Raw genomic sequence first — 57,671 nt, 5'->3', positions numbered from 1 at the left:
CGATGAACGCGCCGTCCTCCACGATGACGGGGCGCGCGCCGGGGGGCTCGAGCACGCCGCCGATGCCGACGCCGCCCGAGAGGTGCACGCCCGCGCCGATCTGCGCGCACGAGCCGACGGTGGCCCAGGTGTCGACCATCGTGCCGGCGCCGACGCGCGCGCCGATGTTCACGTAGCCCGGCATCACGATCACGCCCGGCTCGCAGAACGCGCCGTAGCGGATGACGCCCGGCGGGACGACGCGGACGTTCTGGCTCGCGAGGTCCTTCTTCAGCGGGATCTTGTCGTGGAACTCGAAGGGTCCCACGCTCATCGTCTCCATGCCGCGGACGCCGAAGTAGAGCAGGATGGCCTGCTTCACCCACGCGTGCGTCGTCCACTCGCCCCCCTCTTCGGCCGGCGGCGACGCGACGCGGAGCTCACCGCGATCGAGCAGCGCGATGACGCGCTCCACCGCGGCGGCATGGGCCGGATCCTTCAGCTTGGAACGATCGGCGAATGCCGCCTCGACGAGAGCGCGCTCTTCCATGAGGATGCCTCAGCCGGCCTTGGGGGAGACTTCGGACGCGGGGAAGAAGTAGGCGATCTCGATCTGCGCGTTCTCGAGCGAGTCGGAGCCGTGGCACGCGTTCTCGCCGACGTTCGCGCCGTAGAGCTTGCGGATCGTGCCCGCGTCGGCCTTCGCCGGATCGGTGGCGCCCATGACCTTGCGGTACTGTAGGACGGCGTCCTCACGCTCGAGCACGGCGACGAACACCGGCGAGCGGGTCATGAACTGCACGAGCTCGCCGAAGAAGGGGCGCGCCTTGTGGACGGCGTAGAAGCCCTCCGCGACCTCCTTCGAGAGGTGCACGCGCTTGCACGCGAGGATGTTGAACCCCGACTCCTCGAGGAGTGCGAGGATCGCGCCGGCCTTCTTCTTCTCGACGGCGTCCGGCTTGATGATCGACAGCGTGCGTTCGACGGCCATAGGGGGCTCCTGAGTCTGAGTAAGAGTCGCGGGCAACCCTTTAGGATCGGCCGCGAAAAACTGCAAGACGTGATACTCCGTGAGGGATGCAGCAGCCGGACGTGCTCATCGTCGGCGGAGGCTTGAACGGCCTGGCTTGCGCGCTCTTCCTCTGCCGCTCGGGCCTCACGGTCCAGGTCCTCGACGACAAGCAGATCGTCGGCGGCATCCATCGCACCGAGTTCCCGTTCGCGAAGGCGCCGCGCCTCCCCACCTTCACCGGCGCGCACCGCGTGGGCTTCGTCCCGGGCGCGCTCGCGGCGCAGCTCGGCGTCACGCTCCCGCTCGCGCCGCGCGATCCCGCGCTCTTCGTGCCGACGACGACGCCGGGACGTTACCTCCTCGCCGGCCCCGGCGCGGCGGGCCTCCGCGCCGCCGACCCGAGCGACGCGGACGCGCTCGACGCGATGCACGCCGAGCTCGACGCGCTCGTCTCCGACCTCGCGACGGCGTGGATCGCGGCGCCGGTGTCGATCGAGGAGATCCGCGAGCGCTGGATCCGGCCGGAGCTCCGCGACGCGTTCACCGGCCTCGTCCGCGGCACGTTCGCGGAGTACGTCGCGCGCTTCAACGTGCAGAGCGGCCTCGTGAAGGCGGCGCTCGCGGCGGACTCGCTCGGCGGCTCGTTCGCGTCGTGGGACACGCCGGGCAGCGGCGCGTCCTTGCTCGTGCGCCACGCGGCGGCGTCGCCCGCGGGCGGCGGCGACGCGATCCCGCTCGGCGGCATGGCCGCGGTCGCGCGCGCGCTCGGCGACGCGGGCAAGGCGGCGGGCGTCCGCTTCGCGACCGGCACCGCCGTGACGCAGATCCTCGTCGAGGGCAACGCCGCGACCGGCGTCGTGCTCGAGGACGGCCGCATCCTCCGCGCGAACGCGGTCGTCACGAGCGCCGACCCGTGGCGCCTCCGCGCGCTCGTCGGCCCGTCCCATTTGTCTGCAGAATACACGCGTCGCATCGACGCCTGGGTGCGCCCGGGCGGGATCGCGAAGCTCCTCGTCGCGTTCGCGGAGCTCCCGCGCTTCGCGTGCCTGCCCGAGGAGAACGGCCAGCACCGCGCGACGACGCTCCTCCTCCCCGGCGGCGAGGACGACGCGGTGCGCGCGCTCGGCCGCGCCTTCGCCGACGCGAACGCGGGGCGGATCCCGATCGAGACGCCGATCGAGCTCGTGTTCCCGAACGCGGCGGACCCGAGCATCCGCGATCCCGACGGTCGCGAGAGCGCGTCGCTCCTCGTGCCGTGGGTGCCGTACGACGTCGCGGGCAGCACGTGGACGAGCGAGGAGGAGCGCTTCACGAGCGCGCTCCTCGACACGCTCGAGTCGTTCGCGCCCGGCGCGCGCGCGTCGGTCGTCGACACGGTGCTCCTCCATCCGAAGAAGCTCGAGACGCATTTCGGCGTGACGCGGGGGCATCTCCATCACGTCGACGACACGGCGCTCTTCGGCGATCGGCTCCCGCCGACCACGCCGCTGAGCGGCCTCTACACGTGCGGGCGCGGCTGCGGGCCCGCCGCGGGCGTGGTCGGCGTGGCGGGGTTGAACGCGGCGCGCCGAGTGATCGCCGATCTCGAGCTCGCGCTGGAGCGCACCGAAGTCGGGATCCACGAATGAGCGACGCGTTCCGCTCCGAGCTCCAGGCGGCGCAGGAGAGGGTCCGCCGCGCGGAGGAGGAGGTCGCGGAGCTGCGCGCGGAGAACGCCAAGCTCGCGGAGCGCCTCTCGCCGTCGCAGCGTCCGCTCTTCCTCGCCGTCGGGGGCTCGCTCCTCGTCGCGATCACGGCCGCGGTCACGACGTTGAGCGCGGCGCGGGGGCGGGACCGGTTCGAGGAGGAGCTTCGCGCGCAGCGAGAGGTCGCGGCCGCTCTGTCGGCGCAGACGAGCGCGCTCCAAGCCGCGGCCGACGCCAACGCCGCGAAGTGCACGGCCGAGCTGCTGGAGTGCCGCCGCCAGCTCCCCGCGGCGCAACGCCGAGAGGAGCCGTGCCGGTGTCCCCCCGGCGACCCGCTCTGTTCTTGCGCGCAGGGGCCCGACCCGCACTGGCGCGGCCTCGAGGCCGCCGCCGTCGAGCGCGTCGTCGCGGCCCACCGCGCCGGCGTGAAGCGGGCGTGCTGGGAGCGCGGCGCGAGCGAGAGGTCGAGCGCCAGCGTGACCGTCACCGCGAACCTCGCGCCGAACGGCCAGGTGTCGAGCGTCTCGTCCTCGGGCGACGACCCCGCGCTGGGCAAGTGCATCGAGAGCCAGGTGAAGAGCTGGACCTTCCCCGCCCCGGGCTCCCCGACGACGATCAACATCCCTTTCAAGTTCGTCCGCCAGTAGCGCTCGCCTCACGCCGCGCTCGAGGCTCGGCCGCCCGCGGCCGTTCGAGGCGTCCACAGCGACGAACGGCTCCGACACGACGCCGGTGTCCACGACGTCGCGACGGGTCCGACGCCACGGGCAGCTCCCGCACGCGGCGAGCGTCCGCGGCGGTCCGGCGCGGCGTCGGCGTCCGCGGCGGCGTGGCGAGCGTGAGTCAGCCGTCGTTCGAAGCGTCCGCGGCGATGGGCGGGGACGGTGCGGCGTCGGCGTCCGAGGCGTCCGAGGCGGCGGCCTCCGCTGGGGTGTCGGCGTCTGGGGTGGGCTCCGGTGTGGCGTCGGCGGGGCTGGCAGCGTCGGGGCTAGTCTCGATGAGCGGTTCGAGGCCGAGCACGTCGGCGCACGCGGCGGCGGGTAGGACGAGCGCGAGGGCGGGCGCGAGGACGCGGAGCGCCTTCGGCATCTTCGTCATTTTCGTCATTCAGAACGTTCCCGCCGCGGCGAGGCCGCCGAGCGTGGGGGCGACGCCGATGCGCGTGCCCTTCGGCGTCGCGGTGAAATAGAGCGCGGCGCCGCCGACGATGAGCGCGAGACCGCCGAGCATCACCCAGCCGCCGGCGTTGGCGCGGTCGCGCGCGAGATGGCCGTCGTTCACGTCGGCGCGCGTGCAGACTCCCCCTCTACAGCGGGCGTCCGCCTCGTCGTAGAGGGTCATCGCTGAAATCGTGAAAAATGAGCCTATCGCGAACGTGAGGAAACCCGCGCCGCCGGCGACCGCCCCGAGGAGGCGCTGGTTGCCGCCTGGCTCCGACGACCCGATGATGAGGTCGCCAGCCTTCGGCGCCCCCTCCTCCACCGTCACCACATCTCCAGTCGACAGCGCCGCATCACCCGACGACGGCACCGCATTCGACGGCGGCACCGCATTCGATGGCGGCACCGCATTCGACGGCGGCACCGCGTTCGGCGGCACCGCGCTCGGCGGCGGCACCGCGTTCGACGGCGGCGCGCTCGGCGGCGACGCAGTGTTCGATGGCGGCGCCGCGCTCGGTGGCTCCTGCGGGGTGGCTGGTGGCGGGGTGCCTGGCTCGTCGTCAGCGGCCGCAACGCTCGTGGTGGCGAGCGTCGCGACGAAGGCGGCGGCGGCGAGGCGCGCGCGTGACATCAGGTCATCATCGACTTGAGCGTGCTCGCCATGTCGCTCGGGGTCGGGGCGACCTTCGCGCCGGCGGCGGTGAGCGCCTCGATCTTCGCGGCGGCGGTGCCCTTGCCGCCGGAGATGATCGCGCCGGCGTGGCCCATGCGCTTGCCCGGCGGAGCCGTCGTGCCGGCGATGAACGCCGCGACAGGCTTCGTCATCTTGTTCTTGATGAACTCGGCGCCGCGCTCCTCCGCGCCGCCGCCGATCTCGCCGATCATGATGACGCCGTGCGTGTCGGGGTCGGCCTGGAAGAGCTCCAGCACGTCGACGAAGTCCATGCCGTTGACCGGATCGCCGCCGATGCCGACGCACGTCGACTGCCCGATGCCGAGCGCGGTCAGCTGGCCGACCGCCTCGTACGTGAGCGTGCCCGAGCGCGAGACGACGCCGATGTTGCCGACCTTGTGGATGTGGCCCGGCATGATCCCGATCTTGCACGCGCCCGGCGTGATGACGCCGGGGCAGTTCGGGCCGACGAGGTACGGCACCTTCTTGCCGGCGAGGCGCGCCGCGTTCTGCTTCGCCTCGAGGACGCGCCGCACGCCGAGCATGTCGACGACGGGGATGCCCTCGGTGATGCAGATGACGAGATCGAGGTCCGCGTCGAAGGCCTCCAGGATCGCGTCGGCCGCGCCCGGCGGCGGGACGAAGATCACGGTCGCGTTCGCGCCGGTCGACTTCACCGCCTCCTTCACCGTGTTGAACACGGGGACCGCCTTGTCTTGTCCCCCCGAAGACGCGGGGCCCCTAGCCTCGAACTTCTCGCCGCCGCGCGTCGGCGTGACGCCGCCGACGACCTGCGTGCCGTACTCGATCATCTGCTTCGCGTGGAACGAGCCCGCGCCGCCGGTGATGCCCTGGACGATCAGCTTCGTGTCTTTACCGACGAGGATGCTCACTTGCTCGCTCCCTTGGAAACAGCGTCGACGATCTTCTGCGCGCCGTCGGCCATGTTGGTCGCGGCCTGGATCGCGAGGCCGCTCTCGTTCAGGATCTTGCGACCGAGGTCGACGTTCGTGCCCTCGAGCCGGACGACGAGCGGCACCTTGAGGCCGAGCTCCTTCGCCGCCGCGACGACGCCGCTCGCGATCACGTCGCACTTCATGATGCCGCCGAAGATGTTGACGAAGATCGCCTTCACCTTGTCGCTCTTCAGGATCATGCTGAAGGCCTGCGTCACCTGCTCCTGCGTCGCGCCGCCGCCGACGTCGAGGAAGTTCGCCGGCGCGACGCCGTGCTTTTCGCCCGCGTGCTTGATGATGTCCATCGTCGCCATCGCGAGGCCGGCGCCGTTGACGAGACAGCCGACGTTACCGTCGAGCGACACGTAGTTGAGGCCCGCCTCCTTCGCCTCGAGCTCGACCGGGTCCTCCTCGTCCTTGTCGCGGAGCTCGGTCCACGACTTGTGACGGAACTCCGCGTTGTCGTCGAAGTTGATCTTCGAGTCGAGGGCGATGACGTCGCCGTTCTTCATGATCGCGAGCGGGTTGACCTCGATGAGCGAGCAGTCCTCCTCGATCACGCAGCGGTAGAGCGCGCTGATGAGGCGGACGAACTTCGCGACCGTCTCCTTGCCGTGCTGCATCAGCTCGAGGCCGAACGCGAGCTCGCGCGCCTGGTAGGGCATGAGGCCGACGACGGGGTCGACGTACACGGTCAGGATCTTCTCCGGCGTGTCGTGCGCGACCTTCTCGATGTCCATGCCGCCTTCGGTCGACGCCATGAACGCGATGCGCCGCGTGTCGCGATCGACGAGCGCGCCGAGGTACAGCTCGCGGAGGATGTCGGCGCCCTCCTCGATGTAGAGGCGGCGGACCTTCTGGCCCTCCGGCCCGGTCTGCGGCGTGATGAGCTGCATGCCGAGGATCTTCTCGGCGTGCTGGCGCGCCTCGGCGGCGCCGCTCTTCGCGACCTTCACGCCGCCGCCCTTGCCGCGACCACCGGCGTGGATCTGCGACTTGACGACGACGATGTCCTTGCCGGTCTCGGCCTTGAGCTTCTTCGCTGCCGCCTCCGCTTCGTCGACGGTGAAGGCCGGATACCCCTTCGGGACCGGAACGCCGTACTTCGCGAAGACCTGCTTGCCCTGGTACTCGTGAATCTTCACGCGGGCGAAGCTAACACGCGGGTTCTTCGAAGCGCTACCCAGGAGGCGCGCGGAAGATCACTGCACTTTGAGCGCGGCGGAGCCCTTGATCCCGCTCGCGCCGTCGGCGGCGGTGACGGTGACGTCGCCGATCGCGACACCCACCGCGACGCCGTTTCCGTCGATCGTCGCCTTCGTCGCGTCGGAGGTCGACCACGCCGCCGAGCGCGTGACGTCGACGGTGTTGCCGTTCGCGTAGACGCCGGTCGCGACGAACGGGAACGGCGCGCCCACCGCGACGGTGGCCGGGTTCGGCGTGACGTTGATCGCGACGAGCGAGGGCGCCGCGCCGCGCACGACGACGACGGTGCGCGCCTCGACGTTGCTCGCGACGTCGAGCGCCGTGATCGTCGTCTCCCCCTCCGCGATCGCGGTCACGACGCCGAACGAGCCCTGCGTGCGACCGACCGTGGCCGCGGCCTCGTTCGACGACGACCACTGCACGCGCGCCGTCGCGTCGTCGATCGCGCCGCCTTCGAAGGTGGTGACGGCGGTGAAGATGCGGATCTGTCCCGGCGCGAGCGCGGCGGTCGGCGTCGGATCGATCCGCAGCGACGCGACCTTCGAGCCGAGGACGACGAAAGAGAGCGACGTCGACGCTTCGCTGTCGGGATCGTCGATCCGCAGCGTGGCGTTGCCGCTCTGGGAGCCGGGCGAGACGACGCCGTCCGGCTCCACGTCGAGCACGTCGCGCGGCGTGACCGTGAACGCCACGCGATCGGTCACGTTCTCGATCGGACCGCCGCCGGGGAAGCGGCGCGTCACGATGACGTTCGCGCTCTGGCCCGGCGCGAGCGTCGTCGTGGTCGCGGTCGCCTCGAGCGTCGGCTGCCGCGTCTCGGCGCACGCGATCACCGCGACGAGGACACAGAAGAGGAGAGCGAGCCGGCGCACCATCGCCCCGACCCTAACACGGCGAAACAACCGATCATGGTGTCGCGACGTTGCGACGCCGAAAGACCGCGGGAGGTATGAGGTCGCGCCCAACCCCATGGAATCACACGATACTTACACTGGCACCCCGTGTGCACCTTTGCGCGACATCATGAAGGCTCCCCTCCGCGTCCTCGGCTTCCTTCCCGTCCTCGCCGCCCTCGCCGCCGGCTGCGCCGACGATCCCGCCTCCGACCCGAAGAGCGCGTCGTCGGAGGCGACGGGGGAGATCGTGCTGAGCGCGAAGGCCGAGCCGCTGTCGTCGTTCTCGTTCGACACCGGTCTCGTCCCGTCGGGCTCGCCAGCGCAGGTGCAGCTGAAGCTCGCGGCGGGCGGCGGCGTCTCGGTCATCGCGATCGGAACGCCGAGCGCGAACGGGCTCGACGGCAAGAAGGGCTCCGGCAAGCTCGCGGTGAACGTGCACGTGAAGCTCGACGGCAAGCTCAAGGTCGAGTCGCCGCTCAAGACGATCGACGAGGACCTGCCCGGGCTCGAGGACATCGACATCGCGATCAAGGGCGAGGCGGCGTTCGATCCGTTCCTCGTCGGCGAGAACGAGAGCGCGCGGGTCGAGGCGAGGATCCCCGCCGCCGATCTCCCCGAGATCCCGCTCGGCGCGACGCCGGGCAAGCTTCGCCTCTCCGTCGTGGAGGGCAGCGTCCTCCGCTCCACCTTCAAGGGCTCCTGCATCGGCGTCGCGAGCGAGATGGCGAGCTACCGCGGCGAGCTCGCGACGTCGGGCAACTTGATCCTCAAGGGCACGCTCGTCGTCGAGCTCGGCGGGATGTTCGACAAGGAGGTCGAGCTCGGCGAGATCGCGGTGCCGATCCCCGCCGCGACGACGCCCCTCGCGTTCGGCGAGAAGCCGGCCGCGGGCGCGGCGGACGACCAGAGCGGCGCGAAGTGCGGCGCGCCGAAGACGGGCGCGCCGAGGACCGACGGCAAGGCGACCACCGACACGAGCGGCAAGGCCTGCCTCGGGATCACGTGCGAGGACGTCGGCGGCGCGTGCGGCGACCACGACGACGGCTGCGGGAACAAGTTCAACTGCGGCGCGTGCGAGGAGCCCGGCTCGATCTGCACGCCGACGACGTGCGAGCGGCTCGGCAAGACGTGCGGCGTCCACGCGAACGGCTGCGGCGGCACCGTGAGCTGCGGCACGTGCCCGACGACGTGCGCGACCGACGAGCGCGAGCCGAACAACAGCTACCGCGACGCGACGAGCCTCGGCGCCGGCAACGACTGGGACGGCTACGACCGCACGATCGCGAAGCTCGAGGCCTCCGACGGCGACGAGGATTGGTTCTCTCTCTACGTCGCGGACCGCGGCCTCAACGGCAACCCGACGATCACGGCGACGTCCACCGATCGCAAGCTCGAGGTCGCGATCTTCCACGTCTGCGACTCGCTCCCGAACTACTCGTACTGCAACGGAAGCGGCACGGTCGAGAGCAGCCCTGGCAGGGGCTGCATCTCGACCGGCACGGTCTCGCTGAACACCGACTGCAGCGGCACGGACGAGAGCGGCACCACCTACGTCCGCGTCCGCAAGAGCGCGTCCGACGGCACGTGCCACTCGTACGACCTCACCGTCTCGGTGAAGTGAAGCTCAGGGCGTCTTCTGAGCGACCTTCGCGAGCTCGTGCCCAGTGATATCCATCACTGGGCCTTGACGACGTCGATGACGGCCTGGACCGACTGCGCGCTCTTGGCGAGCATGCCCTTCTCTTCCTCGGAGAGGTTGATGTCGACGATCTTCTCGACGCCCTTGCCGCCGACGACGACCGGGACGCCCATGAAGGTGTCCTTGTAGCCGTACTCGCCGTCGAGGTACGCCGCGCACGCGAGGACGCGCTTCTGATCGAGGAGGTACGCCTCCGCCATCGCGACCGCGGCCGACGCCGGCGCGTAGTAGGCGCTCGTGCCCATGAGGTTGACGATCTCGCCGCCGCCCTTGCGCGTGCGCTCGATGATCGATTGGAGCTTGTCCTTCGCGATGAAGGTCGACGCGGGGATGCCGTTGATCGTCGTCATCGAGAGCACCGGCACCATGTCGTCGCCGTGGCCGCCGAGCACCATCGCGCGCACGTCCTTCACGCTGCAGCCCGCCTCGCGCGCGAGGAAGAGCTGGAAGCGCGCGGAGTCGAGGACGCCGGCCATGCCCGCGATCTTCGAGCGGTCGCAGCCGGTGACGCGCTTGTACTCGTAGACCATCGCGTCGAGCGGGTTCGACACGACGATGACGAACGCATCGGGGCAGTGCTTCTTCGCGTTGTTCGCGACGTCGCGGATGATCGGGAGGTTGACCGCGACGAGGTCGTCGCGCGACTGCCCCGGCTTGCGCGGGATGCCGGCGGTGACGATGAGGACGTCCGCGCCCGCGAGGTCTTCCCACTTCGAGCTGCCGGTCAGCTTCGAGTCGTAGCCGAGGATCGAGCTGTTCTGCTCGAGGTCGAGCGCCTTGCCCTTCGCGAAGCTCTCCTTCGCAGGGATGTCGAAGAGCACGACGTCGCCGAGCTCCTTGTTCGCGCAGAGCCGCGCGAGCTCGCCGCCGATGTTGCCTGCGCCAATGAGACCGATCTTCTTGCGGGTGGGCATGGGCGCCGTTCTAGGGCTCCCTCGCCGGCCGGTCAACGTGCGAGCTTGACCGTGGCCCAGTCTGCGGCGTCGGAGTCCATGTCCGAGAGGAACTTCGCGAGCGAAACGCCGCCGGACTCGACCGTGAAGGCGTCGCCGTCCTTCCTGAACACGCGGCGAAGGAAGGTGTGCGCGGTGCCGTCGTCGATGAAGTAGCGGCCGTTCGTCGACGTGTCGAAGGTCGCCGCCATCGTCGCCTCGAGCGTCGTCTTGAAGTCGGTCGCGCTCATCGGCAAGGGCAACGTGAAGAACATCCGAATGGTCTGATCGTGCTCGGTGGAGAGGACCGCGAAGCGCGCCTTCGGGTACTGCTTCATGTAGTAGGGCAAGATCTTCGTCACGTCCGTCGCGCAACCTTCGCACGCCGCGCTGAAGCCGCCCGGGAGGTCCCACATCTCCGACCACGTCGCGTAGTGCGGCAGCTTCTCCGGCGGGAACGGCGGCCCGGAGTCGTCGATGAGGTCGACGCGGGTCGGCGCGAAGGCGACCGCGAAGCGCTCGTAGTTCATCGCCGAGCCGAAGCCGCCCGCGCTCGAGCCGGTCAGCGTGACGCGCTCCACGTCCTTGAAGGTCGGCACGAGACGCTTCAGGAACGCCACGATGTTGCGACGCCCGAAGTGCTTGATCTTCATCCCCTCGTAGTCCTGCTCCTTGTCGCCGGAGTGGACGTCGCCGGTGCAGTACGGGACGTAGACGAAGCTCGCGTCCTTGTACGGGCTCTCCACCACGGTGCGGTCGAAGATGCTGGTGGGGAACGCCTCGACCTGCGCCTCGAACTTGTCCTCGCCGAAGCCGCCCGGGATGTTCGCGACGATCTGCGAGTTGCCGCAGGTCGTCTTGTTCCAGCACGCACCGCCACCCTCGAGGTAGACGACGAGCTTCTTCGCCGTGCCCATGTTCACGCCGATGCCGGTGGTGCTGCCGTTCGCGCAGGTCGAGTCGGCGAACGGCACCCACGTCCACTCGTTCACCTTCGCCTCGATCGGCTTCGGCCCCTCCTCGCCTGCGTCCGGATCCGCGCCGCTGCTGCCGCTCGAGCTGGTCGACGAAGAGGTCGATGACGACGTCGACGATGAGGACGAGCTCGAGCTGCTCGTCGACGCGGGGTCGTCCGAGCAGGCAACGAGCGACGCGACGGCGATGAATAGAACGGCGAGGGGGCGCTTCATGGGCGCCCCCTATAGCTCAGGGCTTCACGCCGTTCCAGGTCGCGTCGGTGTCCATCGCGGTCAAGAACTGCGCGAGCGTGACGCCGCCTTCTCCCGTCACCGGCGGCAGCGGCGTTCCGGTCTCGTTGTTTCCGGGCGGGTCCATCTTGAAGAGCATCGTGTGGCCGGTGCCCGCGAGCACGAAGTAGCGACCGTTCGTCGAGCCGTCGAACGTGTCGCTCGTGACGGTTCCGAGCGTCGACTTGAACTCGGTGCCCGGCATCGTGTCGGGGAACTTGAAGAAGTTCCGGATCGTCTGGTCCTCGTCGTAGGAGAGGAGCGCGAAGCGGCTGCTCGGGTACTTCGTGAAGTAGTACGGGAGGAGCTTCACCGGATCCGCCGCGCAGCCCTCGCAGTCGGCGGGGAACGCGCCTTCGAGGTCCCACGCCGGCGACCAGGCCGCGTTGTAGTGGACCATCTTGTCGGCCGGGAACGGCGGGCCCGAGTCGTCGACGAGGTCGACGCGCTTGCCGCTGAACGCCTCCGCGACGCGACCGTAGCTGATCGCGGCGCCGAAGCCACCCGCGCTCGAGCCCGTCAGCGTGATGCGCTCGGCGTCCTTGAAGGTGGGGACGAGGCGCTTCAGGAACGCGGCGATGTTGCGCCGCCCGAAGTGCTTGAGCGCCGGCGTGCCGTAGTCGGCCTCCTTGTCGCCCGAGTGGACGTCGCCCGTGCAATACGGGATGTAGACGAGGCTCGCGTCCTTGTACGGGTTGCCCTCCGTCGCGCGATCGAGGTGCGAGCCCGGCATCTGCGCCACGCGCCCGTTGAACTTCGTCTCGTCGAAGCCGTCGATGTTCGACGCGAGCTGCCCGATCTTGCACGTCGCGTCGTTCCAGCACGCGCCGCCGCCTTCCAGGTAGATGACGACGCGGTTCGACGTGCCCTTGTTGATGCCGAGGCCGGTCGGCGAGCCGTTCGCGCAGGTCGAGTCCGCGAACGGGACCCACGTCCACTTGTTCGCCTCCGCCTCGATCGGCTCCGGCTCGTCGCTCGCGTCCGGACCGCCGCTGCTCGAAGAGCTCGTGCTGCTCGAGGAGCTCGTGGAGCTCGTGGAGCTGTTCGGCTGCGGATCGTCGTCCGAGCACGCGGCGAGCGACGCGAAGGCAGCAAGACTCATGACACCGAAGGACCCAAGGACGGAACGAAGCACCATCCGGACACGCTAGCGCAGCGCCGTTCGCTTCGCGAGCACGCGCGCGACGACGCGGACCTCGCGCGGTGCGCCCTCCTTCCAGGCGTAGAGCTGGGCTTCGTGCCGGTCGTCGTGCTCGTGGATGACGAGGTGCGTGCGCGCGGCGCGGTATGGGTTCGTCTCGTCCTGTTCGGGCTCGCCCTCGGCCCAGGAGCCTAGGTTCACGTAGGTCGCGGCGCCGAGGTCGCGTGTGTCGGGGACGTGGGTGTGGCCCATCACGACGAACGACGCCGGGAAGAGACGAACGAGCTCGGCGGCGCGCTCGGCCATCAGCTTCGCGGGGTCGACGCTCGGGCGGCCCGCCGACAGCTCGGCGTGGAGGAGGAGCCACACCACCGCCACGATCGCGGCGGGGAACCACTGACCGAGGACGAGCAGCGTCACGAGGAGCGGCAGCGCGAGCGCGAAGACGCCGAGGCGATCGAGCATGACGCTCGCGAGGACCAGGCGCGGCGTCCGCACCATCGAGGGCACGTGCAGGGCGAGCGCCTCCTCGAGCTTCGCGCGCGGCACGCCGGTCCGCGCGGCGCGCTCCTCGAGCCTCACCTCGTGCTCCCGCTTCACGACGAGCCCCGCCGGCGTGTCGTACGCGGCGGCCACGTCCTGCAGCATGCGCACGCACTCCCAGAAGCGGCGGTGGAGATCGGCCGCCCCGCGCAGACCGAGCATCAGGCCCCACGAGATGTAGCTCGCGAGCCCGCGGTCCTCGTGGCCGTACTCCTTCATCCCCGGCGTGCGGCGGACGATGTAACGGAGGAGCGCGTCCGAGAGCGACGGGAACACGCGCGCCGGCTCGAGCGGCGACACCGGCGCGAGCACGTAAGGCACCGCGCAGAACGGATCGTACTGATGCCCGTGCTCGACGTAGACGAGGCCTTCGCGGTGGACGAACCAAGGCTCGAAGTCGATGCGCGCGCGCGCGTCGTCGTCGGGGCCCGCGATGCGATCGCGGAAGGCCTCCTGCGCCGCGTCCCAGTGCAGCTCGAGGTCGTGGTTGCCTTGCACGAACGTGACCGCGTTGCCGGCCGCGACGAAGACGCGGAGCGACGTGAACACGTCGGCGTGGCGCTCCTCCGCGCGCGCGAGCTTGAGCAGCACGCGGTCCGCGCGGCCCCCGAGGCCGTAGCCCTTCTCGCTCTCGGAGAGCTCGCCCTCGAGCGCGTCGCCGGGACGCGGATCGATCGACATCCCGACGAAGTCGACGAAGTCGCCGACGACGACGAGCCGCCACCGCTTCGCGCCGGGCGCGGGCGGCAACGAGCTGTAGTGTGCGAGGCAGAGCGCGAGGTCGCGATCGATGTCGCTCGACCGCGGGTGCGTGTGCCCGCCGTCGTTCAGATCGCTCCCGAGATGCACGTCGGACAGGAGCAACAGGCTCTCGCGCGGCGTCGACACGGAGCCGTTCTAACCCATTTGCGCAGGTCGCTGCGCAAGCATGACGGCGGTTGCACGCATCGCTGCGCGTGGCAGACCTTCGACGTGCGACGCGCGCTCGGCCTCCTCTTCCTCGCGTTTCTCGGGTGCCTCCTCGGCTGCGATGCCGACGCCGAGACGGAGCACGGGTCGCAGGCCGTGGAGCTCGCGGCGGCGCGGACGATCCGGTTCTCGGGTCACGACTGGATCGTGAAGGACGGCGACGGCTTCGGCCCCGGCCCGAACCGCTGGCGCGCCGACAACGTGTTCGTCGACGACGCCGGCGCGCTCCACCTCCGCGTCGCGCGCGACGCGAGCGGGCGCTGGAGCTGCGCGGAGATCCGGTCGGTGGAGCCCTTCGGCTGGGGCACCTACCGCTTCGACGTCGAAGGCCGCCTCGACGAGCTGCCGCCGCAAGCCGTGCTCGGCCTCTTCAACTACCCGCGCTGGGGCACGCCGCCGGACGCGACGAGCGAGATCGACGTCGAGATCGCGCAGTGGGGCGATCCGAACGCCGACCGCGGGAGCTTCACGCTCTGGGGTGGTGGGGCGGAGCCGCTCTGGAGCGAGCGCTTCCCGCTCACGCTCTACGGCACGCACACGTCGCACGCGTTCGAGTGGCGGAGCGACGTCGTCCGCTTCGCGAGCCGGCATGGTCACGGCGCGAACGGCGTCCCGATCGCGCTCCGCGAGCACCGGCCCGTCGGCGGCGCGGGCGAAGATCCGCGCCCGGTTCACCTGAATCTCTGGCTCTTCCGCGGCGAAGAGCCGCCCTCGGGCTTCGAGGTCGTCGTGCGCCGCTTCGTCTACGCGCCGTGAAGCGCGCAGCTGCGTAGAACGCTTCGCGCTACGCCCCGCCTGCGCCCGCGCCAACTCCGTGTTACGGGGCCGTTTCCCAGAGTTTGCGCCTGCTCGGGCTCCGTCCCGAGCGGAGGGTGCGTTGTTTGCATCGTCAGGTGAGCAAATGGTTCAACCAGTTTCCAAGAAGTCTACCGCCCTCAAGAACATGCTTCGGGGGCCCGGCCTCCACTTCCTGATGGAGGCCCACAACGGCCTCTCGGCGAAGATCGCCGAAGAAGCCGGCTTCGAAGGGATCTGGGGCTCGGGCCTCTCGATTTCGGCCGCGCTCGGCGTGCGCGACAACAACGAGGCGAGCTGGACGCAGGTGCTCGAGGTCGTCGAGTTCATGGCCGACGCGACGAAGGTGCCGATCCTCCTCGACGGCGACACCGGCTACGGCAACTTCAACAGCGCGCGGCGCCTCGTCACGAAGCTCGAGCAGCGCGGCATCGCCGGCGTCTGCATCGAGGACAAGCTGTTCCCGAAGACGAACAGCTTCATCCGCGGCACCGCGCAGCCGCTCGCCGACATGTTCGAGCACGCGGGGAAGATCCGCGCGATGAAGGAGGCCCAGCGCGACGACGACTTCGTGGTCGTCGCCCGCGTCGAGGCGCTCATCGCGGGCCACGGCATGGAAGAGGCGATCAAGCGCGGCGAGGAGTACCGGAAGGCCGGCGCCGACGCGGTGCTCATCCACTCGTCGAAGAAGAACGCGGCCGAGATCCTCCAGTTCAAGAAGGAGTGGGGCGACCGGCTCCCGCTCGTGATCGTCCCGACGAAGTACTACACGACGCCGACGGAGGCCTTCCGCGAGGCCGGCTTCAAGATCGTCATCTGGGCGAACCACCTCATGCGCTCGGCGCTCGCGACGATGCAGGCGACGGCGAAGCAGATCTTCGAGGACCAGTCGCTCATCAACGTGGAGGAGAAGGTCGCGCCGCTCGCCGACGTGTTCCGCCTCCAAGGCGAGCCCGAGCTCGAGAAGGCCGAGAAGGCGTACCTCCCGCAGGGCGGCGTCGTCACGCGCGGCATCGTCCTCGCCGCCGGCCGCGGCGACGAGACGCTCGGCGACCTCGTGAAGGACAAGCCGAAGACGATGCTCCCGATCGCGGGCAAGCCGATCCTCGGGCACATCCTCGACGCCTACCGCTCCGCGAACGTGCGCGACCTCGTCGTCGTCCGCGGCTTCGCGAAGGAGACCGTGAACCTCCCCGGCGTCACGTACGCCGACAACGACGCGTGGGCGACGACGGGCGAAGTGGCCTCGCTCGCGACCGCGAAGGCCTCGCTCGAGGGCGCGGCGTGCCTCGTCTCCTACGGCGACGTCGTGTTCAAGAAGCACGTCCTCGACGAGCTCCTCGACGCCGAGGGCGACTTCGTGATCGCGGTCGACTCGCTGCCGGCGTCGGACGACAAGTCGAAGCCGCGCCGCGCGGACTGGGTCATCGCGTCGGAGCCGCACTCGCGGAAGACGCTCCTCGGCCACGTCACGCTGAAGGACATGGCGACGGCACCGGACGCGCCGGGCATCACCGGCGAGTGGACCGGCATCCTCAAGACCTCGGCCGCCGGCGGCAAGGTCATCGCCGATCTCCTCGGCAAGCTCGACGCGCCGGAGCTCGCGAAGCTCTCGATGCCGGACCTCCTCCGCCGCCTCGTGAAGGACGGCAACGGCGTGCGCGTCGTGTACTCGCGCGGCGGCTGGCTCGACGTGAACACGCTCAGTGACGTCGTGAAGGGGAGCAACTTCCAGTGATCGAGGCGAAGTCCTTCGTCGAGACGGCGCGCCAGGCCGGGTTCGGGCTCTACACGGGCGTCCCCTGCTCGTACGTGAAGCCGTTCATCAACTACGTCATCGACGCGCAGGCGCACGGCCCGACCGACGCGCGCGGCCGCCCCGCGCTCTCGTACGTCGGCGCGGCGAACGAGGGCGACGCGGTCGCGATCGCGACCGGCGCCGAGCTCGGCGGCAAGCGCGCGATCACGATGATGCAGAACTCGGGGCTCGGGAACGCGGTGTCGCCGTTGACGTCGCTCAACGCGATCTTCCGCATCCCGACGCTGCTCATCGTCACGCTGCGCGGCGAGCCCGGCGGACCGAAGGACGAGCCGCAGCACGAGCTGATGGGTCAGATCACGACCAAGATGCTCGAGACGATGAACGTCGGCTGGGAGTACTTCCCGACCGAGGAGAGCGAGGTCGCGAACGCGATCGAGCGCGCGGTCGGCCACATGAACAAGACCGAGCTGCCGTTCTGCTTCGTGATGAAGAAGGACAGCGTCGCGCCGCACAAGCTCACGTCGAAGCCGACGATGCGCCAGGTGCCGCCGGTCGATCCGGCCGCGTCGCTCGCCGACTTCCCCGCCGTGCGTCCCTCGCGCACGGAGGTGCTGCGCGCGGTGCAGAAGGCGGCCGGCCCGGACGATCTCCTCGTCGCGACGACGGGCTACACCGGGCGCGAGCTCTACGCGTGCGACGACCGCGACAACCAGCTCTACATGGTCGGTTCGATGGGCTGCGCGGCGCCGTTCGGCCTCGGCCTCGCGCGCGCGCGGCCGGACAAGCGCGTCATCGTCCTCGACGGCGACGGCGCGCTGCTCATGCGCATGGGCTGCCTCGCGACGCTCGGCTACGAGCGCCCCGCGAACCTCGTCCACGTGCTCCTCGACAACGAGGCGCACGACTCGACCGGCACGCAGTCGACGGTCACGCACTCGGTCGATCTCGGCGGCTGCGCGCGCGCGTGCGGCTACCCTGACGTCGCGCGCGTCGCGGACGCCGCCGCGCTCGAGGCCGCGCTCGCCGATCGCAAGAACGGCCTCCGCTTCCTCCACGTCAAGACGCGCCCCGGCGCACCGGAAGACCTCCCGCGCCCGAAGATCACGCCGCGCGAAGTGGCGGCGCGCCTTCGCCAGCACCTCGCCTCCGGAGCCGCGTCGTGAAGACCATCCTCCTGAACCCCGGCCCCGTCTCGATGACGGCGAAGGTCCACGCCGCCCTCACGGCGGAGGACGTGTGCCATCGCGAGCCGGAGTTCAAGGCGCTCGTCGGCCGCGTGCGCGAGAAGATCACGGCGATCTACGACACGAAGGCGTACACGCCCGTCCTCGTCGGCGGCTCCGGCACCGCCGCGGTCGAGACGATGCTCGCGGTCATCCCGCGCGCGGGGACCACCTCGCTCGTCGTCGCGAACGGCGTCTACGGCGAGCGCATGGCCGCGATGCTGAAGGCGCAAGGCAAGGCACACGAGGTCGCGAACGCGGCGGCGTGGACCTCGCCGCCCGATCTCGCGGCCGCCGAGAAGGCGATCGCGAGCGGGCGCTTCCAGCACGTCCTCGCGGTGCACCACGAGACGACGACGGGTCGCCTCAACGACCTCGCCGCGTTGGGTGCACTATGCAAGAAGCACGGCGTGCCGATGCTCGTCGACGCGGTCTCGTCGTTCGCGGGCGAGGCCGTCGACTTCGACGCCTGGAACATCGAGGCCGCGGCCGCGACCGCGAACAAGTGCGTCCACGGCGCGCCGGGCGTGTCGTTCGTGCTCGTGAAGAGCGAGGCGCTCGCGCGTCCGTCCGGGGCGACGAGCGTGTACCTCGATCTCCACAAACACGCGGCCGAGCAGGCGAAGGGCTCCACCCCCTTCACGCTGCCGACCCACGTGACGTTCGCCCTCGACGCCGCGCTCGACGAGCTCGCGGCGAGCGGCGGCTGGAGGTCGCGTCATGCGACCTACGCGGCGCGGTCCCTCCGCGTGCGGAACCAGCTCAAGGAGCTGGGCGTGAAGTTGCTCCTCGAGAGCGATGGCGTCTACGGATCGACGTTGACGTCGTGGACGCTCCCCGAGGGCAAGACGTACGAGGCGCTCCACGCGCGCCTCAAGAGCGACGGATTCGTGATTTACGCAGGACAAGGGAAGTTCGATGGAGCCATCTTCCGCATCGCAGTCATGGGAGAGATCGGAGACGGTGACCTCGACCGACTCTGCGCCTCGCTCCGCGCCGCGCTTGGTGGCTAGGAGCTCGGCTCCGCCGAAGGACGTCGTGGACGCGCTCCTCGACGCCGCGACGGATCCGCCGAACCGCCTCTACCGCTACCCGGCCGCGCGCGCGCTGCTCCCGATCCTCGGGCGCATCCCGTGGCTGACGCCGAACCACGTCACCTACGTCCACATCGTCTTCGGCCTCGTCGCGGCGGGCCTCGTCGCGTTCACGGAGGCGCGGATCTGGCTCCTCGTCGCGTTCGTCGCGTCGGAGATCCGGATGATCCTCGACTGCTTCGACGGCGTGCTCGCGCGCGCGAAGGGCTCGTCCTCGCCGTTCGGGCGCGCGCTCGACGAGATCGCCGACACGATCGCGGCGATCACGATGGCGTGCGCGTTCACGCACCGCCTCCAGCTCGGCGGCACCGGCGTCTTCGTCGCGTGCGCGATGCTCGCGATCGGCGGCCTCTGCGCGAACGCGTGGGACTTCTACAAGCGGAAGCTCCAGACCGCGCTCAAGGACGACAAGGACGGCCCGTTCGAGGAGCTCCGCCAGAAGAAGGCGCTCATCGAGGGCGGCAAGGGCACGCTCCTCGGCTACTGGGGCGTGTACTTCGACTGCTTCCAGGTCCTCCTCTACGAGGTGCGGCCCGAGAACGGCGACGCGGTCGGCGTCATCCGCCGCCGCGCGGCGAGCCCGGGCATGCGCCGCTTCGCGGGCCTCCTCGGCTTCCTCTCGTTCGACAACGGTCTCACCATCATGCACCTCGGCGTGCTGACGGGGCTCTTCTTCGAGACGGAGCTCTTCATCGTCGCGTACGCCTTCTGCATGTGGATCACGACGATGATCGGGGCCCGCGTCGTGCTCCGCGACGTCGAGGCGGAGGCGCTCGCATGACGACCGATCGGATCGACAAGGCGATCATCCTCGCGGCGGGGATGGGCAAGCGCATCTCGAAGACTCCGGAGACGCAGCACACGCCGAAGCCGCTCTTGCCGATCCACGAGAGCGGCCTCACGTTCGTCGACTGGCACCTCCGCGCGCTCACCGCCGCGGGCGCGCGCGAGATCTACCTCGTCGGCTCGCAGGCCACGTTCGGCAAGCAGACACAGGCGATGGCGAAGGTCCCGGTGACGTGGATCATGAACGACTTCCCGGGCGACACGACGGGGAGCGGCCACTCCACCCACCTCGCGTTCACGAGCAAACACGGCATCCTCGACGGAAAATCGCGGGTCGTGTTGATGGACGCCGATGTCGTCTACGACCCCACGCTCTTTCACGACCTCGCGAAGGCGCCGGGGAAGAAGTCGAAGACGCTCGTCTGCGGCACGTACCGCGAGACGGACGAGGAGGTCATGGTCTTCGCCGGCCCCGACGGCGTACCGCTCGTCCACGGCAAGGGCCTCCTCGGCACGCCGACGGTGGCGGCCCTCTCGTGCCTCGGCGAGGCGACGGGCCTCTTGCTCCTCGAGCCGGAGGACCACGCCCACTGGCTCGCCGCGGCGGCGTGGTGCATGAAGTTCTCGACCGCGAAGACGCGCAGCGAGCACGAGGACATCACCCAGCGCCTGATGCTCGCGCGCGCCCTCGACGTCGTCTCCTTCCGCGACGACGGCCGCTGCATGGAGTGCGACACCCCCGAGGAGTACGCCACCGTCCGCAGCGAGATGGTCCCCCGCTGGCTCCCGAGCCTGCCCTGCTGCGCGTGACGCAGCGCTCGCGCTGGACCTCGACTGTCCCTTTACGGACAATCAGAGCATGCGCCATCTTTGCCTCGCTCTCGTCCTCCTCGGTCTCGTCTCCGGTTGCTCGATGGAGTCGAAGTTCGCGAACGACGCGAAGAAGTCGACGGTGCACGTCGCGATCGCGCGGGACGGTTCGACGACGATGGACGGCAAGCCCGCCTCCGGCAACGAGCTGACGACGCGCGCGCACGAGAACGCGGACGCCCATTTCGTCGTCGACGCGGAGCGAGAGGTCTCGTTCCAGGTGCTCCTCTCCACGCTGGAGCGCCTCCGCGCGGGGGGTGCGAACGACATCGCGCTCGGCATCATCCTCGCGAGCTCGGATCCGAGCGCGAAGGCGGCGGGCAGCGCGGCGCCGCCGCCCTCGGGTCCGGCGACGGGACCGACGCCGCCGCCGCGCGCGGCGATCACGCCCGGCACGCGCTGGGATTGCCCGTTCCCCGCGAACGCGGCGAAGACCGACGCGAACGTGCTCGTCGTCGTGCACGTCGAGACCGACGGCAAGCCGGTGAGCGCCGACGTCCTCGAAGATCCGGGCGGCGGCTTCGGCGAAGCGGCGAAGAAGTGCGCGCTCGAGAAGGCCTACGTCGCCGCGCAAGACGTGAACGGTCAGCCCGTCCGCGCAGCGACGTTCCCCTTCTACATCCACTTCGTCGCGAAGTGAGCCGTCCTCACATGTGGGCGATGATGTTGTCGCCGAACTCGCTGCACTTGATCTCGGTCGCGCCCTCCATGAGGCGCGCGAAGTCGTAGGTGACCTTCTTGCTCGAGATCGCGCCGTCCATGCCCTTGATGATGAGGTCGGCCGCTTCGGTCCAGCCCAGGTGCCGGAGCATCATCTCGCCGGAGAGGACGACCGAGCCCGGGTTCACCTTGTCGAGGTCGGCGTACTTCGGCGCGGTGCCGTGCGTCGCCTCGAAGATGGCGTGGCCCGTGACGTAGTTGATGTTGCCGCCCGGCGCGATGCCGATGCCGCCGACCTGCGCCGCGAGCGCGTCGGAGAGGTAGTCGCCGTTGAGGTTCAGCGTCGCGATGACGTCGAACTCCTTCGCGCGCGTGAGCACCTGCTGGAGCGTGATGTCGGCGATCGCGTCCTTGACGAGGACCTTGCCCTTCGCGAGCTGCTCCTTCTGCTCCGCGTTCGCGGCGTCCTCGCCCTTCGCTTCCTTCGTCTTCTCCCACTGGCCCCAGGTGTAGACGTGATCGCCGAACTCCTTCTCGGCGAGCGCGTAGCCCCACTTCATGAAGGCACCTTCGGTGAACTTCATGATGTTGCCCTTGTGGACGAGGGTGACGCTCTTGCGCTTGTTCTTGATCGCGTAGTCGATCGACGCGCGCACGAGGCGCTCGGTGCCCTCCTGCGAGACCGGCTTGATGCCGACGCCGGTGGTGCCGGGGAAGCGGATCTTCTTGTAGTCCTTCGGGAACTCCTTCTCGAGGAACGCGAGGATCTTCTTCGCGTCGGCGGAGCCCGCCTCCCAGTCGAGGCCGGCGTAGATGTCCTCCGTGTTCTCGCGGAAGATCACCATATTGACGTCGCCCGGCTTCTTCACCGGTGACGGCACGCCGTTGAACCAGCGCACGGGGCGGAGGCACACGTAGAGGTCGAGGAGCTGGCGGAGCGCGACGTTGAGCGAGCGGATGCCGCCGCCGATCGGCGTCGTGAGCGGGCCCTTGATGCCGACGAGGTACTTCTTGAAGTCCTCGACCGTCTGGTCCGGCAGCCAGTTGTTGGTCTGCTTGAAGGCCTTCTCGCCCGCGAGCACCTCGTGCCACGCGATCTTCTTCTTGCCGCCGTACGCCTTCTCGACCGACGCGTCGAACACGCGGACGCTCGCGCGCCAGATGTCGCGGCCGGTCCCGTCGCCCTCGATGAACGGGATGATCGGGTTGTCGGGGACCTGGAGCTTGTTTCCAGCGCCCATCGTGATCGGCTGGCCATTCGGAGCAGCGGACATTGTCGAACCTCGCGAGGGTTTGAGGGTTTAGGGGGGAGTCGGAGTTACCACGCCTGGCGGCCGGCGCGAACAGCTGCCTGCTGCTCGATCGCCTCGGGTACGTGAGGACCGGAGGCAGCGGAAATGCGCGTCTCTCCCGCGTATTTCGGCGGAAAACAAGGTGGCAGCGGGCGTGCTTGATGCTATCGCCACCGTCGAGGTCGCCACGCCATGTCCCAAGCACCCCGCGCCCTGCATGCCCGCGCCAAGATGGACTCCGTCGATCTCTGGACCGACGTCGCGCGCGACCTCTGGCAGGTCGAGCTCGCGAACGGTCAGGTCTGCGCGATGAGCGTCGACGAGCTCGACGCCTCGTTCGAGCGCGGCGAGATCGGCCTCCACACGCGCGTGCAGCGCCCGAGCGGCGGCGACTGGCGCACGCTCGCCGAGGCCGCGGGGGTCGACGACAGCATCCGTCCGGTCTCGAGCGAGATCGAGCTCGTCGAGATCCCGCGCCCGCCGCCCCTCCCGCGCCGCATCCTCGCCTCGGAGCCGGACCTCACGAGCGCCGAGCTCGCGCTGATCCCTCCGCCGCGCCGCACGGGCAGCCGCCTCGCCGCCGTCGCCGTCTTCGGCCTCCTCGTCGGCGGCCTCGCCGCGTGGCGCTACATGCCGGCGCACCCGTCCCCGACCATCGCGACCACGACGATCCCCGCACCGACGACGCCCATCGCCGCCGCGCAGCCGGCGGAAGCAGAGACGCCCGCGCCCGCCGCCGCAGCGCCCGAGACCACCCCTGCCCCCGAAGGCAACGCCATCTCCGAGCCGACCGCCACGACGGAGCCGAAGACCGCCGCATCGAAGCCGCTCAAGAAGAAGAAGGCGACCCCGGCGACCAAGCAGAAGACGACGTGGAAGCACCGCACGAAGGTGCGCGCGGGGAAGAAGAAGCAGGCCTGAGCGGCGCTCGGGCGCGAGCGCTCGGAGGTTCAGGGACCGCGTGCAAGGCTTCGCTACGCGCGATGAACGCCGCCTCTCCCGTAACCTTCAGCTACGAGGAGTATCTCGAGCTCGAGGCCAGGAGCGACGGTCGTCAAGAACGGTCGCTCGTTGGCAGAGGCCATCACCAATCCAACGGTCATCGTCGAGGTCCTCTCCGACGCAACGGAGCGCTACGATCGCGACGGGAAGTTCAAGAGCTACCAGACGCTGGCATCGCTTCGTGAGTACGTGCTCACCGTGCGCTACTCCACGACGGTCCAGCTGCCGCCGCAGGGGAGGTCGACGGGGCGGGGTGTTCCGGAGGAGCCGAGCTGGAGCTTGTGTTTGCCGCAGGCCGTGAGGAGGCCCTGCTCGTTGGCTTCGCCGATGACGCGGCCGTCGAGGAAGACGCGGTGGCCCTTCGACGACGCCGAGAAGACGAGCACCGTCTCGTGCTCCCCCACCTCCTCGATGGCACCCTCCTGGTACAACACCGGCGGCACCGCGACCGCCGCGCTCGGCGGAGGAGGCGCGGCCGCAGCAGCCGCCGGCGGAGGAGGAGCGGCGTCCTTCTTCGGCCCGAGGCCGAACACGACCTTGCTGCGGTCGAGCACGTCGGGCTTCATCAGCGCCACGCTCATCAGCGCGACGCTGCCGAGCGCGAACACGATCGTGAGGACGAGCGCGAGCGTCGAGGCGAACGCCCGCGGCTGCGCCGCCGCCGGCGGGAAGCTCGGGTACATCGAGCCCATCGACGTCGGCGCGAGGCTCTCGAACGCGCTGCCGGCGGGTCCCGTCGCCGGCGCGTGGAGCTCGCGGCGCGACGTCGGCGCGAGCGCCGGCTGATACGGCGTGAGGCCCTGGCTGTCGCCCGCGTCGTACTTCGCGACCGCGAGCGCGCCGACCGAGAGCGGGAGCGGCGATGAGGGCGCGGAGAAGTCGCCCGCGGGGAACTTCACGCTGCGCACCGAGGGAGCCTTCACCTTCGGCAACGAAGAGTGAACCGACTTGCGATCGTAGAAGGACGTCGCCGCGTCGTCGTCGTCGTCCTCCGGCGCGGGAGGCGGCAGCGTGTGGATCGGCATCCGCGGGATGCCCGCGCGCGCCGCCGGCAGCCGCGACGACGACGAGCGGCGCGGCGGCGGAAGCAGGAGAGCGGGCCGGCGCGCAGGTGTCGCAACCGACGAGGAGGAAAGAGGAGGCGGAGGCGGCGACGCCGCCGCCTCCCGCTTCAGCGCGTCGAGCTCCATGTGGAGGAGCTCCTCGAAATCCATCGCCACGACTTCGGTGGCGTCGGGATCGATCGAGCGATCCTCCTGCGTCACGTCTTTAGAGTCGTTGTGGTTCAAGGTGCGCCCTCGGCTCTCATTGTGGCTTATTACGCAACATGCGCAACTCAACGCCGCTCAAAGTGCGCAAACCCAGCGCTAAAGCCTTGATTTCGCGCGGTAAGCGGCGGCGTTTCGGCCTAGAGTGTCGGGCGCGATGCCGTCTCTCCCCTCCTCTTCTAGTGTCGTCGTCGCCCTCCTCGCCGCCGCGAGCATGCTCACCGGCAGCGCGAGCGGTCAGGCACGCCCGCCGCGCTACACCGCCGAGACGCCCGACCTCACGATCGACGCGCACAAGGCGCGCGCGATCGCGGGGCCGACCGACGGCGATCGCGTCGCCGCGCTCGCGGTCATCGCGCAGGTCGGAGACCGCGCCGCGCAGGGAGCCGCGCTGAAGGCGATCCGCGACGCGATCGCGGGCATGCCGGAGAAGAGCGACGTCCGCGGCGACGCCGCCGCGCTCGCGCGATCGCTCGAGGCCGACGAGGGCACGCCCGCCGGCGCGGACAAGGCGAAGACGGAGGCGGGCATCCTCAGCGACGTCGCGGTGCTCGGTCCCTTCCGCGACACCGGCGGCGGGCTCGACGCGCACGACGGGCCCGAGACGAAGAAGACCGCGGCCGCGTTCGGCGATCCGAAGGAGGTCTACTCGTGGGGCACGGTCGAGGTCCGGTGGCGTCCGCTCCCGCCGACCTTCACGCAGGCGCGCGGCGTCCCGCTCGATCTCTTCGTCGCCCCGCGCAAGGAGAGCTGCACCTGGATCGCGTCGAAGATCACGCTCGACGCGAAGCGGTCGATCGTCGTGCGCCTCGCCGCGGCCGGCACCGCGCGCCTCGTGTTCGACGGCACCGACCTCGACAAGAGCGACGACGTCCACGAGACGATGCGCTTCGATCGCCTCGCGGCGAAGGTCGAGGCGACCGCAGGCCCGCACATCGTCGCGGCCAAGGTCTGCACCGGCGCGCTCGACGACTCCGGCCGCGTGCGCCTGCGCGTCACCGACGACAAGGGCGCGCCGCTCCCCAAGCTCACGGCGAGCGCGGACCTCGCGCCGAAGAGCGGCGAGACGCTGCCGTGGTCCACGAGCGCGAAGGACAAGGAGCGCGTGAAATTCACGAAGGTCGTCACGCCGCTCGTCCAGACCGCGAGCGGCAAGGGCGGCGGCGACGCGCTGCTCAACGCCGCGATCGTGCGCTCCATCGCCGGCGGCGACGACGAGAAGAGCCCGCGCGCGCCGGGCCAGCTCGACGCGTACCTCCAGAACCAGGCGCTCGATCCCGATCGCCTCGCGATCGCGGCGTGGATCACGGAGTCCGCGGTGAACAAGAGCGCGCGCCTCTACCGCGCGCGCGCGGCGGCGGTGAAGGCGAACGATGCGACGACGATCGCGTTCGTCGATCGCCGCCTCGTCGAGCAGCACCTCGACTCCGAGACGCCGGACTGGGCGATCGCGTCGTTCCGCGGCGCAGGGCTCGACAAGAAGCAGGACGGCGAGGCGCTCTGGCTCTCCGGCCACATCGCGAAGGCGCTCCGCGTCGAGTCGCTCCACCTCCGCGCGGGGCGCGACCTCACCGCCGCGTTCAAGGCGAACCGGAGCCAGGTGCCGCTCGCGATCCTCTTCGAGCTCGCGTCGATCGCGCGCTCCACCGACGCGACGACGTGGGTCGAGACGACGGAGGAGCTCTCGCGGCGCGGCACGCGCGGCGAGGTCCTCGTCGACGCGATGGGCTCCCGCACCCGCGCCGACGTCGAGGCCGCGGCGAAGGACGCGTTCGCGGGCGGCATGGACGACGCGGACGAGGCGCTCAGCGTCGCGCATCACGTCGTCGAGGCGGGCGGGCACGAGCTCGCCGCGCAGCTCTATCGCACGATCGCGCTCTGGGCCCCGAACCGTGCCGAGGCGTGGGCCGGCCTCGCGCGCGAGCTCGCGACGGTGTCGAGCGACGCGCGCGATCAGCAGACCGTGCTCGTCGCCCTGCGCCGCGCGCGTGAGCTCGCGCCGGGCGACGCGAAGTACCGCGCCGAGCTCGCGATGCGCCTCGGCAAGCCCGGCCAAGGCCCCTCCGCCGCCGCGCAGAGCGCGGAGGCGCGCGACGACGAGCGGTACCTCGTGAAGAGCGAGACGATCCTCGCGCGGAGGAAGGGCGTGCCCGCCGGCCCGCCCGACGTCGCCGATCGCGAGCTCCATTGGCTCCGCGCGGTGCGGATGCACCCGGACAACCGCGTCTCGCAGCTCATCCAGTACGGGCGCGAGATCGTGATCCCGCCGCGCACGCAGGGCGAGCTCTTCGAGATGATCCCGTCCGAGGGCGACGTCATCGAGATCTTGAAGGCGCGCGTGCACCGCAAGGACGGCGCGATCGCGTTCCCGGTCGAAGAGCACAACGACGGGAACCGCCCGCGCATCCGCTGGCCCGAGCTCGAGGCCGGCGACACGGTGGAGGTCGCGGTCCGCGAGTGGACGAGCACCGCGGTCGGCGGCCGTGGCGACGCGCCGTTCTACTTCATGGACTACGCCGGCTCGCCGGCGAGCCACCCGCTCCTCTACAACGAGGTCATCGTCGAGACCTCGCCCGGTCACCCGCTCTACGTCGACGTCCTCAACGACAAGCTCGCGCCGTACAAGAAGATCGAGAAGGACGACAAGGAGCGGAACGTCCACGTCGTCCAGCTGATCTGGGACAAGCCGCTCGTCGTCCCGGAGGAGCCGCTCGCGCCGCACACCTCCGAGGTCGCGCCCGTCATCGTCGGCTCCACCTTCAAGACGTGGGCCGACTTCCGCAAGTGGTACGGCGAGGCGATCCGCGGCTTCACCGAGCCCGACGACGAGGTCCGCCGCCTCGCCGCCGAGCTCACGAAGGGCAAGAAGACGCGCGACGAGAAGCTCCGCGCGCTCTTCGACTTCGTCGCCGACGACATCCGCTACGTGAACTACGTGAGCGGCGAGTGGTGGCTCCCGAACCGGCCGCAGCAGCTCCTCGCGCGGCGCGAGGGCGACTGCGACGACAAGGCGATCCTCCTCATCACCCTCCTCCGCTCGATCGGGATCGAGGCGCAGGAGGTCATGGTGCAGACGCGGATGACGGGCCAGCCGTCGCTCCTGCTCGGCAAGAACGCGGCGATACCGCTCTTCGATCACGGCATCGCCTACCTGCCCGGCCAGAACGGGCAGCCCGGGATGTACCTCGACGCGACGAGCCCGCAGTCGCGCCTCGGCCCGATCCCCTCGATGGACGCGCGCGCGGTCGCGCTCCGGATGGACGCGGGGCCGGCCGAGATCGTGACGCTCCCCGCGAGCTCGCCCGACGAGCACGGCGCCGACGTCACCTGGACGGTGAACGTCGCGGCCGACGGCTCCGGCGAGCTCACCGGCGAGGAGCGCCACTCCGGCGACTCCGCGTTCTGGCTCCGCACGAACATCGGCGAGGCGCAGGCGCGCGCGCAGTACGTCGAGAACAACCTCGTCGAGCCGTGGTTCCCCACGATCGACCTCGACAAGAAGATCGACTTCGAGGGCAACCTGAAGAACGGCGAGGCGCTCGTGAAGTACAAGGCGAAGTCGCGCGGCATGGCGCGGCGCGAGAACAAGGACCTCGTCCTCCCCCTCTCCCCCGCCGCGACGTACGGCTCGCAGATCGCGCCGCTCCCCACCCGCACGTTGCCGGTGCTCCTCCCCGCCTACTTCGCGCCGAACCACCAGAACCGCACCCTCCGCGCGATCGCGCCGCAAGGAATGGCGTGGTCCGAGCTCCCCCCCGGCGGCGACGCGAACGGCGGCGAGTTCGGCAAGGCCCACCTCGAGATCGCGCGCGATCCGAAGGACCCGCGCGCGATCGTGATCAAGCGGAGCGTCTCCTTCAACCAGCACCTCATCCCGGTCGACAAGTACCCCGCGTGGCGCGCGTGGGTGCAGCAGGTCGACGCCCTCATGCACAAGGAAGTGCGCCTCGTGGAGGCGAAGTGAACATGCGCCTCTCCTTCCTCGCCAAGGGCCTCGCGCCGCTCCTCCTCCTCGCCGCGTGCGGCGGTCCGCGCGACGTGAAGGCGCCGCGCGGCGACGCCGACGTCGCGACCCCGCTCGTCGCCGCGTTCCACGAAGAGGCGGGCGGCGATCAGGCCAAGGCCGCGGACATGTACCTCCGCGCGCTCGAGGGCGCCGCGCGATCGCCGGAGAACCCCACCAGCGTGTCGGTCGCGATGGCGGCGCTCGACGCGCTCGTGCACCGCGACGTCGCCGCGTTCGTGCAGTCGTCGTCGTCGAGCGCGCTCGTCGACCGCGTCCGGCCCGACGACCTCGCGCGCGCGGGCGGCGCGATCGACGACCGTCTCGCGAAGATCGCCGCCGGCGCGGAGGGCCCGTTCGTGCGCGGCCTCGTCGCGCGCGCGCGCCTCACGATCGCGGAGCGCAAGGGCGACGCCGCCGCGGCGGACAAGCTCCGCGACATGACGGGGTGCGCTCGCAGCGCGCAGCTCGCCGGCCCCGTCGCGTGGATGAACGTGAGCGCCGCGAGCGAGCCCGCGCTCTTCGACAAGCCGGGCGCGCTCCCGGCCGAGGTGCCGGGGCCGGGCCCCTTCATCCCGCGCGTGCGGCCGATGAAGGTCTCCGCCTTCGGCTGTTACCTCCCGCTCTACGCGGAGACGCCCGTCCTCGGCGTGCGCGAGGTCATCGTCGACGTCGCGGTCCCCGAGCGCGGCACGATCGGCGTCGGGCTCCGCTCCTCGTCCGCCGCGGTGATGCGCGCCGGCGGCGCCGTCGTCATCCAGCGCCCGCACGCGCTCGGCGGACGCACGGTCCCGCGCTTCGCGAAGATGGACGCGACGAAGGGGCGCCTCCGCCTCGCGGTGCGCGTCGGCATGGAGCAGGACTTCGAGAACGTCGAGATCGGCGCGTGGAACGCGAAGGGCCATCCGCTCCCGGTGTGGGCGCTCAAGCCCGGCGACGTCGCCGCTTCGACCGTGAGCAAGGTCACGCCGATCGAGCCCTCTCCCGATCCCCGGACCGAGCCCGAGCGGATCGCGATCGCGCTCGGCGCCCTCGCCGGCAACGAGCCGGCGCGAGCGGAGAGCCTCCTCGCCGCGAGCGTCGCCGCCCCGTCGACGTCGCCCGACGTGCTGCTCGTGTACGGGCGCGCGGTCCGCGCCGCGCGCGATCTCCCGAGCGTGAAGTCGCAGGAGCGCGCGCGCTCCGCCTACGAGCGCGTCCTCGAGACGTTCCCACAATCGTGGGAGGCCGTCCTCGAGCACGCCGTCCTCGCCGGCGCGCGCCGCGGCCGCGCCGAGGCGAACATCGAGGCGCTCACCGATCTCGACGCGCTGCGCGCGAAGACGAAGCCCTCCGTCCCCGCGCTCCTCGACGCGTTCGAGGCGCAGGTCGCGGGCCGCGAGTCGCTCTACGATCGCGCGCGCGCCGCGTTCGATCGCGCGAAGGGGCCGCTCGCGACGACCGCGCTCATCGTCGACACCGAGCGCGTCACCGAGGAGCGCACCGGCAAGGACCTCGTCGCCTTCGACTGCAGCGCGCGGGTCCCCGATCGCTCGAGCCTCGCCTGCCATCGCGCCCTCGTCGCGGTCGGCGATCGCGCGGGCGCGGAGCGGGAGCTCGAGCGGCTCCGCGCCCTCGCCGGCACGAGCCAGCTCTATCTCTCGCTGTCGACGCGGAGCGCGCTCGAGGCCGGCGACCTCGGCCGCGCGACGAAGCTGCTCGCGCAGATGAACCCGGGCGATCGCGCGCTCTCGTCGCTCTACGCCGCGAAGACGAAGACCGACGACCTCCTCCGCCTCGCGCCGTCCGCGCGCGACGCTCCCTCCGCGCTGCCCGGCATCCTCCGCGACTCGGGCGACGATCCGATCCGCCAGTTCGACGGCGTCGCGGAGAAGGCGGTGAACGACGCGAGCCTCGGCGCCGCGCTCGCCAACGCCGCGACCGCGGTCCTCGTCCACCGCGAGCGCTACGACGTCGCGCCGAACGGCCTCGTGCGCTTCACCGTCTTCGATGTCCGTCGCGTGATGGGCACGACCGACGTCGAGTCGAACGCGCAGGCCGCGGGGCCGATGCTCTACGGCCGCGACAACGTCCGCATCCTCCGCCGTCGCATCTTCAAGAAGGACGGCCGCGTCCTCCTGCCCGACCCGACGCCGCGCGCGGCGCAGTCGCACGCGGACCTCTCGCAGCTCGAGGCCGGCGACGCGGTCGAGGCGATCTACGAAGGCTGGGGGATCCCGAACGAGACCGGCAACGTCGGGATCGACACGCCGGACCTCTTGCCGGAGCGCACCGCCGTGCACGACGCGACGATCGAGCTCCGCTACCCGACCGCGGTGAAGAGCACGCTCTGGACGCACCCGCTCCTCGGCAAGGCGGAGGAGGCGACGGAGGGCGATCGCAAGGTCCTCGTCTGGAAGATGAAGGACCGCGCGGTGCGCCGCCTCGAGGCCGGCGTCGCGAAGATGGACCGCAGCGTCGGGATCAGCTTCTCGACCGCGACGTGGGACGACGTCGCGCGCGGCCTCCGCGAGACGATCGCGTCGCTCGAGTCGCCGTCGCCCGAGGTCTCGCAGTGGGCGCGCGAGGCGGCCCGCGGCGCGGCGCCGTCGCGCGAGCTCGTCGACCGCATCGTCGCGGCCTCGGGCCAGGCGGTGAAGGAGGCGAACGGGATGGTGCTGTCCGACCTCGATCTCGGTCGCGGCGGCAACCACGGCATGACCGCGCGCAACATCCTCGTCACGCACGAAGGGAGCCGCACCTGGCTCATCGTGCACGCGCTGCGCGAGCTCGGCGTGAAGACGGACATCGCGGTCGCGGAGAACGATCCGTTCTCGGAGAGCGTGTCGTTCCCGCCTCACTTCGGGCGCTTCCTCCATCCCCTCGCGATCGCGCACGTCCCCGATCCGAAGGCGCCGGGCGGCGCGGTCGACGTGTGGATCGACGCCGACGTCGCGGGACCGCCGCTCCCCGCGGGCCGCATCTCGCCGGAGCTCCGCGGCCGCAACGCGCTCTGGCCCGACGGCCGCATCGCGCCGCTCCCCACGATCGGCGACGAGATCGAGCGCGACGAGATCGACATCCGCCTCACGGTCGACGACAAGGGCGACGCGAAGGGGACGATCACGGTCCTCCTCCGCGGCAACACCGCGCAGAACCTCGCCGAGGCGCTCGTCCGGATCGTCGGCGTGGAGCGCGACCGCGCGCTCCGCGGCGTCGCGCTCGGCTGGGTGCCGTTCGCGACGGTGGAGAAGGTGGAGCTCTCGTCCACCGAGGGCAGCTGGCAGGTCGCGATCCGCGCCGACCTCACCGCGCCGGCGTACGCGCAGGTCGAGGGCACGAAGCCGGAGACGCGCGCGTGGATCCTGCCGGGGCTCGATCCGGTGCACTACGTCTTCCCGCGCCCGTTCGTGACGACGCTCTCGTCGACGTACGCGTCGCAAGCCGCACGCGAGAGCGCGCTCGCGATCAACCGCGCGACGCAGTACCACGTCCGCCGCCGCGTCGAGCTCCCCGCGAAGGCGCAGATCGCGCGCGTGCCGGGCCCCTTCGACGCGAAGGGCCCGCTCTTCAGCGCGACGCGGAAGATCAACGTCACCGGCACGTCGATGGAGGAGGACTTCACCCTCGACGTCGTCACCGGCACCGTCCCGCGCGACAAGTACGAGGCCTTCGTCACCGCCGCCCACCACGCCGACGACGCCTTCCGCGCCAGCACGCGCGTGAAGCCGCCCGCGCCTTAGCTCCGACCTCGACCTACTCATTGTCGCCGCACCTGTTCGGGTGACGCTGGGGACAACCGCTAGAGCTGTATCTTTCTGCCATGCGCAGAATTCACTTGGCCTATGTGCTCGGATCCATGTCGCTCGCCATCGCTGCCGCGTGCGGCTCGAGCGAGGGGAGCCAGTTCGGGACGAGCAGCGGGAACGGCAACGAAGACGGCGGAGACGGATCGTCCGGCAACCCGCCGCTCATCAGCAGCAGCACGTCGAGCGGCGGTCAGGACGGCGCGCCGATCGGATCGCCGATCGAGATCGTCCCCGCGGAGCAGACGCTCGACGCCGTCGTCGGGTCGCCGATGCCGACCACCCAATTCCGAGCGCGCATCATCAGCTCGGGCCAGGAGATCCCGGCGTCGTGGGCGATCGACCGCGGCGAGATCGGGACGATCGCGCTCACGACGGGCCTCTTCACCGCGTCGGGCGCGGTCGGCGGCAGCGCGACGATCACGGCGACGTACGAAGGTCAGACCGCGCGCGCGAAGATCACCGTGCGGCTCAAGGTGGTGGAGAACGGCGGCGCGACGAGCCCGGACGCCGGCGGCGGCGCGGGCGGCAACGGCGGCGTCGGCGGCGATCCTCCGGGCGGCTCCGTCAGTCAGGCCAACATCGACGTCCTCCACGGATCGCCGGTCGCCGATCCGAACCTCACGCTCCTCTATCCGTACGACGGCACGGTGTGGCCGCGCGGCATCCTCGCGCCGCTCCTGATGTGGAAGCCCGGCGACAAGGGCGACTACGACGCGCTCTCGATCAAGATCAAAGAGGACGCGTTCGACTACGAAGGCTTCTACGCCAAGAACGCCCCCACCGGCCCGTTCAAGAACCACCCGATCTCGCAGGCGGCGTGGAAGCAGATGCTGTCGTCGAACCAGGGCGAGGAGGTCGAGATCACCCTCACCTTCGCGAAGGACGGCGTCGCGTACGGCCCGCTCAAGGTGAAGTGGAAGGTCGCGTCCGCGCCGCTCAAGGGCATCGTCTATTACAACTCGTACGGCACGAGGCTCGCGAAGAACCACGACGGCGCGCTCACCTCGACCCCCGGCGTGAAGGAGCCGTTCGGCGGCGCGACGCTCGGCGTGCGCGGCGGCTCGACCGATCCGATCCTCGTCGCCGGCGGCGACGGCGACGTGAGCTACTGCCGGGTCTGCCACTCCGTCGCCGCGAACGGGTCCGCGCTCATCACGCAGCGCGGTACCGGCGGGCAGCGGAAGTTCTCGACCTACGACCTCACCCAGACGCCGAGCGCCGAGACGGTGATGAGCCCCGAAGGCTCGGCCGGCGATCCCTCGATCGTGCAGGCGCCGTACGCGTGGCCGGCGATCTACCCCGACGGCACGATGTTCTTCAACGACTCGAGCAGCGCCGACGGCTCGACCGGCTCCGGCGAAGGACAGCCGGGCAACAGCCTCTGGCGCGTCGCCAGCGGCGGCGGCACGAAGGAGCCGGAGAAGATCACGACGGCGGGCTGGCCGGGGAGCCTCCGCGCCGCGTTCCCCGCGTTCTCTCCCGACGGCAAGGGCCTCGCGTTCACGACGTTCGCCGGCGGCGGCGCTCCCTTCGCCGACAAGCGCTCGCTCGCGTACGCGACGTTCGACAAGGCGACGAGCACGTTCGGTCCGGTCAAGCACATCTACACGCCGCCGAACGAAGAGCACTCCGCGCTCTATCCCGCGTTCCTCCCGACGAACGACGCCGTCGTCTTCCACGTCGAGACCGAATACAACGGCCGCGACTACGGCGGCACGCGCTCGCGGCAGGACACGAACGGTCACGTCGACAACGACTTCTCGAAGCCGCTCGATCCGGACCGGGTCTACCGCCGCGACCACGGCACGCACGCCGAGCTCTGGTGGGCCCACACCAACGTCGCCGGCACGCCGATCGCGACGCGCCTCGACAAGCTGAACGGCAAGGGCTACCTGCCGAGCGGCCCCGCCGGCTCCGGCCACGAGGACGGCGCGGACGAGACGCTCAACTACGAGCCGACCGTGAACCCGGTCCCCTCCGGCGGCTACGCGTGGGTCGTCTTCACGAGCCGCCGCCTCTACGGCAACGTCGCGACGCAGAACCCGTTCTGGAGCGACCCGCGCTACCACGACCTCACGACCGAGCCGACGACGAAGAAGCTCTGGGTCGCGGCGATCGATCTGAACGCACCGCCGGGGACCGATCCGAGCCACCCCGCGTTCTACCTCCCCGCGCAGGAGCTCCTCGCCGGCAACATGCGCGGCTACTGGGTCGTCGATCCGTGCAAGGACGACGGCAACGGCTGCGAGTCGGGCGACGAGTGCTGCGGCGGCTTCTGCCGTCCCAACGCGAGCGGCGCGCTCGTCTGCAGCAACGTCGTCCCGATCTGCGCGCAGGAGTTCGAGCGGTGCAGCGTCACGACCGACTGCTGCAACAACCCGAACTACCAGTGCATCAACGGACGCTGCGCGACGCCGGGTCCGAAGTAAGCAGCGCTGTCCGAGAGGCGCTCGGAAGACCGAGCGCCTCCGCGAGCGGGCCGGCCGGCTCCGCGCTCTCGATCTCGAGGAGCGCGCGGACCGCGCCGGCCACGTGTGTGAGCTCGAGGTCCTCCGGCGCGCACGCGACGCCCTGGCTCGCGATCCCGGCGCCCCACGCGGCGACGAAGACGCGGCCGGACTCGGGCTGGCTCGCGCCGTGCCGAAAGAGCGAGCGCGCGCGGCCGTGATCGGTCGTGACGAGGACCGCGGTGCGCTCGCCCTCGGGCCCCATCCGCGCGAGCGTGCGCTCGAGGTCGCCGAGGAAGTCGTCCGACCGCGCGATCGCGCGCTTGTAGCCGGCGACGTCGCCGCGATGGGCTTGCTCGTCCGCGTCGCCGAGGCCGACGACGAGGAGCCGCGGCGTCTTCGTCTCGAGGTACCGCAGCGCGATGCGTGCAGTATGCACGTCCTGGCGGTAGTCCCCCCACCCCGGGTAGCCCGCGTGGGCGGCGCCGAAGGCGAGGAGCGACTTGATCTTCGCGTCCTCCTTCGCGAAGGAGAGCGTGGTCGTGCGCGCGCCGGCGGACATCACGACGCCCTTGCGATCGCGCGCGCTCGCGTAGCCGTAGCGGTCCCACGAGGCGAACACCGCGACGTCGCCGGCGCGCGCGGAGCTCTTCTGCGCCTCGTCGACGAACGTGTCCACGTCCGGACCCGGGCAGTAGTTGTGCGTGCACGCGGTCGGCTTGCCGGTGAAGATCTCGAGGTAGCCGGGCAACGAGACGTTCACCGATCCGTGGGTCCGGACCTCGTACGGACAGTCGGCCCCGCCGAACGCGGCGCCGCGCTCCTTGACGAGGCGGTGCAGGTTCGGCATCGCGAGCGTCGACGTCTCCGGCGTCGCGCCGAGGACGTCCTCCCAGCGCACGCCGTCGATCGTCACGACGACGACGCGCTTCGGCGCAGGCTCGACCGCCTTCGGCTCCGGCTCGGGCTCCGGCGCCGTCACCGCGTCGTCCGGCTCGGGCGGCGGCGGCGCCTCGCTCGGACGACACGCGATCAGGAAGAGGCTGGCGCACCCGCCGACGACCCGGGGCAGCACATCGTTCAATGTGCCTCGCACGCGAGGGTTCGGCAAAGTAATTGAAGCCGGAAAGACCTTTCATTACGGTCCGTAAGCATGAGCGGCCATTCCAAGTGGGCGACGATCAAGCACACGAAAGGTGTCGTCGATGCAAAACGCGGCAAGCTCTTCACGAAGCTCATCAAAGAGCTGACCGTCGCCGCGCGCCTCGGCGGCGGCGTCCCCGAGAACAACCCGCGCCTCCGGAAGGCGATCGCCGACGCGAAGGCGAAGTCGATGCCGGGCGACACGATCAAGAACGCGGTGAAGCGCGGCACCGGCGAGATCGAAGGACCCCCCGTCGACGAGGTCCTGTACGAAGGCACCGGCGTGGGCGGCGTCCTCTACCTCGTCGAGGGGACGACCGACAACCGCAACCGGACGGTCGCAGAGATCCGGAAGATCTTCGAGAAGCACGGCGGCGTGCTCGGCAGCGCCGGCACCGCGGCGTGGGCGTTCGATCGCAAGGGCGCCATCCTCCTCGACAAGTCCGCCGCGACGGAGGACCAGCTGATGGAGATCGCGGTCGGCGCCGGCGCCGACGACTACACCGACGCGGGGGAGACCTGGACCGTCACCACCGCGCCCGACGCGCTCAACGCCGTGCTCGACGCGCTCGAGAAGGCGAACGTCGCGGTGAAGGAATCAAGTCTCGCGTTTTTCCCGAAAGCCACGAAGTCGGTCACCGGCGACGACGCGCAGAAGCTCCTCAAGCTGGTCGACGCGCTCGACGATCACGACGACGTCGCGAACGTGTACGCCGACTTCGACGTGTCCGACGAGGACATGGATGCGCACCAGTCGTGACCTCCGCGCCGCGCCCGCTCGATGGGCGGGCGTGCGCGGCGCACGGGCGTCGCGCGCGGGAGCCGCGTGAACGTCGTCCTCGGCCTCGATCCCGGGACGCGTCACTTCGGGTGGGGCATCGTCGCGAAGAACGGGACGCGGCTCTCGCACGTCGCGCACGGGGTCTGTGACGTCGACAAGGTCGGCGAGCTCGGCGATCGGCTCGTCGCGATCGAGCGCGCGCTCGTCGAGGTCATCGCGCGCTACAAGCCGTCGCAGGCGAGCATCGAGACGCTCTTCTTCGCGAAGGACGCGTCCGCGGCGGCGAAGCTCGGGCACGCGCGCGGGGTCGCGCTCCTCGTCTGCACGCGCGCTGGGATCGAGTCGTTCGAGTACGCCCCCGCGCGGGTGAAGCGCACCGTCGCAGGCGCGGGCCGCGCCGACAAGACGCAGGTCGCGCAGATGGTCCGCGTCGTGCTCGGGCTCCCGGAGGCGCCGCGCTCCGACGCCGCCGACGCGCTCGCCATCGCCGTCACGCATCTGCAGGGATCTCCACTGCTTGGAGCGAACGGTCCCGCTCGCGGCTTCTCCGGCCGGGCGAATGCAAAGCCAGCTTTACAGGCAATATTGCGCGGCGCTCGTTCGTCCAATAGATAGGCTTTCCCTCGGAGACGTCTTCATGGCCCGCACCGCTTCGTTCGTCGCTGCCCTCGCCCTCGCCGCCGTCGCGGCGCTCACGTCGCCCGCCGACGCACAGCAGGCAGCCCCCGCGCCGGCCCCGGCCCCCGCTCCGCCCGCGCCCCAGCCCGCGCCGCAGGCGACGACGGACGCGACGGTCGCGAAGGTGCAGGCGTTCTACGACGGGACGACCTCCTTCTCGAGCCCCTTCACGCAGCAGTTCTTCGTCAAGTCGCACAACATCACGAAGGACTCGAAGGGCAAGGTCCTCTTCTCGAAGCCGGGCAAGATGGCGTGGGACTACGAGACGCCCGCCGGCAACCGCGTCGTCTCCGACGGCACGATCCTGAAGGTGTACGAGGCCGCGAACAAGCAGCTCTTCGAGCAGGCGATCGACAAGTCGCAGTACCCGGCCGCGCTGTCGTTCCTCACCGGCACCGGCAAGCTCGCCGACGCGTTCAGCTTCGTGATGTACGACGGCGCCGCGATGCAGTTCCCGGGCGGCCAGGTCCTCGTCGGCAGCCCGAAGAAGGAGACCGCCGCGTACACGAAGGTCCTCTTCTACGTCGACGCCTCCACCTTCCACGTGCGGCGCGCGCTCATCGTCGACGCGCAGGGCAACCGCAACCGCTTCGACTTCACGGAGCCGAAGGTCAACATCCCGATCCCTCCCGACGCCTTCACGCTCGTGCCGCCGCCGGGCACACAAGTCATCAAGCCCTGACTCCCGAGCCCAACCTCAGCGAGTGCCCGCATTGCAAGGCTGCCTCGGTCATCGAGGACGGCGCGTGCGGCGTATGCGGGGGTCCGCGCATCCCGAAGAACGCCGGCGGTGAGCCCGCCGCCCTCGCGCTGAAGGATCAGAAGAAGCACCTCGACGCCGCGCGCAACGCGTCGATCGCGACGGTGGTGCAAGGCGTCTTCGCGGTGCTCGTCACCCTCGTCGCGCTCGTGGCGACGCCCGACGCGCTCGTCGGCAAGATCGTCTTGTTCGCCGCCGCGGCCGCGCCGCTCCTCCTCGCGCTCCGCTCGCGCAGCCGCGCGACGAAGGCGCGCGCGGCCGCGACCGAGTCCGGCGAGCGCGCGTGGCTCGCCGCGGCGGAGGAGCTCGCGCATGGCGGCACGACCGCGAAGAAGGTCGCGAAGGAGCTCGCGATCGATCCCGCGCGCGCGGAGCGCCTCCTCACCGACGGCGCGGCGCGCTCGCGCGTCCGCATCGACGTCGAAGCCGGCGGCGACGACATCGTGTACCGCACGGAGGACCTCTCGAGCGACGAGTACCCCGCGCTCGACGAGAGAGAAGGCGCAGGCGAAGTGAGGCGGAGCCGCGCGTGAGCGAGCCGATCAAGCGACGGCGCGCGCTCACGAACGTCGGCGGCGAGGTCGAGACGAGCGGCGATCGCGAAGCGGCGGCGATCCTCGCGCACGCGATCGACGTCGCGCCGACCGAGGACGAGGACGCGGAGGACCGCGCGCACGTCCACGGCTTCCACTCCTACCCCGCGCGCGCGCATCCCGTCACCGCGCGGCGGCTGATCGAGGAGCTCTCGCCCGAGGGCGGGACGGTCCTCGATCCGTTCTGCGGATCGGGCACCGTCCTCGTCGAGGCGATGCTCGCGGGGCGGAGCGCGATCGGCTCGGACCTGAACCCGATCGCGGTGATGCTCGCGCGCGCGAAGACGTTCCCGCACGCGCCGGAGAAGACGGCCGCGCTCGTTTCGGCCGCGCACGGCGTCGCGGAGCACGCCGAGAAGCGGCGGAAGGCGAAGGCCGGCGCGACGAAGCGCCTCCCGCCGGAGGACGTCGCGTCCTTCGCTCCGCACGTGCTCCTCGAGCTCGACGGCCTGCGCGCCGGCATCGCCGAGGCCCCCGCCTCCACGCGCCCCGAGCTCGCGCTCGTCCTCTCATCCATCCTCGTGAAGCTGAGCGCGCGGCGCGGCGACACGACCGAGGAGCAGGTCGGCAAGCGCATCGCGGCCGGGTATCCGTCGAAGCTCTTCGTGAAGAAGGCGGAGGACTTCGCGCGCCGGCTCGACGAGCTGTTCGCGCTGCTCGAGACGCGCTCGGAAGCCCGAGCGCTCCCGCCGCCGCGCGCGCGCGTCTACGAGGACGACGCGACCGTGCTCGCGAAGGTCGAAGACGCCGCGATCGACGCGGTCATCACCTCGCCGCCGTACGTCGCGACGTACGACTACCTCGCGCACCACGAGATGCGCCTCCGCTGGCTCGGCCTCGACGGGAGGAAGCTCGCGCGCGGCGAGATCGGCGCGCGCCGCAACTACGCGCGCCTCGGCGCCCGCGAGACGCACGCGGCCTGGGAGGGCGAGCTGACGAAGCTCTTCACCTCGCTCGCGCGCGTGCTCCGGCGCGACGGCGCGCTCGTGCTCCTCATCGCGGACTCGGCGCAGACGACGCCGCGCGGGCCGATCGCGGTGCGCGCGGACGACGTCGTCGCGCGCGTCGCGGAGCGGGGCGGGCGCCTCGTCCCGATCGCGCGGGCGTCGCAAGCGCGGCCGCACTTCCACGGCCCCACCGCCGACGCGTTCCGCGACCGGCCGCGCTTCGAGCACGCGTTGCTTCTGACGAAGCGGTGACGCACCTTGTGGTAAGAGACGGCGGGTCATGCCGGAGATCACGTTCGAGTCGCACGACGGCTCCCAGAAGAAGACGGTGAACGCTCCCGACGGAGGCGCGCTCGCCGATCTGATCGACGACAACTCGGCGCCGATCCCGTTCTCGTGCCGGAGCGCGAGCTGCGCGACGTGCCACATCGAGGTCCTCCAAGGCGAAGACCTGCTGCTCCCGCCGGAAGAAGACGAAAAAGACGTCCTCGACGCGGTCCTCTCCGCCCCGCCCCGCTTCCGCCTCGCCTGCTGCGCAAAGCTGCGTCCCGGCGACGGAAAAGTGACGGTTCGGGCACAGAACGAATACTGAGCTTTCAACGTCGGGGCTTCGCCCCGACACCCCGCTCTCAGCGTCGGGGCGTTGCCCCGACACCCCACCCCAGACACGGCCCTCGCGCTGGCGCGCTCGGGGCGCTTCGCGCCCGCATTCGCGGCCGCTTCTGGGGCCCGGTGCTGCTCGGGTTCGCGCTTCGGCGTGGCTGTGCTACGCCACAGGGGATGCAGCCGCAAACCCGTCGTCTTGCGCTTTTCTTCGTCGCGTCGATGTTCGTCGGCGTGGGCGTCCTCGTCGCGTGCGATACCGACAACAGCACGGTGCCCCTCCCCGGCGGTGGGTCCAGCACGTCGTCGAGCTCCGGCAAGCCGAAGCCGGCGGACGACGACGACGACAACGTCGACGTCGATGACGACGACGACGACGACAACGGCGGCCCGAAGGACGCCGGCGGCGCCGACTGCGCGACGGCCCCGCGCCTCCGCAACACGTCAGCCGGGTTCTACTGCGGCTTCTTCCGCGACGGCGGCCCCGACTCGGGCGGCGCCTCCAACTGCTCCAACGTGGAGACGTGCTGCAACCCCGGCCGGGAGGGCTCCGCCTTCCCGCCCTCGTTCTGCGCGCCGGGCTCGAAGACGGACAAAGGCCAGGACAACTGCAGCGCCGCCGCGCCCGGCTACGGCTCGACGTGGGTCGAGAACGGCAGCACGACCTGGGAGTGCAACGCGGCCTCCAACTGCGGGTCCGGCCGCACCTGCTGCGCGTTCTCGGCGGCGGGCGCGGAGGCCACCGACTACGTCAACGTCGGCAGGTACACCGGCACCGGCGCCCCGCCGGCCGCGTGCGGCGCCCAGTTCATCTACAAGATCGCGGGCACGAAGTGCGCGACCTCGTGCAAGACCGACAAGAGCGAGATCGAGCTGTGCAGCTCGACCTCCAAGTGCCCCGACGGCCGCGAGTGCCTCCCCGCCCGCACGACCGGCTCGCGCGACATGGGCTACTGCAAGTAGCGCTCCCCGATCCAGCCTGAGATCGACTCGACGAGCTCCTTCCACGAGGGCTCGTTGAGGATCTCGTGGAACTGGTCCGGGCGCGGGTCGAAGGTCTTGTCCTTGCTCCCGGCGCGCTCGAAGAAGCGCTTGCCGGCGGTGAAGCTCGCGACGCGATCGGCCGTGCCGAACGCCATGTAGAGCGGGAGCGTGAGCTTCGGCGCGTTCTCGAGCGCGCGCTCTTGCGCCTTCACCGCCTCCGTGAACCAGCGCGCCGTCGCGTTCGGGAACACGAGCGGGTCCTCGTCGTACGCCTTCGCGCGCTCGGGATCGTGCGTCATGTCCTTGCCGTGGAGGCCGCTCGGGAGACCGAGCTTCGGGTAGAGCCGCGAGGCGACGCGACCCGCGAGCACCTTGATCTTCGGGACCTCGAGCGCGAGCCCGAAGAACGGCGCGGAGAGAACGAGCCCTTTGAACGCGCCCGCGCTCTCGAGGATGCTGGAGGACGCGACGAGCCCGCCGAAGCTGTGGCCGAAGAGGAAGGCCGGCGCCTTCGCCTTCTTCGCGCGGTCCTCCACCAGCGCGCGCAGCTCGCGCGCGTCGTCGAGGAACTCGTCGAAGCGGTTGCAGAAGCCGCGCGTGCCGAGCGCGCGCCCGTGGCCGCGCAGGTCGATCGCGATCGAGCCGATGCCGTGCTCCGCGAGCGCGCCCATGACGTGGCGGTAGCGCGCGCCGTGATCGGCGTAGCCGGGGACGATCCCGAGCACCGCCTTCACGTCGGCCGGCATCGCCGACGCGTAGTAGAGATCGGGGCCGTTCCCGGCGCGGCGTGAGAGGACAGCCTCGTGCAGCTCGATGCTCACCTTGCTCCTTGAGCTCCTTGTGTGGTCTGCGTGATCGGCGTGGCGGCGCCAGGCGCCGCGTCCACCGTGAGCCCTTCGCTCGCGAGCGCCTCCCGGAGCGCGGCGAGCGCGCGCGCGGCGCGCGACTTGATCGTCCCGAGCGGCACGCCCTCGCGCGCGGCGATCTCGGGGTAGCTGAGGCCCTCGAAGAACGCGACCTCGAGCGTCTGCCGCTGCGCGTCGGGGAGGCGCGCGAGGGCGCGGCGGATCGTCTCGCGCTCCTTCGCGTCGGCGGTGAGCGCCTCGGGGTCGGGCACCGGCGGCGGCGGCTCGTGCGCGATCACCTCGCGCGCGAGGACGCCGCGACGCTCGCGCCGCCGCGTGCGATCGATGCTCAGGTTGCGGACGAGGGTGACGAGCCAGGCGATGACGCTGCCGCGCTCGGGGACGTACTGCGCCGCGCGCTCGCTCACCGCGACGAACGAGTCGTGGACGACGTCCTCCGCCTCGGCGCGGTCGCGCAGGACGCGGAGCGCGATCGGGAACACAGTCGCGACGTGCCGATCGTAGAGCTCCGCCATCGCGTTCGGATCGCCTTCGGCGATGCGCGCGAGGAGCTGCACGTCGGGCACGGCGCCGGAGGACATTTCGCGCAGCCAGCGTAACAAGGATAGGATCGAAAGGCATGCATCGCCTCGGCGCCGCTCTCGCCGCGACCGCCGCCGCGCTCGTCGCGACGCCGAGCGCGGTCGACGCGCACGTGTCCGGATCGAACGGGCTCGCGGTGAAGAAGGCGCGCGCGGAGACGCTGGAGCCGCCGCCGCTCCTCGCGACGCTGGTGCAGACCCACACCGACGAGCGCGTCCCGCTCGACGACGAGTCTCCCTCCGCCGCGCGCTTCGCGGAGCTCCTCGCCGATCGCGTCACCGGCGAGCGCCACGCCTTCGATCCGCGACTGCTCGAGCTGCTCCGGAGCCTCGCGAAGAGACACCCCGGCGCGCGCATCGAGCTCGTGAGCGGCTACCGCAGCGCGAAGCTCAACGAGATGATGCGGAAGAAGGGACACCACGTCGCGTCGCACTCGCAGCACTCGCTCGGGCACGCGGTCGACTTCCGGATCGTGCCGCCCGACGCGGAGCTCGGCCTCGAGCCGCTCCTGCTCGAGCAGGAGATCCGCGCGCTCGGCTGGGAGGGCGGCGTCGGCACCTACTCGATGAAGTACGACTGGTTCGTGCACGCCGACGTCGGCCCGCGCCGACGCTGGAGCGGGACCTAAGCCCTACGGGACGTTGAGCGTCGCCTGGAGGAAGGCGTACTGCGCGAGGTTGTGCGAGCCGCGCTGGTGCGACGCCATGATCGCCTTCGCGCCGTCGCCGAGGAGGAGGCCCGACCAGCTCGCGCGGAGCTCGAGCGGCATCCACGGGCGCCAGGAGAACCCGACGTCGAGCTCGTGACCGAGGCTCGGATCGACGTTGGCGCCGGCCGGCGCGGGCGTGATCGCGACGACGGGCGGTCGCGTCGCGCTGCCGACCGCGGTGAGGTAGCTGCCGATCCACTCGCCGCGTGACTTCGCGAGCTGCGCGTAACGGTACTCGAACGAGAGCGCGGTGTCGGTCCAGGGGACGACCGTAGCGCGGCCGCCGAGGTCGAACATGTTGGACCACGCGAAGAGGTCCATCATCCCGTGGAAGCGCTGCGGATCGGCGAGGAGGGGATCGAACTGCGTGTACTTTCCCGATCCGTCGTCGCCCGACGCGTACGAGCCGTTGAGGCGGAAGGTCGGCGTGAGGACGATCTGCTCGAGCGTCTTCTGGACGTGCGCCGCCGCGGCCCAGGCCGCGATGTCCGCGCCATTGAAGCGGAGCGTGTCGGCGTTGCCCATCTGGTACGCGCCCTCGGCGCCGTAGCTCCAGCCCTTGTCGTCGCCCGAGACGCGGAGCGCGCCGGTGTAGCGCTCGCCGACCGCGCGCTGGATCGCGAAGCGCGAGCCGTCGAGCTCGGCGCCGCTCGATCGCGCGACGCGCGCGAGGCCGAACGCCTCGACGCGGAAGAGCGGGTCGACGGTCCACTTCACGGTGACGCCGTAGAGCTGGACGCCGGAGGTGTTGGAGCCGGAGCGATCGCCGAAGGCCGCGCCGAGCGGCTGCGGGATCTCGAGGATCGCGGCGAGCGCCTCGAAGTCGAAGTTGCCCGCCGCGACGTGCGCGCGCGCGGCGTCGAGCGAGCGGCCGACCGGCGAGAAGTCCGCGTTGCCGACGAGGCGCCCCTCGCCCCAGACCACCGCCTGCCGCCCGAGGCGCAGGTAGGTGGGGCGCACGCCGCTCGTGCGCATCTCGAGGAAGCCCTCGTACGGCGCGAGCTGACCGAGGCCGCGCGCGCCCGCGAGGGTGGCGTTCGGCGAGGGCGATCCGAACGCCCGCGCGTCCTGGAGCGTGACCTGCGCGCGGAGGGCGCCGCGCTCGGCGCCGAGGCCGACGCGGGTGCGCTCCAGCACGACCCACGCGTCGCGCGTCCGCGGGGTCGCGCGGCCGTACATGTCGAGGCCGCCGAGGTCGGGCGCGTCGTGGCGGTACTCGCCGCGGACCCGCACCTCCATCGTGGGGGCGAGCTGCCAGTCGCCCACCGCGATCGTGGTCGGCGCCGCCGGCGGCTGTTGGGCCGCGGCGGTCCTCGAGGCGAGGAGCCCCGCGAGGATGACCGAGCCCGCAAGGAAGCGCATCGGCCGCGAACCTAACACGAATCAGCTCTGGCGGGCTTTCACGAAAGCGCGGGCCTTGGCGAGCAGGTTGTCCTTGGTATTGAGGCCCGGATCGTTCGTCACCTCTTCGAGGAGGTGGGCCAGGATCTCGCCGATGATGCGCCCCGGCGTGAGCGCGAGCTCCTTGATGAGGACGTTGCCGTCGAGCGCGAGATCGCTCGCCGACAGCGCCGCGCCCTCCGCCAAGATGCGCTCGACGTGGGCCTCGAGCGCCTGGAGCGGGAGGAGGATCGCGGGGTCGATCTCGGGGCCCTTGCCGCGGAGGTCCGCCTCCGAGAGCGCGACGAGATCGGGGATGCGGTCGCGGCCCACGCGCCGGATCCAGCGGCGCACCGCGGCGTCGGACCAGTTGTCGTAGTGGAAGAGGTGGTGCCGGACGAGGTGGACGATGCGCCCGCGCTCCTCGTTCGAGAAGCGGAGGCGCTCGCAGATCGGGTCCGCGATCTCGGCCCCGACCTTGTCGTGATCGTAGAACGTGTAGTCCTGCGTCTTGTCGCTGAACGCGCGCGTCCGCGGCTTGCCGACGTCGTGCAGGAGCGCGGCGATGCGGAGGATGGGATCGCCGGCGCAGGCGTCCATGCAGGCCATGCCGTGGCGCCACACGTCGAAGGTGTGCCACTTGTTCTGCTCCATCCCGACGCCTTCCATCATCTCGGGGCAGGTGATCGCCATGATGCCGGAGTCGCGCATCACGTCGAACGCGCGCGACGGACGCTTCGCCTTCATCGTCTTGACCCACTCGTCGCGGACGCGCTCCGAGCTCACCTTCTTGAAGGTGTCGAGCGTGGGGCCAATCGCGGCGAAGGTCTCGGGGTCGAGGTCGAACTCGAGCGTCGCGCAGAACCGCGCCGCGCGGAGGACGCGGAGGCCGTCCTCGGAGAAGCGCTCGATCGCCTTGCCGACCGCGCGGATCGCCTTCCGGTCGATGTCCTTCCGTCCCTCGAACGGATCGACGAGCGCGCCGGTGTCGGAGTCGACCGCGATCGCGTTGATCGTGAAGTCGCGGCGCGCGAGGTCGGCGGTGATGTCCTCGACGAAGTGGACCGCGTCGGGGCGGCGCCCGTCGGAGTACGTCGTCTCGCCGCGCAGGGTGGTGACCTCGTAGTGGTGCCCTTCCATCACGACGGTGACGGTGCCGTGCTGGAGCCCGGTCGGGATCGCGCGCGGGAACACCTTCATGAGGTCCTTCGGCAGCGCGTTCGTCGCGAGGTCCCAGTCTGCGACCTTCTTGCCGAGGATCGAGTCGCGCACGCAGCCGCCGACGATCCATGACTTGAACCCGGCCGACCTCAGCTTCTGCGCGATGGTGAAGACGTGGTTGGGGACGGCCTTCAGGTCGAAGTCAGCCATGGGAATGCGACGACCAGGATAGCGCCGGGCGGTTCGTCGCGAAGCGCAACGTGGCTATTTGCCGGCGAATTGCCGCCGCGGCCGGGCCGGCCGAACAAAGCTACGATTCGTCGCTTTATGCGCGACGCGCGCGGAGGAGGTGGCATCGGACGGCCAACATGCAGCGACCGAACCGGATCGAGCCGGCGACTGGCAAGCTCGGCGTCCTCCTCGTGGGAATGGGGGCGGTCGCTACGACGACCATGGCCGGCGTCTTCCTGGCGCGGCGGGGGCTCGCCCCACCGATCGGCTCGCTCACCCAGCTCGGCACGATCCGGCTCGGGCGCCGGGACGAGCGCCGGATGCCGCGGATCCAGGACTTCGTGGCGCTCGCGAGCCTGGACGACGTCGTGTTCGGGGCGTGGGACATCTTCCCGGACGACGGCTACGAGGCGGCGAAGCGCGCGGCGGTGCTCGAAGGCCACCACCTCGACGCGGTGCGTGACGAGCTCGCGGCGGTGAAGCCGATGAAGGGCGTGTTCTACCAGGAGTACGTCCCGCGGCTCCGCGGCGTGCACGTGAAGGACGACGCGCGGACGAAGCTCGACGCGGTCGAGCGGGTGCGCGAGGACATCCGCCGCTTCAAGCGAGAGTCGGGCGCCGAGCGCGTCGTCGCGATCTGGTGCGGCTCGACCGAGACGTTCACCGCCGCGAACGGCGTCCACGGCTCGATCGAGGCGTTCGAGCGCGGCCTCGCCGCCGACGACGCCGCGATCTCGGCGACGCAGATCTACGCGTGGGCGTTCCTCCACGAGCGGATCCCGTTCGCGAACGGCGCGCCGAACCTCGGCGTCGACTTCGCGGCGGCGGAGCTCCTCGCGAAGGAGACCCAGACGCCGATCGCAGGCAAGGACTTCAAGACGGGCCAGACGCTCATGAAGACGGTCATCGCGCCCGGCCTCAAGGCGCGCATGATCGGCCTCCGCGGCTGGTACTCGACGAACATCCTCGGCAATCGCGACGGCGAGGTGCTCGACGAGCCGGCGTCGTTCAAGACGAAGGAGCAGTCGAAGCTCGGCGTGCTCGACGCGATCCTGGAGCCGGAGCAGCACCCAATCCTCTACGGCGATTACCACCACAAAGTCCGGATTGACTACTACCCGCCGCGCGGCGACGCGAAGGAGGGTTGGGACAACATCGATATCGCGGGTTGGCTCGGATATCCGATGCAGATGAAGCTGAATTTCCTCTGCCGCGACTCCATCCTCGCCGCGCCGATCGTCCTCGATCTCGCGCTCTTCCTGGACTGGGCCCAGCGCTGCGGCTACCGCGGCATCCAGGAGTGGCTCGGCTTCTATTTCAAGTCACCGATGGCCGCGCCGGGCCTCCAGCCCGATCACGACCTGTTCGTCCAGCTCATCAAACTGAAGAACACGCTCCGCTGGACGGTCGGCGAGGACCTCATCACGCACCTGGGACACGAATATTACGATTGAGGGAGGTCTTGTTCGAGAGGGGCTCCCGCGGGCTCGCTGGTTCTCTCGGGTCTCTCTGGTTCTCTGAGGCTACTTGGATATCACGCTCGACGTCGCTTGCTCGGTCGCGGTCGTCGCCCTCTTCGCGGCGGCGCTGATCGCCTATCGCGCGGCGGGACGTCCGAGCGGAGCCGCGCGCGTCGAGCGGGAGCAAGGGCTGGTCCTCGTCGGACGCGGCCCGATGCACGCGGTCTATCGCGCGCTGGTGCCGCTCGGTCGCCTGCTCGTCCACCTCGGCGTGAGCGCGAACGCGGTCACGCTGTTCTCGCTCGTCGCGGCGATCGGCGCGGCGGGGGCGTTCGCGGGCGGGCACTTCGGCGCCGGCGCGGCGATCGCGTGCGTCGCGGCGCTCGCGGACGCGCTCGACGGCCTCGTCGCGCGCGAGAGCGGCACGTCCTCGCCGCTCGGGAAGGTGCTCGACACCACCGTCGATCGCTACGTCGACGCGCTCTTCCTCGGTGGCATCGGCCTCTACGTGCGGGCGAGCGCGCTCCACCTCGCGCTCGTCCTCGCCGCGATCGTGGGCTCGTTCATGGTCAGCTACGCGTCGTCGATCGAGCGCGAGCTCCACCTCGACGATCCCGGCGGCCGCGTCCCGATCCGCCGCGCGCACCGGCTCGCCTACGTCCTCGTCGCCGCGACGATCGCGCCGCTCTGCGGACGCTACGCGCTCGCGCCGGTCCTCCTCGCGGTCGGCGTCATCGCGCTCTTCGGCAACGTGTCTTCGGCGCAGCGCCTGCTCCGCGCGGGCCGCCACGCGGCGGAGCGAGAGCGAGCCCAGCTCCACGCGGCGACGGAGCTCGCCGCGACCTTGCCCGACGTGGAGCTCGGAGAAGCAGGGGTGCACCAGCTGGAGCCCGCCGCCCGCGCGGCGCTCGCCGGCCTCGTGCCGGCGCGCCCCCCACGCAACCGCGACGTCACGGGCCCGCAGCCCCTGAGCGCCGTCGCTCCCCCCGCCCGCGGCCTCGACGACACGGGCCCGCGCCAGCCCCGCGGCCTCGACGACACGGGGCCACGCCAGCCCGACACGGCGACGCCCGACTCGGGCCCGCGCGCGATCGACGCGACCGCGCCGCTCCCAGCCGCAGCAGGCGCCGGATGAGCCCACCCTCGCCGCCGAAGCCAGACCGACACGCACGGCTCGCGAGCGCGCCCCCCGCCGAACCGGCGAGCGACGACGCGCCGCTCGCGAGCGCTTCGTTGCTCGGGCGGCATCAGGCGGCCGCGCTCGCGGCGACGGCGGTAGACTTCCTCGTGATGATCGCGTGCGTCGAGGGCCTCCGCGTCGCCGCGCCGACCGCGGCGTTCGGGGGAGCGCTCGCGGGCGGCGCCTTCAATTTCCTCCTCTCGCGAACGTGGGCCTTCGCGCGGCGGCACGGCGGCTCCTTCGGCTCGCAGGCGCGGCGCTACGCCCTCGTCTGCGCCGGCGGCGCGATCGTGAACGCCGCGCTGATGGCGCTCGTCCTGCGCGCGGCGGCGATCCCCTACCCGCTCGCGCGCGTCTTCGCCGCCGTCGCGGCAAGTGTATTTTACACGTACCCGCTGCACACGCGGTTCGTGTTCCGGGTGCGTGCGTGACGTCGCCCGTCGTTCGGCGCACCGCCCTCCTCCTCGCGCCGTTCGCCGTCTACGCCGTCTACTGCGCCGCGCGGCGGGACCTCCGCGTCGAGCACCTCGCGCCGTTCGTCGTCATCGTCGGGCTCTCCGCGATCGGACCGCGCGCGCGCGAGCTCGTCGGGGCGCTGATGCCGTTCGCGCTCGTCGGCACCGTCTTCGACGCGATGCGGCCCTTCCAGAAGGTCGGGCTCAGCGAGGCGCGCGTGCTGCTCTGCGACCTCCGCGCGGTCGAGTCGCGGCTCTTCGGCTGGGGGTCGGGCGGCGAGCGCTTCACCGTGCACGACTGGTTCCGCGAGCACCACCACCCCGCCCTCGACGTCCTCTGCGCGGTCCCCTACGGCACGTTCATCATGTGGTGCGCCGCGCTCAACGTGTACCTCTACGTGAAGGACCGCCCCGCGATGCGCCGCTTCGGCTGGGCGTTCCTCCTCATGAACCTCGCCGCGTTCGCGACGTACCACGCCCTCCCCGCCGCCCCGCCGTGGTACTTCCACGCCCACGGCTGCGCGGTCGACCTCGCCACCCGCGCGAGCGAAGGCCCCGTCCTCGCGCGGGTCGACGCCCTGCTCGGCGTCCACTACTTCCACGGCATGTACTCGAAGGCGAGCAGCGTCTTCGGCGCGCTCCCGTCCCTCCACTGCGCCTACCCGCTCCTCATCGCGATCGTCGGCTGGCGCGCGTTCGGGCGCGGCCTCCGCGTCGCCGTCGTCGCCTACTACCTCCTCATGGTCTTCTCCGCGATCTACCTCGATCACCACTGGCTCCTCGACGCCCTCCTCGGCAGCGCCTTCGCCGTCGGCGCGGCGTGGGCGGTGGGGAAGGCCGTGCCCCGCGACGCGCGCGCGGCGGGACCGGCGGCGGAGCCCGAGACCGCGTGAAGAAGCGCATCGCGTTCGTCCTCGCGACGTGGTTCGGGTGCGGCCGCGTCCCGATCGCTCCCGGCACGGTCGGCACCTTCGGCGCGCTGCCCCTCTATTTCCTCGTCCGCGAGGGCGGGACGGCGGCGGTCCTCGCCACCGCGGCGGTGCTCACCGCGGTCGGGGTCTGGGCGGCCGGCGTCGTGGCGGAGAGCACCGAGACGAAGGACCCGCAGATCGTCGTGATCGACGAGGTGGCCGGGGTCATGATCGCGCTCGCGGCCGCCCGCTCGACGCTCGGGATCGTCCTCGCGGTCGGGCTCTTCCGCCTGTTCGACGTCACGAAGCCGTTCCCGGCGCGACGGGCCGAGCGCCTGCCGGGGGGCTGGGGGATCATCCTCGACGACATAGCCGCTGGCGTCTACGCGGCCGCCGTCGTAGCAGTGGTGCCGTGAGCCTCCGGAAGCTCGTCGACGCGCTCGTCAATCTAGGCAACCGCCGTCCGTTCCTGGTCGTAGGAGGCGCGCTCCTCCTGATGATCGCGTCGTGGTGGTACGCGTCGCGGCTGCAGATCCGCTCCGACGTGATGGAGCTCCTCCCGCGCGACAGCCCCGGCTTCATGGCGTTCGAGCGCCGGCTCGAGCGCGTCGGCGGGGGGGCGACCATCTTCGTCCTCGTCGAGTCGCCCGAGCGCGCCGCGAACGAGCGCTTCGTCGACGAGCTCCACGCCGCGATCGACAAGAGCGAGCTGCGGAGCTCCATCTCCTCGATCGAGAGCGGCACGAAGGACACGCGCGCCTTCTTCGAGGACAACAAGTGGCTCTACGCGTCGCTCGAAGACCTCGAGGAGGCGGACAACAAGCTCGATCGCCAGATCGCGATCAAGAGCGGCATGGTCGAGGACCTCGAAGGCGACTCGGACGCCACCGCCGAGCACGCCCTCGGCATGGACGAGTTCGAGGAGCGCTTCGAGAAGAAGGTGAAGGAGCGCGACGAGTTCCCGACCGGCTACTTCGCGAACCCGGCCGGCACCCAGCTCGCGATGCGCATCTTCACGACCGCGTCCGGCATGGGCGGGACGAACGACGAGAGGATCATCGATCAGCTCCAGGAGCTCATCTCCAACCTGAAGCCGGCGAGCTTCCACCCCGAGATGAAGATCGGCTACGGCGGCGACATCCCGAACGCGAAGGCGGAGAAGGACTCGCTCGTGCAGGAGGCCCTCATCGGCACCGTCATCGCGGCGGTCCTCATCCTCGGCGGCGTCATCTGGTTCTACGGCTCGCCGTGGGCGCTCATCCTCGTCGGCTTCCCGCCCCTCTTCGGCGTCGGCTGCGCGTACGCGTTCGCGACCTACCAGTACGGGTACGTCAACTCGTCGGGCGCCTTCCTCGGCGCGATCATCCTCGGCAACGGCGTCAACTACCCGATCGTCCTCTACTCCCGCTACAAGGAGTTCCGCGCGCGCGGGATGGAGCCGGACTTCGCGCGGCGCGAGGCGGTCTGGAACGCCTTCCGCGCCGAGCTCGTCGGCTCCGCGGTCGCGAGCATCGCGTACGGCTCGCTCACGGTGACGCGCTTCCGCGGCTTCAGCCAGTTCGGCGTCATCGGCTTCGTCGGCATGCTGCTCGTGTGGATCTCGATGATCCCCTGCCTCCCCGCGCTCGTCGTCCTCGTCGAGCGCCTCCAGGCGCGCATGCCGGCGTTCCTCCGCGAGAAGCCGGCCGTGCTCGGCGAAGACGAGAGCCGCGGCCCGATCGCGAGCTGGGTCGGCGACCTCACCGCCAAGTATCCGCGCGTCTTCGTCGGCGTCGCGACCGCGATCACGCTCGTCGCCGCGTTCAAGCTCCCCACCTTCCTCAAGGACCCGTGGGAGTACGACTTCGACAAGCTCGGCTCGCAGGTCGCGCGCAAGGGCGGCGCGTTCCAGGTGACGACCGCGGTCGACCTGATCTTCGGCAAGGGCACGAAGCTCGACGGCTCGCTCGTCCTCGTCGACAAGATCGAGCAGGCCCCGCTCGTGAAGGCGCGCATCCTCGACAAGGACCGCCTCGATCGAGAGGGCGCGCTCATCGACGACATCACCACGATCGACGATTTCCTCCCCGGCGCGGTCGACCTCCAGACGAAGAAGCTCGAGGTCCTCGAGCGGATCCGCGAGCGCCTCACCCCGCGCGTCCTCGCGCGCCTCACGGAGGAGGAGCAGCAGAAGATCACGAAGATGATCCCGCCGGAGACGCTGAAGGTCCTCCACCCGGAGGACCTCCCGCGGCTCCTCAAGAGCCGCTTCTCCGAGCGCAACGGCACCGTCGGCACGGTCCTCTACATCCGTTACAAGGAGGGCGTCTCCCGCAACGACGGCCACAACCTCCTCCGCATGGCGGCGGCGCTCGAGGGCATCGTCCTCCCCGACGGCACCCGCGTCGACACCGCGAGCCGCGCGACCGTGTTCGCGGAGATGATCCGCTCGCTCGAGCGCGACGGTCCGCTCGCGACGTTCGTCGCGTTCGCCGCGGTGTGCGTCGTCGTCGTCGTCGCGACGTCGTCGATCAAGGGCGCGGTCTCCGTGCTCGTCTCGCTGATCATCGGCGTGGTCTGGATGCTCGGCGGCGCGGCGTGGCGCGGCGCGCACCTCAACTTCCTGAACTTCATCGCGCTGCCGATCACGTTCGGCATCGGCTCCGAGTATCCGTTCAACATCTTCGATCGCTCACGCTTGCTCGGCCAGGACGTCACGCGCGCGTTGAAGCTCCACCTCGGCGCGGTCACGCTCTGCAGCTACACCACCACCGTCGGCTACGCCTCGCTCCTCTTCGCGGACAACCAGGCGCTCCGCTCGTTCGGCCACCTCGCGATCGCGGGCGAGCTCACGTGCCTCGTCGTCGCGCTCTTCTTCCTCCCGTCGCTCCTGCACATGATCGGCGCGCACGACCCCGACCCGTCGAAGGCCGCCGAGCTCCAGGCGAGCGCGATTCAATAAGCTCAGTACCCCTCGGTCTTCGCGATGATCTCGTTCATGATCTCGCGCGTGCCGCCGCCGATCGGGTAGAGCCGCGCGTCGCGGTAGAGGCGCTCGACCACGGTCTCGCGCATGTAGCCGGCGCCGCCGTGGATCTGCACCGCGTGGTCGACGACGAAGGAGCACATGTCCGTCGCGGCGTTCTTCGTCATCGCGCAGAGCGCCGGCACCTGCTCCCCTCGCATCACGCGCGTCGCGCACTCGCCGACGAGCGCGCGGGCGGCGGCGATGCGCGTCGCCATGTCGGCCAGCTTGTGGCGCGTCACCTGGTGGCCCATCAGCGTCTTGCCGAACGCGGTGCGCGTGCGCGCGTACGCGACCGACTCGCGGTACGCGAGCTCCGCGATCGCGACGCACTGCCCCGCGAGGTAGAGCCGCTCGTTCGCGAAGTTGACCATGATCGCGAAGAACCCCTGGTCCTCCTCGCCGATGAGGTTCGCGGCCGGGACGCGGCAGTCGTCGAAGGCGAGCTCCGCGGTGTCGCTCGCCCACCACCCCGTCTTCGCGAGCTTCTTGCTCACCGTGAACCCCGGCGTCCCGCGCTCGATGACGAGGAGCGAGATCCCGCCGTGCCCTTCGCCGCCGGTGCGCACGGCGGCGGTGACGAGGTCGGCGCGGCACCCGGAGGTGATGAACGTCTTGCTGCCGCGGACGACGTAGTGGTCGCCGTCCCGCACCGCCTTCGTCTTGATCCGCGCGACGTCGCTCCCGGCGTCGGGCTCGCTGATCGCGAGGGCGCTCACCTTCTCGCCGCGCAGGACCGGCGCGACGAACCGAGCCTTCTGCTCCTCGGTGCCGTGGCGCACGATGGGCGGGAGCGCGATCGCGTGGCTCCCGAGCCCGACGGTGGTGCCGACCGACTTCCCGGCGAGGACCATCTCCTCCGACGCCGCGAGCGCGTGCCCGACGTCGCCGCCGCTGCCCCCGGCGCTCTCGGGGTACGAGATCCCGAGCATCCCCGCCTCCGCCGCGGCGCGGTAGAGCTCGCGCGGGAACTCGTTCGCCTCTTCCCAGGCGTGCGCGTGGGGCTCGATGTGCTTCGCCGCGAACCGGCGCGCGTTTTCGCGGAGGAGCGCGTGCTCTTCGGTCTCGAAGAGGTAAGGCATGACGAGCGATGCTACCGTAAGCGACCCCGATGCAGCAGAGGCCCACGGTCCTCCTCTTCGATCTCGACGGCACCCTCGTGAGCACCGGCGGCGCCGGCCGCCGCGCGATGGCGGAGGCCGCGCGGATCCATGGCGTCCCCAACGTCTTCGACGGCTTCTCCTTCGCCGGCATGACCGACCGCGCGATCGCACGCTACGCGTTCAACGTCGGGGGCTTCGCCCCCGACACCCCCACCCCAGACACGGCCCTCGCGCGGAGCGCTCGGGGCGCTTCGCGCCCGCTGAAGCGGCCGCTTCTGGGGCCCCTTCGAGGGGTAGTGAGCGATCAAGACATCGAGCACTTCCTGGAGACGTATGTCGGTCTGCTCGAAGAGGAGCTGCCGCGTTCGGAGGGGTATCTCGTGCTGCCCGGGGTCGCGGCGCTCGTGAGGTCGCTCGGCGATCACCGGCACCTCGCGATCGGCCTCGGCACCGGGAACATCAAGCGCGGCGCGTACGCGAAGCTCGTGCGCGCGGCGCTCGGCGACGCGTTCGCGTTCGGCGGCTTCGGCTGCGACGCCGAGGACCGCACGGAGCTCTTGCGCGCGGGGGCGGAGCGCGGCGCCGCGCGGCTCGGGCGACCGCTCGCCGAGTGCCGCGTCGTCGTCATCGGCGACACTCCGAAGGACGTCGCGGCGGCGAAGGGCCTCGCGGCCGAGTGCGTCGCGGTCGCGACCGGCGGCTTCACCTGCGCAGCGCTGCGCGCGTGCGGCGCCGAGCACGCGTTCGCGACGCTCGCCGAGCCCGGCGTGCACGACATGCTGGTAGGCACCGCGACGTGACACACTCGCTGGAGCAACGGGCATGCTGGTAGGCACCGCGACGTGACACACTCGCTACAGCGGCGGGTCGCGCTCGTCACCGGGGCGAGCCGCGGGATCGGGCGGAGCATCGCGCTCGCGCTCGCGCGTGCGGGGGCGCGCGTCGCGGTGAACCATCGCGTGCACGAGCAGGAGGCGGAGGGCGTCGTCGAGGAGATCGGCGCCTTCGGCGGCGAGGCGATGGTCGTCCGCGCGGACGTCACCGATCCCGACGAGGTCGCGGCGATGGTCGAGGACGTCCGCCGCACGTTCGGGCCGGTGGAGATCCTCGTGAACAACGCCGGGATCGCGCGCGCGCTCCCGCTCGAGCAGGTCCAGCTCGCGACCTGGGACAAGACCTTCTCCGCCAACCTCCGCGCCCCGTTCATCGTGACCTCGGCGGTGCTCCCCGCGATGCGGACCCAGCGCTGGGGCCGGCTCGTCTTCCTCTCGTCGACCGCCGTCCGCGTCGGCGGCATCGTCGGCCCGCACTACGCCGCCTCGAAGGCCGGCCTCGAAGGCCTGATGCACAGCTACGCCTCCCTCCTCGCGAAGGAGGGCATCACCTCGAACGCGGTCGCGCCCGCGCTGATCGAGACGGAGATGCTCGCCGGCAACCCCGCCGCTCAGCCGGCGAAGATCCCGGTCGGCCGCTTCGGCACCCCCGACGAGGTGGCCGACGTCGTCCTCGCGATCGTGCGAAACCCGTACGTGACCGGCCAGACCGTGCAGGTCAACGGCGGGCTCTACATGACGTGAGCCGCGCGCGACGCGAGCCGCGTGCGCGACGCGTCAGTGCGCGACCTGCTGGTTCACGGGCGGCGGCTCGGTGACCGGCGGCGGCTCGGGCGCGGGGTGCCCGTTCGCGATCGCGATCGGCTTGGTCGCGGGGTCGTACGTGTTGTCGAGCTCGCCGTCGACGACGCGGAGCGCGTCCATGCCCCACTCGTAGCCGTAATACGTGAACTGCGACTTCACGAGGATGTCCTTGTAGCTGTTCATGTGGCCGTCGATGAACGCGCCGACGTAACGGCCTGTCGCCTGCCCGCTCTCGGTCACCCAGCTCTGGAGGCCGTTCGTGACGATGTCGAGGGACTTCGTACCCCCGACCTTCAGCGGGACGTAATCCTTGTTGTAATAATTGTACGAGACGCAGCCGTTGATGTGCAGGACCTGGTAGCTGCCGGGGAAGTCTTCGGGCGTGAAGCGGCTCGGATCGAGCGGGCCATATCCGATGTAGGAATGCCCATTATAGACCATGATGTCGCTCGTCTTGATCGCGCGCTTGTGCGGCGTCTGATCGGTGTCGGAGCCGAAATAGGTCTGGAGCTTGATCGTGAGCGGGTAGCTCTCGCCGTTCATCCGCACGGTGACGGGGGCCTCGAAGACGACCCACTTGAGCGACAGCGTATCGGCGATGACCTTCCGGACCTCGTCGCGCGCGAGCCCGCCCATGCCGGGCGGATTCACCTTGTCGAGCTCGAAGGCCATGAGGTCCTTCCACGTATTGAAGTGGATCGGGACGCCGGCGACCTCGTAGTCGAGGGGCTTTTCGACGCCTTCCACCTTGACGAGCTCGAAGCCGGGGCGCGCGATGAACACCTCGCGCATGCCGCCGAACCACATCGGATAACCGGCGTCCTCGTAGAGCTCGTGCGTCTCGCCCGCGGCCCAGTCCGCCATCAGGCCGTTGACCATGCCGATGACGAGCTTGCCGGACTCGACGCCCATTCCCGAATAGAGGAGGTCGTATTCCGGATACTTCGTCGCCTGCGCCTCGTCGGTCGGCGAGAGCTTCACCGTCGTCGGAATGTAGAGGCGCGTCAGCTCGCTCGCCGGGATCTGGGTCTCGTCGAGGCCGGCGCGATCGGCGTCGATCTTCTTCTGCTCGTCCGCCATCGCGGGGGCGCACGAGGCGACCTGCGGGTCGAACACGTACCAGACCGAGTTCTGGAACTCGTGCGCGAGCGTGTCGTTCTTCGTGCACTCGGGGAGGATCTTCGCGGACTGCGACTGGTAGTTCGTCCCGAGGAGCGCGAGCGACAGCGCGGAGCGATCGGCGAGCGTGACGGGGACGATCGCCTCGTCGCTGTACGTGTACGCGACGCGGATCATGTGGCGCGGGACGGAGCCCTCGGGCGCGTTCTTGTCGACGACCTCGACCGGCACCTTGAGGAAGGTCGCCGGATCGACGTTCGCGAGCTCGCGCGACTTGACGCCGACGTTCGCGGCCT

Annotated in this window: 50 protein-coding genes (2 of these 50 only partly in view); 31 read left to right on the top strand and 19 right to left on the bottom strand. The window is 70.7% G+C overall.

The window, feature by feature from the left end; all coding sequences use genetic code 11:
* Positions 1 to 529, bottom strand: the 5' portion of a protein-coding gene (locus tag KF837_10560) for a 2,3,4,5-tetrahydropyridine-2,6-dicarboxylate N-succinyltransferase (GenBank protein MBX3227749.1). The gene continues 293 nt to the left of window position 1, outside the view; the window shows 529 of its 822 coding nt (coding positions 1-529); its start codon is at positions 527 to 529; its stop codon lies off the left edge, out of view.
* 9 nt (positions 530 to 538) lie between these two features.
* Entirely contained in the window at positions 539 to 970 is a 432-nt protein-coding gene (ndk, locus tag KF837_10555) for a nucleoside-diphosphate kinase (GenBank protein ID MBX3227748.1), read from the bottom strand.
* An 86-nt stretch (positions 971 to 1,056) separates the two neighbouring features.
* Between ndk and KF837_10550 the strand changes: the two genes are divergently transcribed.
* Both KF837_10550 and KF837_10545 read left to right on the top strand, forming a co-directional pair.
* The gene (locus KF837_10550; GenBank protein MBX3227747.1) at positions 1,057 to 2,619 is read left to right on the top strand and encodes an NAD(P)/FAD-dependent oxidoreductase; all 1,563 of its coding nucleotides are present in this window, start codon (positions 1,057 to 1,059) and stop codon (positions 2,617 to 2,619) included.
* Positions 2,616 to 3,323: an AgmX/PglI C-terminal domain-containing protein gene (locus KF837_10545; GenBank protein ID MBX3227746.1), complete on the top strand. Its 708-nt coding sequence runs from the start codon at positions 2,616 to 2,618 to the stop codon at positions 3,321 to 3,323. Before KF837_10550 ends, KF837_10545 begins: the two co-directional genes overlap by 4 nt.
* 196 nt (positions 3,324 to 3,519) lie before the next feature.
* Here the strand turns inward: KF837_10545 and KF837_10540 are convergent, their stop codons facing one another.
* The 5 genes from KF837_10540 to KF837_10520 are packed head-to-tail and all read right to left on the bottom strand — an operon-like array spanning position 3,520 to position 7,546.
* The gene (locus tag KF837_10540) at positions 3,520 to 3,774 is read right to left on the bottom strand and encodes a hypothetical protein (GenBank protein MBX3227745.1); all 255 of its coding nucleotides are present in this window, start codon (positions 3,772 to 3,774) and stop codon (positions 3,520 to 3,522) included.
* Positions 3,775 to 3,783: 9 nt separating this feature from the next.
* Positions 3,784 to 4,467, bottom strand: coding sequence for a hypothetical protein (locus KF837_10535; protein ID MBX3227744.1), 684 nt, complete (start codon positions 4,465 to 4,467; stop codon positions 3,784 to 3,786).
* Positions 4,467 to 5,402, bottom strand: a complete 936-nt coding sequence (sucD, locus tag KF837_10530; GenBank protein ID MBX3227743.1) for a succinate--CoA ligase subunit alpha — start codon at positions 5,400 to 5,402, stop codon at positions 4,467 to 4,469. The genes KF837_10535 and sucD overlap by 1 nt, the downstream gene beginning before the upstream one ends.
* Entirely contained in the window at positions 5,399 to 6,610 is a 1,212-nt protein-coding gene (gene sucC, locus KF837_10525) for an ADP-forming succinate--CoA ligase subunit beta (GenBank protein ID MBX3227742.1), read from the bottom strand. Before sucC ends, sucD begins: the two co-directional genes overlap by 4 nt.
* 57 nt (positions 6,611 to 6,667) lie before the next feature.
* On the bottom strand, positions 6,668 to 7,546 hold the full coding sequence (locus KF837_10520; GenBank protein MBX3227741.1) for an Ig-like domain-containing protein: 879 nt from the start codon (positions 7,544 to 7,546) through the stop codon (positions 6,668 to 6,670).
* Between the two features lie 148 nt (positions 7,547 to 7,694).
* Between KF837_10520 and KF837_10515 the strand changes: the two genes are divergently transcribed.
* Positions 7,695 to 9,188: a hypothetical protein gene (locus KF837_10515; GenBank protein MBX3227740.1), complete on the top strand. Its 1,494-nt coding sequence runs from the start codon at positions 7,695 to 7,697 to the stop codon at positions 9,186 to 9,188.
* A gap of 53 nt (positions 9,189 to 9,241) precedes the next feature.
* Here KF837_10515 and mdh read toward each other — a convergent pair whose 3' ends face one another.
* The 4 genes from mdh to KF837_10495 are packed head-to-tail and all read right to left on the bottom strand — an operon-like array spanning position 9,242 to position 14,017.
* A complete protein-coding gene (gene mdh, locus KF837_10510; protein ID MBX3227739.1) occupies positions 9,242 to 10,180 on the bottom strand; it encodes a malate dehydrogenase in 939 nt (312 codons plus the stop codon).
* Positions 10,181 to 10,212: 32 nt separating this feature from the next.
* The gene (locus tag KF837_10505; GenBank protein MBX3227738.1) at positions 10,213 to 11,388 is read right to left on the bottom strand and encodes a hypothetical protein; all 1,176 of its coding nucleotides are present in this window, start codon (positions 11,386 to 11,388) and stop codon (positions 10,213 to 10,215) included.
* A gap of 16 nt (positions 11,389 to 11,404) precedes the next feature.
* Entirely contained in the window at positions 11,405 to 12,547 is a 1,143-nt protein-coding gene (locus KF837_10500; protein MBX3227737.1) for a hypothetical protein, read from the bottom strand.
* A gap of 45 nt (positions 12,548 to 12,592) precedes the next feature.
* Entirely contained in the window at positions 12,593 to 14,017 is a 1,425-nt protein-coding gene (locus KF837_10495) for a hypothetical protein (GenBank protein ID MBX3227736.1), read from the bottom strand.
* 84 nt (positions 14,018 to 14,101) lie between these two features.
* Between KF837_10495 and KF837_10490 the strand changes: the two genes are divergently transcribed.
* From KF837_10490 to KF837_10460, 7 genes are all read left to right on the top strand, one after another.
* Entirely contained in the window at positions 14,102 to 14,854 is a 753-nt protein-coding gene (locus KF837_10490; GenBank protein MBX3227735.1) for a glycoside hydrolase family 16 protein, read from the top strand.
* Positions 14,855 to 15,041: 187 nt separating this feature from the next.
* Positions 15,042 to 16,631: a phosphoenolpyruvate mutase gene (gene aepX, locus KF837_10485; GenBank protein ID MBX3227734.1), complete on the top strand. Its 1,590-nt coding sequence runs from the start codon at positions 15,042 to 15,044 to the stop codon at positions 16,629 to 16,631.
* Positions 16,628 to 17,818, top strand: coding sequence for a phosphonopyruvate decarboxylase (aepY, locus tag KF837_10480; protein ID MBX3227733.1), 1,191 nt, complete (start codon positions 16,628 to 16,630; stop codon positions 17,816 to 17,818). Before aepX ends, aepY begins: the two co-directional genes overlap by 4 nt.
* Complete coding sequence (locus tag KF837_10475) at positions 17,815 to 18,891, top strand: aminotransferase class V-fold PLP-dependent enzyme (protein MBX3227732.1); 1,077 nt, start codon at positions 17,815 to 17,817, stop codon at positions 18,889 to 18,891. Before aepY ends, KF837_10475 begins: the two co-directional genes overlap by 4 nt.
* Positions 18,884 to 19,753 (top strand): CDP-alcohol phosphatidyltransferase family protein, encoded by an 870-nt coding sequence (locus tag KF837_10470; protein ID MBX3227731.1) that lies wholly within the window; start codon positions 18,884 to 18,886, stop codon positions 19,751 to 19,753. The genes KF837_10475 and KF837_10470 overlap by 8 nt, the downstream gene beginning before the upstream one ends.
* Positions 19,750 to 20,568 (top strand): NTP transferase domain-containing protein, encoded by an 819-nt coding sequence (locus KF837_10465; GenBank protein ID MBX3227730.1) that lies wholly within the window; start codon positions 19,750 to 19,752, stop codon positions 20,566 to 20,568. Before KF837_10470 ends, KF837_10465 begins: the two co-directional genes overlap by 4 nt.
* Positions 20,569 to 20,617: 49 nt before the next feature.
* Positions 20,618 to 21,268: a hypothetical protein gene (locus tag KF837_10460; protein MBX3227729.1), complete on the top strand. Its 651-nt coding sequence runs from the start codon at positions 20,618 to 20,620 to the stop codon at positions 21,266 to 21,268.
* Between the two features lie 7 nt (positions 21,269 to 21,275).
* Here KF837_10460 and icd read toward each other — a convergent pair whose 3' ends face one another.
* Positions 21,276 to 22,562 (bottom strand): NADP-dependent isocitrate dehydrogenase, encoded by a 1,287-nt coding sequence (icd, locus tag KF837_10455; protein MBX3227728.1) that lies wholly within the window; start codon positions 22,560 to 22,562, stop codon positions 21,276 to 21,278.
* A 210-nt stretch (positions 22,563 to 22,772) separates the two neighbouring features.
* Here icd and KF837_10450 point away from each other — a divergent pair, with 210 nt between their 5' ends.
* From KF837_10450 to KF837_10430, 5 genes are all read left to right on the top strand, one after another.
* Positions 22,773 to 23,501 carry a hypothetical protein gene (locus KF837_10450; protein ID MBX3227727.1) on the top strand — a complete coding sequence of 243 codons (729 nt, stop codon included), beginning with the start codon at positions 22,773 to 22,775 and terminating at the stop codon, positions 23,499 to 23,501.
* A gap of 102 nt (positions 23,502 to 23,603) precedes the next feature.
* Positions 23,604 to 24,368 (top strand): Uma2 family endonuclease, encoded by a 765-nt coding sequence (locus tag KF837_10445; GenBank protein ID MBX3227726.1) that lies wholly within the window; start codon positions 23,604 to 23,606, stop codon positions 24,366 to 24,368.
* A gap of 639 nt (positions 24,369 to 25,007) precedes the next feature.
* On the top strand, positions 25,008 to 28,814 hold the full coding sequence (locus KF837_10440; GenBank protein ID MBX3227725.1) for a transglutaminase domain-containing protein: 3,807 nt from the start codon (positions 25,008 to 25,010) through the stop codon (positions 28,812 to 28,814).
* Positions 28,815 to 28,816: 2 nt separating this feature from the next.
* Positions 28,817 to 32,575 (top strand): hypothetical protein, encoded by a 3,759-nt coding sequence (locus tag KF837_10435; GenBank protein ID MBX3227724.1) that lies wholly within the window; start codon positions 28,817 to 28,819, stop codon positions 32,573 to 32,575.
* A 116-nt stretch (positions 32,576 to 32,691) separates the two neighbouring features.
* Positions 32,692 to 35,070, top strand: coding sequence for a hypothetical protein (locus tag KF837_10430; GenBank protein ID MBX3227723.1), 2,379 nt, complete (start codon positions 32,692 to 32,694; stop codon positions 35,068 to 35,070).
* Here the strand turns inward: KF837_10430 and KF837_10425 are convergent.
* Entirely contained in the window at positions 35,036 to 36,163 is a 1,128-nt protein-coding gene (locus KF837_10425; protein ID MBX3227722.1) for a hypothetical protein, read from the bottom strand. The two genes, KF837_10430 and KF837_10425, sit on opposite strands and share 35 nt — an antisense overlap.
* A gap of 78 nt (positions 36,164 to 36,241) precedes the next feature.
* On the opposite strand from KF837_10425, the gene KF837_10420 reads away from it, so the two are divergent.
* The 7 genes from KF837_10420 (at position 36,242) to KF837_10390 (ending at position 41,556) form a co-directional block, all read left to right on the top strand.
* Positions 36,242 to 36,991 carry a YebC/PmpR family DNA-binding transcriptional regulator gene (locus KF837_10420; GenBank protein ID MBX3227721.1) on the top strand — a complete coding sequence of 250 codons (750 nt, stop codon included), beginning with the start codon at positions 36,242 to 36,244 and terminating at the stop codon, positions 36,989 to 36,991.
* 21 nt (positions 36,992 to 37,012) lie between these two features.
* Positions 37,013 to 37,627: a crossover junction endodeoxyribonuclease RuvC gene (ruvC, locus tag KF837_10415; protein MBX3227720.1), complete on the top strand. Its 615-nt coding sequence runs from the start codon at positions 37,013 to 37,015 to the stop codon at positions 37,625 to 37,627.
* Positions 37,628 to 37,649: 22 nt separating this feature from the next.
* Positions 37,650 to 38,372 carry an outer membrane lipoprotein carrier protein LolA gene (locus KF837_10410; protein ID MBX3227719.1) on the top strand — a complete coding sequence of 241 codons (723 nt, stop codon included), beginning with the start codon at positions 37,650 to 37,652 and terminating at the stop codon, positions 38,370 to 38,372.
* Positions 38,373 to 38,554: 182 nt separating this feature from the next.
* Positions 38,555 to 38,983, top strand: coding sequence for a hypothetical protein (locus KF837_10405; protein ID MBX3227718.1), 429 nt, complete (start codon positions 38,555 to 38,557; stop codon positions 38,981 to 38,983).
* Positions 38,980 to 40,242, top strand: a complete 1,263-nt coding sequence (locus KF837_10400) for a DNA adenine methylase (protein ID MBX3227717.1) — start codon at positions 38,980 to 38,982, stop codon at positions 40,240 to 40,242. Before KF837_10405 ends, KF837_10400 begins: the two co-directional genes overlap by 4 nt.
* Positions 40,243 to 40,270: 28 nt before the next feature.
* A complete protein-coding gene (locus KF837_10395) occupies positions 40,271 to 40,582 on the top strand; it encodes a (2Fe-2S)-binding protein (GenBank protein ID MBX3227716.1) in 312 nt (103 codons plus the stop codon).
* A 188-nt stretch (positions 40,583 to 40,770) separates the two neighbouring features.
* Positions 40,771 to 41,556, top strand: coding sequence for a hypothetical protein (locus KF837_10390; GenBank protein ID MBX3227715.1), 786 nt, complete (start codon positions 40,771 to 40,773; stop codon positions 41,554 to 41,556).
* Here the strand turns inward: KF837_10390 and KF837_10385 are convergent.
* Positions 41,544 to 42,398: a lysophospholipase gene (locus KF837_10385; GenBank protein MBX3227714.1), complete on the bottom strand. Its 855-nt coding sequence runs from the start codon at positions 42,396 to 42,398 to the stop codon at positions 41,544 to 41,546. The two genes, KF837_10390 and KF837_10385, sit on opposite strands and share 13 nt — an antisense overlap.
* A complete protein-coding gene (locus KF837_10380; protein ID MBX3227713.1) occupies positions 42,395 to 43,024 on the bottom strand; it encodes a sigma-70 family RNA polymerase sigma factor in 630 nt (209 codons plus the stop codon). The genes KF837_10385 and KF837_10380 overlap by 4 nt, the downstream gene beginning before the upstream one ends.
* 38 nt (positions 43,025 to 43,062) lie before the next feature.
* Here KF837_10380 and KF837_10375 point away from each other — a divergent pair, with 38 nt between their 5' ends.
* Positions 43,063 to 43,653: a DUF882 domain-containing protein gene (locus tag KF837_10375; GenBank protein MBX3227712.1), complete on the top strand. Its 591-nt coding sequence runs from the start codon at positions 43,063 to 43,065 to the stop codon at positions 43,651 to 43,653.
* Between the two features lie 3 nt (positions 43,654 to 43,656).
* Here the strand turns inward: KF837_10375 and KF837_10370 are convergent, their stop codons facing one another.
* Both KF837_10370 and KF837_10365 read right to left on the bottom strand, forming a co-directional pair.
* Positions 43,657 to 45,096 carry an alginate export family protein gene (locus KF837_10370; GenBank protein MBX3227711.1) on the bottom strand — a complete coding sequence of 480 codons (1,440 nt, stop codon included), beginning with the start codon at positions 45,094 to 45,096 and terminating at the stop codon, positions 43,657 to 43,659.
* Positions 45,097 to 45,117: 21 nt separating this feature from the next.
* Positions 45,118 to 46,485: an HD domain-containing protein gene (locus tag KF837_10365; GenBank protein MBX3227710.1), complete on the bottom strand. Its 1,368-nt coding sequence runs from the start codon at positions 46,483 to 46,485 to the stop codon at positions 45,118 to 45,120.
* Between the two features lie 158 nt (positions 46,486 to 46,643).
* On the opposite strand from KF837_10365, the gene KF837_10360 reads away from it, so the two are divergent.
* From KF837_10360 to KF837_10335, 6 genes are all read left to right on the top strand, one after another.
* Entirely contained in the window at positions 46,644 to 47,960 is a 1,317-nt protein-coding gene (locus tag KF837_10360; GenBank protein ID MBX3227709.1) for an inositol-3-phosphate synthase, read from the top strand.
* A 73-nt stretch (positions 47,961 to 48,033) separates the two neighbouring features.
* A complete protein-coding gene (locus KF837_10355; GenBank protein ID MBX3227708.1) occupies positions 48,034 to 49,101 on the top strand; it encodes a CDP-alcohol phosphatidyltransferase family protein in 1,068 nt (355 codons plus the stop codon).
* 98 nt (positions 49,102 to 49,199) lie between these two features.
* Positions 49,200 to 49,577, top strand: a complete 378-nt coding sequence (locus tag KF837_10350) for a GtrA family protein (GenBank protein ID MBX3227707.1) — start codon at positions 49,200 to 49,202, stop codon at positions 49,575 to 49,577.
* Positions 49,574 to 50,494, top strand: coding sequence for an inositol phosphorylceramide synthase (locus tag KF837_10345; protein ID MBX3227706.1), 921 nt, complete (start codon positions 49,574 to 49,576; stop codon positions 50,492 to 50,494). Before KF837_10350 ends, KF837_10345 begins: the two co-directional genes overlap by 4 nt.
* Entirely contained in the window at positions 50,491 to 50,928 is a 438-nt protein-coding gene (locus tag KF837_10340) for a phosphatidylglycerophosphatase A (protein MBX3227705.1), read from the top strand. The genes KF837_10345 and KF837_10340 overlap by 4 nt, the downstream gene beginning before the upstream one ends.
* On the top strand, positions 50,925 to 53,453 hold the full coding sequence (locus KF837_10335; protein MBX3227704.1) for an MMPL family transporter: 2,529 nt from the start codon (positions 50,925 to 50,927) through the stop codon (positions 53,451 to 53,453). The genes KF837_10340 and KF837_10335 overlap by 4 nt, the downstream gene beginning before the upstream one ends.
* A 2-nt stretch (positions 53,454 to 53,455) precedes the next feature.
* On the opposite strand, the gene KF837_10330 is transcribed toward KF837_10335, so the two are convergent.
* On the bottom strand, positions 53,456 to 54,598 hold the full coding sequence (locus KF837_10330) for an acyl-CoA dehydrogenase family protein (GenBank protein ID MBX3227703.1): 1,143 nt from the start codon (positions 54,596 to 54,598) through the stop codon (positions 53,456 to 53,458).
* 29 nt (positions 54,599 to 54,627) lie between these two features.
* On the opposite strand from KF837_10330, the gene KF837_10325 reads away from it, so the two are divergent.
* Both KF837_10325 and KF837_10320 read left to right on the top strand, forming a co-directional pair.
* Complete coding sequence (locus KF837_10325) at positions 54,628 to 55,419, top strand: HAD family hydrolase (protein ID MBX3227702.1); 792 nt, start codon at positions 54,628 to 54,630, stop codon at positions 55,417 to 55,419.
* Between the two features lie 42 nt (positions 55,420 to 55,461).
* Entirely contained in the window at positions 55,462 to 56,196 is a 735-nt protein-coding gene (locus KF837_10320) for an SDR family NAD(P)-dependent oxidoreductase (GenBank protein ID MBX3227701.1), read from the top strand.
* A gap of 33 nt (positions 56,197 to 56,229) precedes the next feature.
* On the opposite strand, the gene KF837_10315 is transcribed toward KF837_10320, so the two are convergent.
* On the bottom strand, positions 56,230 to 57,671 hold the 3' portion of the coding sequence (locus KF837_10315; protein ID MBX3227700.1) for a hypothetical protein. The gene runs 223 nt beyond the window's last position; 1,442 of the gene's 1,665 nt are visible here — the last part of the coding sequence; its start codon lies beyond the right edge, outside the window; the stop codon is at positions 56,230 to 56,232.

Source organism: Labilithrix sp. (assembly GCA_019637155.1).
Classification (GTDB): domain Bacteria; phylum Myxococcota_A; class Polyangia; order Polyangiales; family Polyangiaceae; genus Labilithrix.
The sequence above is the reverse complement of the archived record's forward strand: the minus strand, read 5'-3'. Positions and strand labels throughout refer to the sequence as shown.

Coding starts and splice junctions, on each gene's coding strand:
- ndk (MBX3227748.1), bottom strand. CDS start 970: ATGGCCGTCGAACGCACGCTGTCGATCATCAAGCCGGACGCCGTCGAG.
- KF837_10550 (MBX3227747.1), top strand. CDS start 1,057: ATGCAGCAGCCGGACGTGCTCATCGTCGGCGGAGGCTTGAACGGCCTG.
- KF837_10545 (MBX3227746.1), top strand. CDS start 2,616: ATGAGCGACGCGTTCCGCTCCGAGCTCCAGGCGGCGCAGGAGAGGGTC.
- KF837_10540 (MBX3227745.1), bottom strand. CDS start 3,774: ATGACGAAGATGCCGAAGGCGCTCCGCGTCCTCGCGCCCGCCCTCGCG.
- KF837_10535 (MBX3227744.1), bottom strand. CDS start 4,467: ATGTCACGCGCGCGCCTCGCCGCCGCCGCCTTCGTCGCGACGCTCGCC.
- KF837_10520 (MBX3227741.1), bottom strand. CDS start 7,546: ATGGTGCGCCGGCTCGCTCTCCTCTTCTGTGTCCTCGTCGCGGTGATC.
- KF837_10515 (MBX3227740.1), top strand. CDS start 7,695: ATGAAGGCTCCCCTCCGCGTCCTCGGCTTCCTTCCCGTCCTCGCCGCC.
- mdh (MBX3227739.1), bottom strand. CDS start 10,180: ATGCCCACCCGCAAGAAGATCGGTCTCATTGGCGCAGGCAACATCGGC.
- KF837_10505 (MBX3227738.1), bottom strand. CDS start 11,388: ATGAAGCGCCCCCTCGCCGTTCTATTCATCGCCGTCGCGTCGCTCGTT.
- KF837_10500 (MBX3227737.1), bottom strand. CDS start 12,547: ATGAGTCTTGCTGCCTTCGCGTCGCTCGCCGCGTGCTCGGACGACGAT.
- aepX (MBX3227734.1), top strand. CDS start 15,042: ATGCTTCGGGGGCCCGGCCTCCACTTCCTGATGGAGGCCCACAACGGC.
- KF837_10465 (MBX3227730.1), top strand. CDS start 19,750: ATGACGACCGATCGGATCGACAAGGCGATCATCCTCGCGGCGGGGATG.
- KF837_10460 (MBX3227729.1), top strand. CDS start 20,618: ATGCGCCATCTTTGCCTCGCTCTCGTCCTCCTCGGTCTCGTCTCCGGT.
- icd (MBX3227728.1), bottom strand. CDS start 22,562: ATGTCCGCTGCTCCGAATGGCCAGCCGATCACGATGGGCGCTGGAAAC.
- KF837_10450 (MBX3227727.1), top strand. CDS start 22,773: ATGTCCCAAGCACCCCGCGCCCTGCATGCCCGCGCCAAGATGGACTCC.
- KF837_10440 (MBX3227725.1), top strand. CDS start 25,008: ATGCCGTCTCTCCCCTCCTCTTCTAGTGTCGTCGTCGCCCTCCTCGCC.
- KF837_10435 (MBX3227724.1), top strand. CDS start 28,817: ATGCGCCTCTCCTTCCTCGCCAAGGGCCTCGCGCCGCTCCTCCTCCTC.
- KF837_10430 (MBX3227723.1), top strand. CDS start 32,692: ATGTCGCTCGCCATCGCTGCCGCGTGCGGCTCGAGCGAGGGGAGCCAG.
- KF837_10420 (MBX3227721.1), top strand. CDS start 36,242: ATGAGCGGCCATTCCAAGTGGGCGACGATCAAGCACACGAAAGGTGTC.
- ruvC (MBX3227720.1), top strand. CDS start 37,013: ATGGGCGGGCGTGCGCGGCGCACGGGCGTCGCGCGCGGGAGCCGCGTG.
- KF837_10410 (MBX3227719.1), top strand. CDS start 37,650: ATGGCCCGCACCGCTTCGTTCGTCGCTGCCCTCGCCCTCGCCGCCGTC.
- KF837_10395 (MBX3227716.1), top strand. CDS start 40,271: ATGCCGGAGATCACGTTCGAGTCGCACGACGGCTCCCAGAAGAAGACG.
- KF837_10390 (MBX3227715.1), top strand. CDS start 40,771: ATGCAGCCGCAAACCCGTCGTCTTGCGCTTTTCTTCGTCGCGTCGATG.
- KF837_10380 (MBX3227713.1), bottom strand. CDS start 43,024: ATGTCCTCCGGCGCCGTGCCCGACGTGCAGCTCCTCGCGCGCATCGCC.
- KF837_10375 (MBX3227712.1), top strand. CDS start 43,063: ATGCATCGCCTCGGCGCCGCTCTCGCCGCGACCGCCGCCGCGCTCGTC.
- KF837_10370 (MBX3227711.1), bottom strand. CDS start 45,096: ATGCGCTTCCTTGCGGGCTCGGTCATCCTCGCGGGGCTCCTCGCCTCG.
- KF837_10365 (MBX3227710.1), bottom strand. CDS start 46,485: ATGGCTGACTTCGACCTGAAGGCCGTCCCCAACCACGTCTTCACCATC.
- KF837_10360 (MBX3227709.1), top strand. CDS start 46,644: ATGCAGCGACCGAACCGGATCGAGCCGGCGACTGGCAAGCTCGGCGTC.
- KF837_10330 (MBX3227703.1), bottom strand. CDS start 54,598: ATGCCTTACCTCTTCGAGACCGAAGAGCACGCGCTCCTCCGCGAAAAC.
- KF837_10325 (MBX3227702.1), top strand. CDS start 54,628: ATGCAGCAGAGGCCCACGGTCCTCCTCTTCGATCTCGACGGCACCCTC.